We start from the raw sequence: 57,671 nt of genomic DNA, 5'->3' as shown, positions 1-57,671 counted from the left end.
TCGGGGGCCTGTCGGACTGGCTCACCGACCGCCTTCGCAGCGCGATCTCCGACGGGCGCCTTCCGGTCGGCACCCGGCTGCCCGCCACTCGGACCCTCGCCACGGACCTGAAGCTCTCGAGAGGCGTTGTCACTGAGGCCTACCAGCGCCTGACCGAAGACGGCCACATTGCCGGCCGAGGACGCGGTGGCACGGTGGTTGTGGCGGCGCCGCCCCGGACCGCTGCCCCACCTAGGAGCGCAGCGGCAGGGAGTACTCGAGGTGGAGTGGTTGTCGAGCAGCCCGGGTTGGAGGTGTTCGACAGTTTGCGCGGAGCCGGCGCCCGCGTGGACTTGACGCCAGGAGTACCGGACTTGGGGGCGTTTCCGCGGACGGCCTGGCTGCGGGCCGAGCGGATGGTTCTGGCGGATCTGGAATCGGCGGCGTTCGGGTACGGCGATCCGGCAGGCACGCCCGCACTGCGAAGGGCAGTAGCGACGTGGCTGGCGCGGAATCGAGGCGTTAACGCGGACCCCGAGGACCTGATCATCGTCGCCGGCGTCGCCCAGGCCATCGGGCTCGTGGCGCAGGTGTTCAAGCAGCGCGGTATCGGCGAGATCGCCGTCGAGGATCCCGGCTCGCTGGGCTCCCGGCAACACTTGCAGCTGTGGGGCATGCAGACCCCGCCGATCCCGGTCGACGCCGCCGGCCTGCGCGTCGACGTACTGCGGGAGTCCAACGCGCCGGCTGTCATGGTCACCCCCGCCCACCACTTCCCGACCGGTGTCGTGCTCGAAGGCGAGCGCCGGCGCGACCTGATCGCCTGGGCCGCGGCCGGTGGCCTGATCATCGAGGACGACTACGACGCCGAGCACCGCTACGACCGTCCGCCCGTACCCGCCCTCCGCGCGATGCTGTCCGATCAGGTCATCTACACCGGCAGCATCTCCAAGCTCCTCGCCCCCTCGCTCCGGATCGGCTGGATGCTGCCGCCGGCGGAGTACAAGGAGGAGCTGATCGGCAGGAAGCGCCTCGCCGACCTCGGCAACGCGGCGCTCCCGCAGCTCACCCTCGCCCACCTGATGACGTCCGGCGAGCTCGAACGCCAGCTCCGCCTGCTCCGCCGTCGGCACCGCACCCGCCGCGACACCATGGTCCGCGCCATCCACACCTACTTGCCCACAGCAACCGTCCACGGCGCGGCCGCCGGCCTGCACCTGACCATCACCTTCGACGACGGCACCAACGACGTCGAGCTAGCCGCGGCTGCCCTCCGCGAGGGCGTCAAGACCCACCCGCTGTCCTGGCACTGCCAGCTGCCCCACGCGCCCGGCCTCGTCCTCGGGTACGCCGCCCGCACGCCGACCGAGATCACCGAAGCGATCGCGACCATCGCCCATGTCAAGTAGTCAGCGCGTGTACAGCGGCGACATCGCCAGCGCGAACTGCGTCATCAGGTCGGGGTTGAGCGCCCGTGCCGGGAGCGGAACCAGGTCGATCAGCTTGTCGTCGCCGACGCGGATCGTCGTCCGGCCGGTGGCGGTGTCGATGTACCCCTCGTCGCCGAGCGGGATCGACTGCGAGGTGGACGCCTTCGCGAGCGGAGCCATCAGCGCCTTCGCGTTCGGGGTACGGCGAACCGTCGTGTAGAGGACGCTCGCCGGGTTCGCCCAGCCGCAGACCGGGTCGCCGATCAGCGTCTGGCCATCACGCCGGACCACCGCCGGCGCACCCATCACCTTCGCCGCCGCCGACGTCCCGTGGTCGCAGTCCGGCCGCGTGATCTTCAGCTCCGCATCGGGCAGGCCGGGCGTCTGCCGCACGACCTCCTGACCGAGTACGACGTACTTCGCCGGCGTCGCCTTCGGCCCCGCGAGCCTGTAGAGCTTCCCGTTCAGCAGGAACACGACGAAGGTGCTGGTCCCGAAGCCGCCTTGACCGATCGCCGCGGGCAACGCCTTCTCGCCCTTGGTCGCGACGTACGCCTGCCGCGCCGCTGCCAGCGTCGCGGCAGTTGCCGGCAGCACCGAAGTCTCGACCCTCAGCACCGGGCCGGTGGCGCTCATGCTGAGCGCCAACTCGCAGACGTCGTACGTCGGGAACCCGAAGTCGGCCGGCAAGGTCTTCGGCTGGATGGTCACCACCGGCACCGCCAGCGTCGACTGCACCAACTGCTGGTCCATCCGCACGCACAAGGTGTCGGCAACCTTCGACGACGCCGGGCCGCTGGGCGTCTCCGACGGGGACGGTGTGTCCGACGCGGACGGCGTACTCACGGAGACCAGCGGCGGCGCGCTCGGCGCGTCCTCCTGCCCCGGCCCACCACACCCCGCCAGCGCGGCAAAGGCCAGCCCAGCAACGACTACCCGGCGGATACGCATGATGACTGGAACTCTAGCTGGCGGCGCGAAGGTCCCTCTCGCGTACTGCGTGTTCGTCCGTGCGGGCGTCGTACCGCCAGAACTCACGCAGCCAGATCGCCGTCCCGATCACGCCGGCGACGCACATCACCCCGCCGCTGACGATCGCGGTCCGTACGCCGGTCAGGTCGGCGACCAGCCCGGACCGGGCCTGCCCGCCGAGCGGCCCGAGCGAGTAGCCGAGCATCTCGATCCCCGCCAGCCGGCCTCTCATCTCGTCCGGGATCGTCTGGTTCCAGATAACTGAACGGAACAGCACGGAGACCATGTCCGCACCGCCCGCCACCGCGAAGCAGGCGATCGCGACCCAGATGTTCGGGGCCAGCCCAGCCAATCCGACCGCCGCACCCCAGCCGATCGTGGCCAGCACCACCGCGCGCCCCTGGTGGTGGACATGCTTGGCCCAGCCGCTGGTGAGACTCGCGCACATCGCCCCGATGGCTTCAGCGCTGTAGAGGAGCCCCAGCAGCTTCGGCTCCTTCAAGATCTCGGTCGCGAACGCCGGAAACAGCACGATCGGCATCGCCAGGAACATCCCGACCATGTCGACCACATAGGTGGCCAGCAGGTCCTTTCGGCGGAACGCGTACACGATCCCGCCACCGATCGCCCGCAGACTCGGCGGCGTGCTGTGCTCACTGGTCTTGTACGAGCCGAGCCCGAGGTACATGAGCGTAGCGACTACCAGCCCGGTCAGCTCGACCGCAAAGGCCCACGTCACGCCCACTGAACCGACCAGGACACCACCAACGGCCGGTCCGGCGAGCTGACCGACCTGCATGGTCAAGGAGCTCAGCGCGACAGCGGCAGGGATCTGCGCATGCCCCACGACCCGAGGCAGCAGCGCCTCGCGGCTCGGACGCTGCAGCGACATGGCTACTGCGTTCAGACCGCCGCACAGGTAGATCACCCAGACCTGCGGATGCGCCAGCAGGCTGTTGCTGAGCAGGGCCGCGGAGATCAGCACCTGAGCGATCCCGGTGCCCACCAGCAGCTTCCGCCGGTCCACATGGTCCGCCAGCGCACCGCCGTACAGCCCGAACACGACGAGTGGCGCGATCGTCACCAGACCCATGGCGCCGACCGCGAAGTTGGAGCCGGTCAGTTTGTACAGCTGGAACGGCAGAGCGACGTACCCGACCATGCCGCCGAGGAAGAAGACCGTCCCCGAGACCAGCAGGATGCGGAAGTCACGGGATGCACGCCACGGAGTCAGATCAACACGCAACCGGGCCAGTCGCGCGCGGAAACTTGCTGCCACTGGCACATAGTGTCATCGCCAACCACCTTCGACGAACCTGTTTGTCCCTACCGTGAGACGCAGACCCGGCAGGACCGGCGAGCCGCGGCGTCCTGGGGGCGCCGCGGCTCGACCTTTCGACCACGATCGAAAGGCCCGGGCCGCGCACCCCCCGCCCCCTACCTTGGGAACCGTTTTGTTGCCCAGGGCGTCAATCTCTGCGCGACACCACCTGACGGAACCATGAAACGGAGAAGAACCGGATGATCTCGATCAAGTCGGCCGGCACCCGGCTGCTCGCCACCCTGGCCGCCGGCGCGGCCGCTGGTGCCACCCTGCTTGTTCCCTCGGCCGCGCACGCGTCCCCCACGGCTGTCAGCACGCAGGCCGCGGCCGTCTCCGACGTACTCCGCCCCGGTCAGTACCTCAAGCCGGGCCAGTTCCGCCGCTCCAAGAACGGCCTCTACACGCTGCTCATGCAGACCGACGGCAACGCCGTGCTCTACAAGGGCCGCAGCCCGCTCTGGGCGTCGATGACGAACCGCAAGGCCTCCACGCTGATCATGCAGAAGGACGGCAACCTGGTCGTCGTCTCCGGCCGGACCCCGGTCTGGGCCAGCAACACCGGCGGTAGCACCGGCGCGTTCCTGGCCGTGCAGAACGACTCCAACCTGGTCATCTACAACGTCCGCAACAAGGCGGTCTGGTACCGGCACATGGTGATCGGTACCCTCGGCTCCGGCCGGGTGCTGAAGGTGTACGACATGCTGGTCTCGCCGAACCGCGTCTACCGGCTGCAGATGCAGACCGACGGCAACGCGGTGATCGTGAAGAACGGCAAGACCCCGATCTGGAGCACCAAGACGATCAGCAAGGGCGCGTACGCCGCCATGCAGCAGGACGGCAACTTCGTCGTCTACTCGGCCGCGAAGCGGGCCCTCTGGTCGACCCGGACCGTACGCCACGGCGCGGTCCTGCAGATGCAGAACGACGGCAACCTGGTCGTCGTCTACGGCCGCACCCCCCTCTGGGCCAGCAACACCGGTCGCTGACCGAACCTTTGGCGTCCGGGTCGCGTCGTACACGCGACCCGGGGGCCCGGGTCTCAGAAACCCCTGGGGGAACACACATGATCTCGCTCAAGCCCACCCGCCTGCTCGCGGCCGCTCTAGCCGTCGGCGCTGCTGCTGCGACCGCGCTGGCCGGTGTCCCGGCCGGCGCCACCACTGACTCGGGCCAGGCCGTGCCCTCGACGCTGAAGCCCGGCCAGCGGCTGCTGCCCGGCCAGTCGATCAAGTCGCCGAACGGCGTCTACACGCTCTCCATGGAGAAGTACGGCGACGCCGTGATGAGCAAGCCGGGTAGCTCGGGCTACTGGGGCGCCGGCAAGACCAAGGCCGGCTCCGTGCTCGTCTTCCAGCCCAACGGCAACCTGCAGGTGATCTGGGGCCGCACTGTGGTCTGGGCGAGCGACACCGCGGGCAACACCGGCGCCACGCTCAAGCTGGAGAACACCGGCCGGCTGGTCATCTACAACGCCCGCGGCAAGGCGGCGTGGAACCAGTCGATGGTCATGGTGAGCCTGTACGACGACGACGTACTGCGCACCGACCTGACGCTGTACTCGCACAACCGCCTGTACCGGTTCCAGGTGCAGCGCAACGGCGACGTACAGCTGCTCAAGGGCAGCGCGCTGCTCTGGAACACGAAGACCGGCGACCACGTCGGCGCCTACGTGCTGTGGGACGCCTCCGGAAGCCTGTGCGTGCTGAACGCGGACCGGCAGACCATCTGGTCGAGCAAGACCGCCCGTCCGGGCTCTGTGCTTCAGCTGCGCGACGACGGCAACCTGGTCATCGTCTACGGCCGCAGCGTGGTCTGGCAGACCGGTACGGCGGGTCGCTGACCCCATAGACCGAGCCGCAGCACCCGGGGCGGGGTGCTGCGGCTCGCTTCAGTTCAGGGGCAGCAGGCCGCTCAGGTCGGTTCGCTCGCCACTGGCGCGTAGCTTGCCGCTCACGCGGGCGTCGGCCCAGCTGGTGCGGCCCAGCGCGAGCTCAATCCACAGGTCCGGTGGCATCTCGATCACCGCGCCCGGCGTACCCCGGGTGTGGCGTGGGCCCTCGATGCACTGCACCGCACCGTACGGCGGCACCCGGACCTCGACCGCGTGCCCCGGCGCCTTCGCGACCAGCAGCTTGAGCAGCTCCTTGGTCAGCAGCTTGAGGTCGGCGCGTTCCGCCGTACCGGCGTCGTAGCGCTGCAGGGCTTGGCGAAACGAGGGGTCGTGCATGTTCACGACGTGCCAGCGTACGCGTCAGTTTGCGGTGACGCCCCTTTCGTCGGGGATAATCGGGGCCGAGACGAGGAAGTGAGGTCGGGATGCTCACGCCCAGGCACCAGGCGCTGCTGATGACGCTGGCGGGAATGACCGTCGGCGTGGCCGTGTTCGGCGCGGTGCTCGCCATCAACGGTGGCAACCCCTTGGCAGGTCACGACGACACGCCTGCGGGGATCGTGAACAGCCAACCGACCCCGAGCAGCACGCCCCACGGCGACGGGCTGCAGCCCGGCTCGCTCACGTACGTGACGGCAACCTTCGGCACCGACGACAAGCCGGTGTCCGCCGAGGTCCCGGCGGGCTGGAAGAGCACTCAGGACGGCACCCGGCCGCGGTTCCTGGACCCGACCGGGGTCTGGACGATCCGGTTCGACACGCGCGGCTCGAAGCAGACCCCGGACCAGCTGGTGGACGCGCGGGCGCGCAGCATCGACGAGCGCGACTTCAAGAAGATCAGCACCGACAACGGAACGCTCGTCTACACGTACGTCGACCAGGCCCGCGGACCGCGGATGGGCCTGTCCCGCTGGGTCTCCACCGACGGCGGTCAGACCTCGGCGATCGAGATCACCGTCGGCGGCCGCCCGCAGGACCGCGCCGGCCTGGAAGAAGTCCTCCAGCACGCCACCGACACGCTGAAGCTCCCGGTCGCGGACGGCGACACCCGGCCGAACTAGCTAGCACTTGATGTCGGACGTCGGGGTGTTGCCCTGGACCAGGTAGCTCTCGACGACGTTCTTCACGCACGCGTTGCCCGACAGGTACGCCGTGTGCCCGTCACCGTCCCGGCTGACCAGGAGACCGTTCTCCAGCTGGTGTGCGAGGCTGACCGCCCACTCGTACGGCGTCGCCGGGTCCCGGGTCGTCCCGAGCACCATGATCGGCTTCGAACCGGCCGCGGTGATCTTGTGCGGCTTGCCCTGCGGCTTCACCGGCCAGTTGACGCAGAGCAGCGACGACCACGCCATCGACACCCCGAACCGCGGTGAGGCCGCCTTGTACTCAGGCAGCTTCGCCTCCAGCTGCGCGAGCGAGGTGAAGTCGGGCTTGTCGAGGCAGTTCACCGCGACGTTGGCCTCGTTCGAGTTGTCGGCGTACCCGGTCTGCTGGCGGTCGGCGTACTCGTCGGCCATCGCGAGCAGGCGCTGCCCGTTGCCGGCCAGGCCGTCCGCGACGGCCTCCTCGAGCCGCGGCCAGAAGTCCTTGAGGTAGAGCGGGTAGATGATCCCGGTCATCACCAGGGCCTGCGTGACCTCGCGCTTCCCGTCGCCGCGCAGCGGGTGAGCGTCGCTGTCGTTGAGCAGCTGGTCGACCTTGGCGAGCACGTCCGCCTTGCTACTGCCGAGCTTGCACGACCGCTGCGCACAGTCCTCCGCGAACGCGTCCAGCGCCGTGTCGAAGCCCTTCGCCTGCGCGAGGCCCATCTGCTCGGACGTGATCGAGGGGTCCACGGCGCCGTCCAGGACCATCCGGCCGACGTTCTTCGGGAACTCCTCGGCGTACGTCGCGCCCAGGAAGGTGCCGTACGACATGCCGAGGTAGTAGAGCTGCGGGTCGCCGACGATGCCCCGCAGTACGTCGAGGTCGCGGGCCGCGTCCTTGGTCGACACGTGCGGCAGGATCTTGCCGGAGCGCTGCTCGCAGCCGGCGGTCATGATCTTGGTCTGCTTGTCGAGGTCCGTGATCTCGGCCTGGTCGTCCGGGGTGGAGTCGGTGGCGAGCAGGGTGTCCAGCTGCTCGGTGTCGAGGCACTTGACCGGCGTGGACTCGCCGACGCCGCGCGGGTCCCAGCCGATCACGTCGAACTTGCGCAGCAGCGAGGAGCCGAACAGCCGCGGCGTCTGGGCCGCGAAGTCCTGACCGGACGCGCCCGGGCCGCCCGGGTTGATGAAGAGCGTGCCGAGGCGTCCGCCGCGGTCGCGGGCGAGCACCTTCCGCGCGCGCAGCTCGATCGTGTCGCCGGTGGGCTTGGTGTAGTCCAGCGGCACCAGGATGGTCGCGCACTGCTGGTTGGCGCCGCAGCGTTCCCAGTCCGGCTGCTGCTGATAGAACTTCTCCAGCCCCGCTGGGATCGGCCCGGCCGGTCCGGACGGCGGGTTGGTACCGACTCCAGGCTCCGTACCGCCGTCGCCGGCGTCCTGCGCCCGGCTGGCCACGCCACAGCCGCTGGCCAAGACCGCAAGAGCTGCCCCCAGGACGATCGGCTTGCGGAATCTCACTGCTGGGGGTCTCCCTCGTCGTCGTGGTGCAACCGCCGTCGGCGCCGCGGCTTCCGCTTCCGCGGCTCCTCCGCTGTCTCCTGTACCTCGCCCTGTACGTCCGGCTCGGCGGGTACTCCGGGTGGCTCCACCTGGGACACCGCTGACACCTCGGGCATCACCGGCGGCGCGTCGGAGGTCGTCGTACCGCTTGCTTCGTACTGCTGGCGCGGTGAGCACACGTCTGCTCGGCTGCACGCGCAGCGCCGGCCTGATGCCGCCAGCCGGACCACCACGGTGTCGCTCGGCACGTTGTGCCCGACCACTACTCCATCACCCGCGGGGGTCTCCACCGCGGTCCCGACCTGTGGGGCCTTCGCATTGAACTCCTGGTAGAGCGGGTGCTCGTACTTGAGGCAGCACATCAGCCGCCCGCACGCGCCGGAGATCTTGAGCGGGTTCAGCGGGAGGTCCTGGTCCTTCGCCATCCGCACGCTGACCGGCTCGAAGTCCTTCAGGAACGTCGCACAGCACAGGTCCCGCCCGCACGGCCCGATCCCACCCTGCAACCGCGCCTCGTCCCGCGCTCCCACCTGGCGCAGCTCGATCCGTGCCCGGAGAGCCCTGGCCAGGTCGCGGACGAGCTCGCGGAAGTCGACCCGGTGCGGCGCGGAGAAGTACACGATCACCAGCTGGTCGACATCCGGCCGCCGGTCGACGAAGTCGATCCCGACCACCTTCATCGGCAGCCCGTGCTGCCGGATCGTCCGCTTCGCGATCACCCGCGCGTCGGCCCGCCGCTGCCGGTTCTGCTCGTCCCGCTCGAGGTCCGCGGCCGTGGCGATCCCGTCACACAGCGGCAGCCCGCCGACCTCCTCGGTCACGTACTGCGGCGCCCACACGCACTCCGCCACCTCAGGTCCGTCGTCGGTAGGCACCAGCACCTTGTCCCCCACCCGGGGCCGAAACTCACCCGGATCAAGGTAGTAAAGCCGCCCGTACCGCTCGAACGACACCGCCATCACCATGCCCACGCCGCCAGCCTACTTCCAACCCTCTCCTCGGGTGTGTGCCTACCGGTGGCTGTCCTTGACGGGCTGGTCCAGCTTCTCGTCGTCGGGGCCGTAGGCGGTGCAGGTGGTTTGGTGGTCGCCGCGGGTCCAAGCGGAGCGGGTGGGGATCCACCAGGAGAGGTCCAGCTCGGACTGGTTGCTGGGCTTGCCTACGTAGGTAGCGAACGCAGGGACGCAGGCGTGCTCGGCTGCGGTGTCCATCGCGCCGGCGCCAGGGTACGGGCCGTCGGCGAGGGTGACGATGGCCACCACCTCGCCGTCGTGAGCCTCGGTGCATGGCTGGCGGACAACCTCGTCCTCGGCGGTGCCGTCGTCGAAGCACTCGCCGACCATGAGGTCTTCGGAGAACGTCGGCGGGGTTGAGTATGAGGCAGCTGGCTCCGGTGCGCCGTAGTCGTCGCCCTCGGAGGTGCCGAAGGCGATGACCAGCCCGATCAGCAGGACGTAGCCGAGCGTCACCAGCGAGCCGATGACGAGGCCGGCGATCGCCATCCCGCGACCGCTCTCGCCGGGCCGTTTGCGGAGCTGCGCCAGGGCCGCGATGCCGAGGCCGATCGCTACCGGCGCGGCCAGGCCGAAGAAGATGCCGCCGATGCCGGTGGCCATCGCAGCCACCGCCAGGCTGTTGGTCCCACCGGTGCCCTGGTAGCCGTAGCTGTACGGCGCCGGGGCCTGCCCGTACGCCGCCGGCCACTGCCCCGGACCGTACCCCGGCTGTGCCGGCGGCCCGTACTGCGACGGTCCGTACGGCGGCTGCTGTCCATACCCCTGCTGTTGCTGCCCATACGGCGCCGGCTGTCCGTACGGCGCCTGCCCGGTCGAGCCAGGAGTCGCCCACGGAGCGGGGCCGTCCTGCTGCCCCGGCTGATGCGCACTCGGGCGGCCGTAGGTGGGGAAGGTTGGCAGGGGTTGCGTGGGGACGGGCTGCGTCGTGGCCTCGGGGTCGTGGACCACGTCCTGCGGGCGGTTCGGATCGTACGGCGGCTGGCTCATGCTTCCCCCAAAGCTGCTTCCCCCACAGGCGCTACCGCTGTGATCCGCGCATCGTACCCGTCAGCCGGTTCCCGGGCATGCCGACCAGGCACAGGACGTTGCCATCAGCAACAGCATGATCCTCCAGGACCACGTAGTACATGTCCAGCTCGGACCGCTCGTACGACTTCCCGATGAAACCGTTGAACGCCGTCGCGCACTCCTGCGTCGCGACCTCCCCGGTCTCCTTCGCCGGCAGCCCGGTCAGCGCCGCGCGCACCTTCGCGTACGCCTCCCCGGTGTGCGGTACGGCGCAGTCCGCGATCCGCACCATCCGCAGCGTGGACGCGTCCAGGTCCGCATCGAAGCAGCGGCCCACCTCGACCTTCGAGATCGAGACGCTGCGGCCGATCCCCTCCCGGTGCTCGCCGACCAGGTTGAGCGTCACCGCGACCCCGGTCGCGATCACCCACCCCAGCGTCACCGCGAGTGCGCCGTACGCGAGCCATCTACCGCGACCACCGCTGCGCTTGATCCGCCGCAGCGCGACCACGGCCAGCACGGCGGCGAACGGCACGAGCCCCGGCAGACTGGTCACGAAGGCAGCGATCGCGTACCGGTCCTGCCGTTGCTGGGCCGGCGACGGGACCCCTTCCAGCCAGGACTCAGCCGATGGCAGCGATGGCCGCGCAGGCTGGATCGGGGAGGGCGGCTGGGTCATGCGGTGTCCGTTCGGCAAATGTCGTACCGGACGGTCTGCTTTGCCCGGACACACGGACATCGGACCCGCCGGTCTCGGTGTTACATCGCGTGCCCAGTAATCGGACGCCGATCTCAGTCGGTGACCGAGCCGTTCACCGGCGTACTTGCCGCGGGATGTGGAACCCGTCGGTGCGCCCCTCGAACAGCGACACCGTCATCGCCTCCAGCGCGAGCAGTGGCGCCACGTTGGCCTCGATCGCCTCCCGGCAGGTGGAGATCGCGTCCAGCCGTCGGATCGTCTGCTCGGGCGTCGTCCGCGCGCCCAACTGCTCGATGTGCCGACGCAACTCGTCGTTGATCAGCTCCGCGCCGGCGCGCGTCTGCACCACCAGAACGTCCCGGTACAGCGCCATCAGATCGACCAGTGACCGGTCGAGCACGTCCCGCTCCCAGCGCTTGGCGCGCGCCTTCTGCTGCTCCTCGAGCTCCTTCAGCGCCGCGTTCGCCTCGCGCGGCTTGGCGCCCTTGGTCCCGACCCCGAGCGCCTGCTCGAGCTCGGCCCGCTCCTTCTCGTCGACCTTCTCTGCGCTCGCCTTGGCCTCGACCTTCGCCGCGTCCAGCAGCTGCTGAGCCGACTTCAGGCACGCACCGAGGTCACGCAGCGCGAACGGTACCTCGAGCACCTTGGTCCGCCGCTCCCGTACTTCGGAGTCCCGCGCCAGCGCCCGCGCCCGTCCGATGTGCCCCTGCGCCGCCCGCGCAGCGAACCACGCCAGCTCCCGGTCGACGTCCAGCTTCGCCGTGAGCATCTCCGCCACCGCCGCCACCGGCGGAGTCCGCAGCACCAGCAGCCGGCAGCGGGACCGGATGGTCGGTACGACGTCCTCCACGGTCGGAGCGCACAGCACCCAGACAGTCCGCGGCGACGGCTCCTCGATGCTCTTCAGCAACGCGTCCGCAGCCTGCTCGGTGAGCCGGTCCGCGTCCTCGACCACCATCACCTGCCACCGTCCCTGCGTAGGGCTCATGGCGGCCCGGCGCACCAGCTCACGGACCTCGCTGACCCGGATGGACAGCAGCTCGGTCCGGATCAACGACACGTCCGGGTGGGCACCGCTGAGCGCCGTACGGCACTCGTTGCACTCTCCACAGCCGTTGTTGTGACACTGCAGCGCCGCAGCGAACGCACGGCCCGCGTTGGACCGCCCAGAGCCAGGCGGACCGGTGATCAGCCACGCGTGGGTCATGCCGGCGACCGCTGCGCCGCGCTCACCCCGCAGTACGGCGGCAGCGCCCTCGACAGCTCGCCGCAGCACGGTGACGGCCGGCTCCTGGCCGACCAGGTCGTCCCAGACGCTCATAGGTCCACTTTCGGAAGCAGGGGCTGGAGGCGGGCCCGGATCTGCCGGGCGATCTCGTCCCTGGTCAGCGACGCGTCGACGATCAGGTAGTGCTGCGGCTCGGCAGCGGCCAGCTCCAGGAACGCGTGCCGGACCCGCTCATGGAAGTCATGTCCCTGGGCCTCGATCCGGTCGCGCTCGGCGAACCGGCCGAGACCGGACCGCGGCGGGAGGTCGAGCAGGACGGTCAGGTTCGGCCGGAGGTCGTCGGTGGCCCAGCGGTTCACCCGCTCGACGTCGGACAGGTCCAGGTCGCGGCCGGAGCCTTGGTAGGCCAGCGCGGAGTCGACGTACCGGTCGGTGATGACAACCGCGCCGGCCTTCAGTGCGGGTTTGATCACGGACTCGACGTGCTCGGCCTTGTCGGCGGCGTAGATCAGCGCCTCGGTGCGGTGCGAGATGTCACCGGTGGCCGGATCGAGCACGATCTGCCGCAGCGTCTTGCCCACCTCGGTGGCGCCTGGTTCGCGGGTGAGCAGGACCTCGTGGCCCTGTTCCTGCAGCCACTCCACGAGCAGCGCCGACTGGGTCGACTTCCCGGCGCCGTCGCCGCCCTCCAACGCGATGAACAGGCCGGTCGTCGGGTACACACCGCGGGTCTTGCCGAAGCTTCGCCGTACGTCGCGCCAGAACGGGACGCCCGGCCGGTCGTCCATCTGCTTCCAGGCGAGCAGGCCGATCACGCCGGCCAGGATCGCGGCCGCGACCATCGTCATCGAGGCGCCGTTGTACGTCGCCGAGTGGTCGCCGATCGTCCAGGTGTGGCGGCCGATCGCACCCGCGACGAACGGCGCGATCGCCAGCGTGATGGCGAGCACCGTCCGGACCGCCGACTGGACGAACGCGAACGTCCGGCCGCGGACCGCGTCCGGGACCTCGAGGCCGAGCAGCGTGTAGCCGGAGACCCACGAGCCGCCGGCGCAAAAGCCGAGCAGGATCGCGATCATCGTGGCGATCTCGATCTGCTGGATCAGCGCGAGCCCGGCCAGCCCGAAGCCGGACCCGACCAGCCCGGCCGCGAACAGCCGGCGCCGGGACAGCCCGGAGAAGATCCGCGGCGCGAACCCCATGCCGAGCGCCAGACCGCCGAAGACCGCGCCGAACAGCACGCCGTACCCCGGATCGCCGGCGCCGAGGTCCTCGACGTACGTCCGGCCGAGGCCGACCACGACCGCGCCGGCCGCGAACGCGCCGGAGATGCCGACCACGAGGCCGCGGACGACCGGCGTGCCGGTGACGTAGGACCAGCCCTCCACCATGGTCCGCCAGAGCGTCGGATGATCCTCGTGGTCGTGGATCGCGCGGCCGATCTCGGCCACCGACACGATCGCGACCGCGGAGATCGCGAAGGTCGCGGCGTTCACGTACACGGCCAGGTCGATGGCGAAGTCGCCTGCCCAGCGGGATACGAGGGTTATCGCGGTAAAGATCGCGGCGGCCGGCAGCGCGGTGCCGTAGGTCGTGATCAGGCTGAGCTGGTTGGCCGCCTCGAGCCGGTGCCGGGGAATCAGGTTCGGCACGCTGGCGTCCTTGGCCGGGCCCCAGATCAGGCTGACGATCTCGATCAGCACGGTCGCGACCAGCAGCCAGGTGAGCGTGCCGACGATCGGGATCGTGACGAAGAACGCGGCCCGGACCAGATCGCCGATGATCATCGTCCAGCGCCGGTCCAGCCGGTCCGCGACCCAGCCGGCCACCGGGCCCATCACGAGCGCGGGCAGGACCCGGAGGAACAGCACGCCGCCGATCGCGAAGTTCGCCAGCTGGTAGTTGTCGCCGGCGAACGACTTCGCCATCGCGGTCAGCGCGAGCAGCCCGATCCAGTCCCCGAGGCTGGACAGCCCGAACCCGATCCACAGCCGCCGGAACGCCCGGATCCGCAACACCGCGCGCACATCGTGCGCCGGTGCAGGATCGGTCAGCGGGTCGAAGGGCTCCGGCACATGGCAAGCCTAGTGTGCGGCATCGACAGCCTTGCGCAGCGCATCCAGGGCGGCCTTCAGGTCCGCCGTCGGCAGGAACCCGAACCCCAGTCGGAACACCCGCGCCTCGTCCCCGAACCAGTCCCCGTCGGCCAGCCGTACCCCCACCGCGGCCGCTTCCCGCCTGAACCGCTCCAGCTCCACCGGCGCCTTGAGCCGGATCACACAAAGTGCCCCGGCATCCGGCCGAACCCACTCGACGAGCGAACTGTTTTCGCTCACCCAGTCCTGGGTCAACGAGAGGTTCTCCTTCAGCCAGAGTCTTCGTACGCCGAGGATGCGGTCCTCCTGCTCGAAGACCCGCAGCGCTAACGCCTCAGTCACAGTAGAAGCAGACACGACAGTGCTGAACTTCGCCGTAGTGAGCTGCTCCACCAACGAGGCATCGGTGCTGATCACCCACCCGATCCGCAGCCCAGCAGCCCCGTGGCACTTGGACAACGACGCCACAGACACCACGCGGGGTCCCAGCACCAGCGCAGTCTCCGCCACCGCCTCCTCGCCGTACGCCGCGGTCCGGTAGGTCTCGTCCACCATCAGATAGGCCTCCGGACAGACCTCCTCCATGGCAGCAACGATCTCCCGCAGCACATCCAGCGGTACTGCGACGCCCGACGGGTTCTGCGGTGTCGCCAGACTCACCAGCCGCGTCTCCGGCGTCAGCTGCGCGCGTACCGCAGAGGCAGTCAGCCGATAGCCCTCGTCGAACGTCAGCGGCACCAGGCGGACCGTAGAACCGACCGTCTCAAAGGCATTGCGCGTTATCGGGAACAGCGGCGACGTTGTCACCACCTCGCGGCCGGCGTCGGCCAGCAGGTAGGCGAGCAGGAAGATCCCGTGCATGCCGCCCACCGTGACCACCACGTCCTCCGGCCGCACCCCGTGCCGATCAGCGATCGCCGTACGCAGCCGCAGGTCTCCGGCCGCGGTGCCGTACCCCAGCTCGAGCCCCTCCAGCTCCGGTGTCAGCAGGTCGGCCAGGTGCAGGTCAGGCCCGTAGCTCTCGCCCAGGTCATGACGCGGCTGCACGGCTGTCAGGGACATGATCTCGTTGCGCGGGAAAGTCGCCATACCAGCCATGGTTCTGAGATTCCGGTGGCGTCCCCAGAGCCAATCCCGCACAATTGGTTCGCAGATGAGGCCAATCGAAGTCGTCGAGCGGTTGGGCCGCTGGTCGTCGGGCCGCGGCCCTCTCTACCTGCTGCTCGCTACCCGGCTCCGGGCCCTGATCGACGACGGGGAGCTGCCCGCTGGGGTCTTGCTGCCACCGGACCGGGCGCTGGCCAACGCTCTGGCGGTCGGACGTACGACGGTGGTCGCTGCGTACGACCTGCTGCGCTCCGAGGGGCGCATCGTCCGTCGGCAGGGCAGTGGCACCCGCGTCGCCGGCGTACCGTCCGGTGGGCCGGTCGAGGACGCTCCGGTCGACCCCATCTTCCTGGACTCGCTCGAGGCGCGGGACGACGACGTACTGCTGGCGATCTGTGCCGCGCCCGGTGATCCGCCGCCTCAGCTGGCCGATGCGTTCGCTCAGCTCGACCTGAGCCGGATCACCAACGACATCGGCTACTACCCGTACGGCTACCCGACGCTGCGGGCCGCGCTGGCGGATCGGTACACGGCACGCGGCGTACCGACTGCGCCGGAGCAGATCCTGGTCACCAACGGCGGTCAGCAGGCCCTGTCGTTGCTGGCGCATGCGCTGGTAAGTCCTGGCGACCAGGTGGTCGTGGAGGCACCGACGTACCCAGGTGCGCTGGAGGTGTTCCGGGAGCAAGGCGCGGTACTGCGTGGTCTGCCCGTCGGGCTGGAGGGGTTCGAGGCGGCGGTGCGGGAGCGGCGGCCGGCGGTGGCGTACGTGATCCCGACGTACCACAACCCGACCGGAGCGGTGCTGTCCTCGCTGGCACGGCAACGGCTGGCGGCGACCGGCGTACCGCTGATCGAGGACGAGGTTCCCGCTGACCTGGGCTTCCCCGGTGAACCTCAGCTCACACCGATTGCGGCGTACGGCGCCAACGTCATCTCGATCGGCTCGCTGAGCAAGAGCATCTGGGGCGGCCTCCGCATCGGGTGGATCCGCGCTGCCACACCCTTGATCAACCGCGTGGCCCGGCTGCGCGCCGTACATGACCTGGGCGGCAACGTGCCTACCCAGCTAGCCGCAGTACACCTCCTGCCGCTCCTGGACGGCCCAGCCCTGCACGAGACGCTCAAGTCCCGCCACGACCACCTACGCTCGCTGCTGTCGGAGGCCCTCCCCACCTGGGAGCTGCCCACCATCGCCGGCGGCCAGTGCCTCTGGGCCCGCCTCCCCCACGGCGACGGCGTCTCCTTCGCCCAAACCGCCCTACGCCACGGCCTGGCCATCCTCCCCGGCACCACCCTCGACATCACCGGCGCCAGCAACCACCACATCCGCCTACACTTCCGAGCCCAACCCCCCGACCTCACCGAAGCAGTCCACCGCCTCACCAAGGCCTGGACCGCCTACACCCCACCACCCAACCGAATACACCCCCGCCCATCCATAGCCATCTGACTGGCTAACGTAGAACACAACGTTCTACACTTGGTTCATGGACAGCATCCCGGTTCGCGAGCTCAACCAGCACACCAGCGCAGTGCTGGCGCGGGTAGCCAACGGCGAGTCCCTCGAGATCACCGTGAGCGGTCGCCCGGCAGCACGGCTGGTGCCGATCGACAACAACACCAGCATCCGGGACGAACTGATTCGCCGCGGACGACTGATCCCCGCCAGCAACCCCGGTCCATTGGCTCTGCCCCCCGGTGAACCGGACCTGTCGATCGACTCCACCGACATCGTCTCGGACCTGCGCGAGGAGCGTCTGTGATCTTCCTCGACTCGGCCGCGATCGTGAAGATGATCCGGCGAGAGGCAGAGAGCGAGGCACTGACGAGCTGGCTTGCGACACAGGCGGACAAGGCGCTTGTGGCGTCGGCTCTCGTGCTCACCGAAGTACCACGCGCACTTCGCCGATCCGATCCTGGACGACTGGCAGCTGTACCCACCGTCCTCGCTCGGCTCGACCGAGTACCGATGGACGACACCGTGCTGGCGACGGCGGCGGCGTACGCCGATCCGATGCTGCGGACGCTTGATGCCATTCATCTGGCGAGTGCTCAGAGCCTGGTCTTGGAAGGTCTGCCGCTGACAGCACTTGTCACCTACGACAAGCGGCTGCTGTCAGCTGCAGCCTCGATCGGGCTTCCCACCGCCGCGCCTGGAGCTGACTGAGCTGTGCCGCCTCGCCGGGAGGGCGAGGTGGCACGGCTCTTCAGTTGGTGAAGCGTAGGCGGAGGGTTGCTGGGCCGGTTTTGAGTTTGTCGCGGTCGGGGATGGCGGGGCCGCAGGCGGCGGTGCCTATGCCGGTTTGGGCTAGGTCGAGGGTTACGTGGGTGGTGCCGCCGGGGGTTAGGTCGGGGGTGTGTTTGGCCGTCTCCAGGGCCTGGGTGGTCCAGTCGCGGACCGTCAGGCCGAAGAGGGTGTCCAGGGCCTCGATGCGGAGGCCGTCCAGCTGGGCCCAGCGGGTGTCGATGCGGTGACCGTTTTCCTGGGGGCGGACGTACGGCGTTTGCAGCTCAGCCACCGTGGCGGAGTACTTGCCGACCGCCGCAGCCGCCCGAGTGTCGACGTACGCCTCCAGCGGACCCGTGCCGAACCACTCCACCTGCTGCACCTTCGGGAGTTCGAAGGTGATGCCCAGGCGCGGGAGGACCTCAGGGAACTGCCCTTCGGGTACGACGCTCAGGTCCAGGACGACCGCGCCGTCGACCGCGGTCCAGCTCCACGTGCTGACCAGGCCCCACTGCAGCGCCGGCGGCGCCGTCCGCGTCACGACCTCCCACGCGCCGTCCCGCTCGCCCTGCGACACGATCCGGTGCTGCACCCGGTGCAGACCCTGCTCGCGCCACCCGTCAGCGATCCCAGGGATCCCGTCGTTGTCGATCGGCGCCCGCCAAACGTCCAGGCGCACGTTCTCCAGACCCGCAACAGCCAGGCCGCCAACGCCGGCAGTACCGACAGCAGGCGAACCAGCCGGCATAGCAACGGCAGGCACCGGCTCGTCCAGCCGGACCTGACCCCAGGCAACGCGATGCCCCGCCGAGGCCCACGGCGTGTCAGCGGCCAGCGAAGCCGTCACGGTCACCCACGTCTCGGGCTGCGAAGCGTCCACCGGCGGCAGCTCGACCGTCGCCGACTCACCCGGCTGCAGCACCGGCACCGTCAGCACACCACTACCGATCCGCTCACCCCCGGCCTCCGCGACCACCGTGAACGTCAGATGGCTGGTGTCCAGCACCTCGTACCGGTTGGTGATCGAAACACCATTGCCATCAGCAACGATCCGGAGCGGCTCGATCACCTTGACGTACTCGTGCATGCCGGGCGACGGAGTCCGGTCCGGGAACAGCAGCCCGTCGCAGACGAAGTTCCCGTCGTGGATCGACTCGCCGAAGTCCCCGCCGTACGCGTAGACCTCGCGCCCGTCGATCGTCGTCCGCAGCCCGTGGTCGATGAACTCCCAGATGAATCCGCCCTGGCAGCGCGGGTACTGCTCGAACACGGCGCGGTAGTCGAGCAGTCCGCCCGGCCCGTTCCCCATCGCGTGCCCGTACTCGCACAGGATGAACGGCAGGTTCCGGTAGAGCGTGGCATCCGCACCGATCTCCGCACACCCCTCCGGCGAGGTGTACATCCGCGAGTAAATGTCGACGAACTCCGCCTCGGTGTCGCGCTCGTAGTGCACCGGCCGCGACGGGTCCAACTCCTTCACGGCGTCGTACATGTGCCGCAGGTTCTCGCCCATCCCGCACTCGTTGCCGAGCGACCAGATCACGATCGACGGGTGGTTCTTGTCGCGGTGCACGGTACGGCGCATCCGGTCGACCAGGTCGTCGCGGAACCGCGGGTCCATCACCGGGTTCGGCAGGTCCGGCAGCTCCGGCTCGTACCCGAACCCGTGCGTCTCCAGGTCGCACTCGTCGATCACGTACAGCCCGTACTCGTCGCACAGCGACAGGAAGTGCGGGTGCGGCGGGTAGTGGCTGGTGCGGACCGCGTTGATCCCGGCCCGCTTCATGATCAGTACGTCGTCCAGCATGTCCTGCTCGGTCAGCGCGCGCCCGCGGTCCGGGTGGAACTCGTGCCGGTTGACGCCGTTGAACAGCACGCGGTTCCCGTTGACGGTGAAGATGCCGTCCACGATCGCGACCGTCCGGAACCCGATCCGCAGCCGGACCTCACCGCCGGACGTCCGCAGTACGGCGTCGTACAGCCGCGGCACCTCGGCGCTCCACGGCTGCACGCCCTCGACGCGAGTGTGTTGACCGGTCGGGAGCTCCAGCCCGAGCTCGGGCACGCTGACGATCCCAGGTACGTCGGACTCCACCAGCAGCGTGCCGGCGCCGTCGAGGTGGTCCCAGGCCGCCTTCACGAACACGTCGGTCGGCGCGTCCGGACGCAGCGCGAGCAGGTTGACCTCGCGGAAGATCCCGGACAGCCACCACATGTCCTGGTCCTCGACGTAGCTGCCGGTCGACCACTGGTGCACCCGGACGACGACCCGCGCTTCCTTGCCCGGAGCAACCAACGACGTGACGTCGAACTCGGACGGCAGCCGCGAGCCCGACGACCACCCCACCTCCGAACCGTTGACGTAGACCGCGAACCGCGAGTCCACCCCCTCGAACCGCAGCACGATCCGCGCGCCGTCCCAGTCCGCCGGCACGGTCACGGTCCGGACGTAGTCACCGGTCGGGTTGTCCGTCGGCACGAACGGCGGCTCGAGCGGGAACGGATAGACGATGTTCGTGTACGCGGGAGCGCCGTACCCCTGCAGCTGCCAGTGCGCCGGTACGGCGATGGTGTCCCAGCCGGACGTGTCCGGGTCCTTCAGGTCGTCGGGCGCATCCGCCATCGTCGGCGACAGCCGGAAGCTCCACTCCCCGCTCAGCGCCACCCGCGCCGCGTCGTCATCCAGCCACGCCCGCGGCGCCAGCACGTTCGCCCCCGACGCAAAGTCCTCGACATAGTCGGTCACAACACCCGACCCTAAGCCACCCCCGCTCACGAATCCACACCGATGAACAGATATGGACAGCAGGACTACTGGCAGTCCTTGCAGACGCCGACGAGGGCGACCTGTTCGGGAGCGAGGTGGAAGCCGAGGTCGCGGGCTAGTTTCTTGCGGGCGGTTTCGAGGATGTCGCCGGGGGCGTCGTACACCTTTCCGCACTCGGAGCAGCGCAGGTGCAGGTGGCGGGGAGCCAGGTCTCCGGCCAGGTGGTACGTCGTCCCGGCGCGGCCGAGGTGTACGTGCGTGACCAGCCCGAACTCACCGAGCGCGTCGAGCGCGCGGTACACGGTCGCACGGTGGATCCCGGGGCGTAGCTGCTCGGCGCGCTCGCCGATCTGCTCGGCGCTGAGGTGCTCCTCGGTGCCGGCGAGCACCTCGACGACCGCGAGCCGGGCGGGGGTGACCCGCTCCCCGCGCTCCCGCAACCGCTGCGCGCTGACCTCGACCGCACTTGTCATCCGCGCGCTCCTCCGAAATCCGGCACTCCTGACCTCAACCAATGTACGTTCCGTTTACCACGTCTCACACCTGGGGGAACTTCGATGAGTGATCAGCAAAATGCCGTCGTACGCCGAGGCGCGGCCGAGCTCCGCGGGATCGCCCAGAACGTGCAGTACCGCTCGGAGGGCCGCTCCGAGAACGGCTCCATCCAGGTGCTGACCTTCCGGCTCGCGCAACAGGACAGTGTCGGCACGCCGCAGCAGCCCGTGCTCGTTGAGCTGCGCGCGACCGCCCTGGAGGGTCAGGTCGTGGACGGCGAGGATGTCACCGTCACCGGGAAGTGGCGCAGCGGCCGCGTGGTTGCCAAGGAGATCGTCAGCCAGACCACCGGCGCCGCGGTGCGCGCCCGGCGGCCACCGCTCTGGGTGGCCGTGCCGGTCGCGATCCTCTTCGCCGCGTTCTTCGCGGTCGTGCTCTACTTCATCATCCGCGGCTTCAGCAGCTTCGGCGGCTGAAGCCGAAGGACTGCAAAGTCCGTCAGCTCTTCTTCGCCGGCGCCTTCTTGGCCGTCGTCTTCTTCGCGGCGGTCTTCTTGGCAGCGGCAGTCTTCTTGGTAGCAGCGGTCTTCTTGGCCGCCGTCTTCTTGGCGACCGTCTTCTTCGCCGGCGCCTTCTTGGCGGTCTTCTTCACCGGACCACGAGCACGCTTGTCAGCCAACAGCTCGGCCGCCCGCAGCAGCGAGATGGTCTCGACCGAGTCGTCCTTGCGCAGCGTCGCGTTGGTCTCCCCGTCCGTGACGTACGGACCGAAGCGACCCTCCTTCACCACCACCGGCTTCTTGGACTCCGGGTCCTCGCCCAGCTCCTTCAGCGGCGGCGCCGCGGCCCGACGGCCACGCTGCTTCGGCTCCGAGTAGATCTTCAAGGCCTCGTCGAGCGTGATGTCGAACATCTGCTCCTCGGTCGCCAGCGACCGTGAGTCCGTCCCCTTCTTCAGGTACGGCCCGTACCGCCCGTTCTGCGCGGTGATCTCCTCGCCGCTCGCAGGGTCGACCCCGACCACCCGCGGCAGCGACAGCAGCTTCATCGCGTCGTCGAGCCCGACGCTGTCCAGCGCCATCGACTTCAGCAGCGACCCGGTCCGCGGCTTCGCACCCTTCGGCGCGTCCTCCGGCAGCACCTCGGTCACGTACGGCCCGAACCGGCCCGCCTTCGCGACCACCTTGAGGCCGGTGTCCGGCGCCGCACCGAGCTCGATCTCGACCCCGGACGGCTGCGCGAGCAGCTCCTGCGCCTTCTCCACGGTCAACTCGTCCGGCGGCAGGTCCTCCGGTACGTTCGCCCGGCGCTCGTCCTTGTCCTCGACGTACGGCCCGTAGCGCCCGACGCGGACCACCACACCCGAGTCGTCCCCACCGACCGGGAACGTCGACATCTCCCGGGCGTCGATGTCGCCCAGGTCGGTCACCATCGACTGGAGACCCTCGAGCTCGTCGTCACCGAAGTAGAACCGGGCCAGCACACCCTCACGCTGCAGCTCACCAGCGGCGACCTCGTCGAGCACGTCCTCCATCGACGCGGTGAACGTGTAGTCCACCAGCCGGGTGAAGTGCTCCTCGAGCAGCCGGACCACCGCGAACGCCAGCCAGGCCGGCACCAGCGCGGTGCCCTTCTTGTAGATGTACCCGCGGGCCTGGATGGTGCCGATGATCGAGGCGTACGTCGACGGCCGCCCGATCTCCCGCTCTTCCAGCCCACCGACCAGCGTGGCTTCCGTGTACCGCGCCGGCGGCTTCGTCTCGTGCCCCGACGCCAGCACCTCGACCGCGGGCAGTACGTCGCCCTCGGCCACGTCCGGCAGCCGCGTCTCCTGATCGTCCGACCCGGCGGACGGGTCGTCCTGGCCCTCGACGTACGCCTTGAGGAACCCGTGGAACGTGATCACCCGGCCGGACGAGGTGAACTCGCACTGCTCGCCGGTGGCCGCGGTCGCATCGATCTTGATCGAGACGCTGTTCCCGGCCGCGTCCTTCATCTGGGACGCGATCGTCCGCATCCAGATCAGCTCGTAGAGCCGGAACTCGGCACCGGACAGCCCGGTCTGCGCCGGGGTCTGGAAGTGCTCACCGGCCGGACGGATCGCCTCGTGTGCCTCCTGCGCGTTCTTCACCTTGGAGGTGTAGACGCGCGGCTTGTCCGGCAGGTACGACGCGCCGTACAGCTCCCGGACCTGTGCCCGGGCGGCGGTGATCGCGGTGTCCGACAGCGTCACGCTGTCGGTACGCATATAGGTGATGTTGCCGTTCTCGTACAGCCGCTGGGCCACCTGCATGGTCTGCGAGGCGGACATGCCGAGCTTGCGGCCGGCCTCCTGCTGCAGCGTGGTGGTCCGGAACGGCGCGTACGGACGGCGGGTGTACGGCTTGGACTCGATCGACCGGACTGTGAACTGAGAGTCGCGCAGCGCGCCGGCCAGGGCGGTCGCGGTCTCCTCGTTCAGATGGACGGTGTTGGCGCCCTTGAGCTCACCGGTCGAGCTGAAGTCGCGGCCCTGCGCCACCCGCTTGCTGTCCACCGAGACCAGGCGGGAGGGGAACTGCCGCGGCGTCCGGCTCTCACCGGCGTCCAGCGTGGCGTCCAGGTCCCAGTACGACGCACTCCGGAACGCGATCCGCTCGCGTTCGCGGTCGACCACCATCCGGATCGCGACGGACTGCACCCGGCCCGCCGACAGCTTCGGCATGACCTTCTTCCAGAGCACCGGCGAGACCTCGTAGCCGTACAGCCGGTCCAGGATCCGGCGCGCCTCCTGCGCGTCGACCAGAGCCTCGTTGATGTCCCGGGCGTTGCCGACCGCGTCCTGGATCGCCTTCGGGGTGATCTCGTGGAAGACCATCCGCTTGACCGGGACCTTCGGCTTCAGCTCGTCGAGCAGGTGCCAGGCGATCGCCTCGCCCTCGCGGTCCTCATCGGTGGCCAGGAAGAGCTCGTCGGCACCCTTGAGCAGGTCCTTCAGCTTGCGGATCTGGGCGCGCTTGTCGGCGGGTACGACGTACAGCGGGTCGAAGTGGTCCTCGACGTTGACGCCGAGCCGTGCCCACGGCAGGCCCTTGTACTTCGCCGGGATCTCGTCCGCCCCGCTCGGCAGGTCCCGGATGTGCCCGAAGCTGGACTCGACCACGTACCCGGAGCCCAGGAAGCCGGCGATCATCCGCGCCTTCTTCGGCGACTCGACGATCACCAGCCGGCTGCCCGCCGCTGTCTTGGTCCCTGCTGCCCCTGCCACCGCACTCCCTACTCTTCGTCCTGCCGACAACGTCTCTGTCCCGACGTCTGTTCCCCCGTGCACAGCCCGGCCCGTCCGAGGACAGGGTACGGCCGATGGCAACGCATTTCTCGACGCACGGTAACCGGTCACGGCGCCGCGGCACTCCTCAGGGTTTCAGAAAGTATCCGAAAACCCTGGTTACCGCGCGTCGTACCCACTCCGGCGGGTAAGCGCCGACTACGAACCGCTGTCACTGAGTGAACCACGCCCACGGTCCCCGACAAACCGGAGATCCGCGAATCGGGCCGCCGTCACCGGCTGAAGTGGACCTCGGGGTACTTCGGGGAGTCGCCGCGGAGCAGCAGTTCCGGGCGGCGGCGCAGGGTCTGGTCGAAGAAGGCGCCGAGGTACTCGCGCTGGGCCAGGACGCTGCGGTGCGGGTTCGCGCTGCCGACGAGCGCCTTCATCACCGAGCTGATGATCGGGTCGTCGCCGTAGATCCCGCGGAAGAGCTGGTCGAAGACGAACTGGTAGTCGGTGAACGCCTTCTGCTTGGTGTGCTTCAGGCCGAGGTTGAGCTTGCCGCCGCGCTGGGCAGCCCAGAAGCTGGCCCAGGACTCGTCGTAGCCGTCCTTGGCCGGATCGGTCCGCTGGGTCTCGTCGGAGCCGAAGAGGAGGAACGGCCGGTCCAGGCCCTTCTCGGCGACCTCGGCCAGCGGTCCCTTCGCCCGGTCGTCCTGCAGCGTGCCGTCCAGATCGAGCCCGGCCAGCACCCGGCGGTCCTCGAGCATCGTGTTCGCGGTCGCGTACCCGCCGAGCGAGAAGCCGAACATGCCGATCCTGCGCAGGTCCATCGCGTCCGCCAGGCCCTCGGGCAGATCGTTGCCCTCGGCATCGGGATTCTGCCCGTCGGCGATCAGCTCCAGCTGGTTCAGCACGAACCGCGCGTCTGCCGTCCGCGTCTCGACCAGCCGCCGGGTGAAGTCCGGATCGGGCAGCTGCGTCGGCGGTACGCCGGGCAGGAACCGTCCGCGGGGGAACTCCACCGGTGTCTCGTGCGTGTGGTCCATCGTCACCACGACGTACTCACGGCTCGCCAGGTCCTCGACCTGCGCGGTGTTCACGAAGCGGCTGTACTGGTAGCCGGGCGAGAACAGTACGACGGGGTGCCGCGGCCCCTGCGCCGGTACGCCGGTCCGCGAGTGCGTCTCGGTGTTCGCGAAGTCGAACGACCCGCTCGGCAGCGCGAGCCCGTACTCACCGGTCCACGCGTCGTCCACCGCGACCGCCGTCTTCGCCGGCATGTACTTCGCGACCGGCGACTCGTCGGACCGGGACGCCGGGTACCAGACGCTGATCATCAGCTCCCGGCTACCGCTCGGCATCGTCGGGTCCTGCCGGGACCGGTCGACCAGGTGGATTGCCGCCGTTCCCAGCGCCTTCCGGCCGGTCGGGGCCGGCAGCTCGAACGTCACCGGGTGGAAGTCGGGGTCGCCGTTCGTGCGGAACCCGACCGGTCCGGACTCGCCTCCGGCCCGGGTCGGGTCCACTGACGAGGCGTGCGCCGGCCCTGAGGCAGCCAGTCCGAGACCCGCGGCCAGGCCGCCGATCAGGACGTGCCGCCTGGTAGCAGTGTGACTGCTGAGGCTGGAGGGACGCCTGTTCGCCATGCGACTCATCGTCACCGGCCCAGTTCACCCCGTGATGGCGACCTCGTCCCAACTTCGTCACGGCCGGAGTGGTGACAACCGGACGCGGGTGAGCTTCAATGACGCCATCTTGTTCATAGATGCGTGAAGTGAGGCACTCGTGAGCATCTTTGTCCGCATGAAACGTTCAGTAATCGCTTTGGCCCTCCTTGCCGGTGGATTGGTGTGCACTGCCGCTCCGGCCCACGCCGACGCCACCACGCTCGGTGACGTGACCGGCTTCGCACCCGGCACAGCGACGTACACGCTGTCCGCAGGGGCCGCGAAGGTCCGGGTGACGTTCCTGAAGGATGACGTCTTCCGGTTGTGGATGGCGCCGGACGGAAACTTCACCGACGCCGCCACCGGTGAGGGCTCCCAGATCGTCGCCAAAACCGACTACGGCACGCCCAGGACCTCCTGGAGCGACCGCGGGTCCTACTACTCGCTCGCGACCGGCAAGATCGAGGTCCGGGCACAGAAGCACCCGCTGAAGTTCTCCGTGTACCGGTCGAACGGTCAGCTGGTGTGGTCGGAGAGCGCACCCCTGTCGTGGACCGACACGTCCACCACACAAACGCTCGACCGTGGGGCGAACGAGCAGTTCTTCGGCGGCGGCATGCAGAACGGCCGCTTCTCGCACCGCGACGAGACGATCAAGGTCACCAGAGACTTCAACTGGGAGGACGGCGGCAACCCGAACGCGTCGCCGTACTACATGAGCACCGCTGGGTACGGCGTACTCCGCAACACGTTCACTCCGGGCAGCTACAGCTTCACCAGCCCGGTCGCCATCACGCACGACGAGCAGCGTTTCGACGCGTACTACTTCATCGGCGACCTCAAGACCTCGCTGGACCGCTACACCGAGCTCACCGGCCGGCCGTTCATGCCACCTGTCTACGGACTCGAGTACGGCGACTCGGACTGCTACAACCGCGGCCACTACGCGACCGATCCCGACCCCAGCAACGACTGGAAGGTCAACCCGGACAAGACGACCACGCTGGACGCGGTCAAGGTTGCGCAGCGGTTCCAGGACGAGGACATGCCCGGCGGCTGGATGCTGGTCAACGACGACTACGGCTGTGGGTACTCCGCCAACACCGAGTCGGAGCAGGTCGACGGCACGTGGTGGGGCAAGCGCGACATCCCCGCGCTGAAGCAGACCGGTGACGAGCTGCGGAAGCGGAACATCCAGATGGGTCTGTGGACCCAGTCCTCGCTGGACCGCCAGCCGGCAGAGGTGGGCGAAGCAGGCGTCCGCGTGCGCAAGCTGGACGTGGCGTGGGTCGGCCCGGGCTACCGGTACGCGCTGAGCGCCTGCGACACCGCGCACGACGGCATCGAGCAGTACAGCGACGCCCGTGGGTTCGCCTGGATGGTCGAGGGCTGGGCCGGCGCGCAGCGGTGTGCAGTGCAGTGGACCGGCGACCACAGCGGTTCGCTGGACGCCATCAAGTGGCAGATCCCGGCCATTGCCGGCTCCGGTAACTCCGGTATCGCCTACAGCGCCGGTGACGTGGACGGCATCTTCGGTGGCTCGGCGCAGTCGTACGTGCGCGACCTGCAGTGGAAGGTGTTCACCCCGGCGCTGATGAGCATGTCCGGCTGGTCGACTCCGGCGTACAAGCAGCCCTGGGCGTACGGCGACCCGTACACCTCGATCAACCGCAAGTACCTCAAGCTGCGCGAGCGGCTGCTGCCGTACTTCTACTCGTACGCCGCCGAGGCGCACCGGACGGGTACTCCGTTGGCGCGGTCGCTCGTGCTGGAGTACCCGAACGACCCGAAGACGTGGGACGACACGACGAAGTACGAGTTCCTGGCCGGCAAGGAGTTCCTGGTGGCGCCGATGTGGGGCGCCGACGAGGTCAAGAACGGCATCTACCTGCCGAAGGGCCAGTGGGTCGACTACTGGACCGGTCGGGTCTACCAGGGCCCGACGACGATCAACGGGTACCACGCCGGGCTCGAGACGCTTCCGCTGTTCGTCAAGGCGGGCGCTGTGGTCCCCATGTGGAAGCCGGGCATCAACAACGCCGCTCAGCAGGCTCCTGGCGACCGCCTGAGCCTGGACATCTACCCGTCCGGCACGTCGTCCTTCAGCCTGTACGAGGACGACCGTGTCACGCGCTCCACCAAGTCGGCGACGCAGACCTTCACGGTGGACGCCCCGCAGCAAGGCCGCGGTGATGTGACCGTCAAGCTCGGCGCCAGTGTCGGCTCGTACAACGGCAAGCCGACGGCCCGCCCCTACGAGCTGACAGTTCACACGGGCTCCGCGCCGCACGCTGTTTCCATCGACGGCCGGGCGGTCGCCTGGTCGTACTCCAACGGAGTCGTTCGGATCCAGACCGCTGCGATCCCGACGACTCGAAGCAGTTTGGTCCGCCTCTCCGGCACCTCGTCGGTTGGCGGTCCGGACGTCACCAACACCTTCGGTACGCCGGAGCTCACCACACCGTCGCTCTGGAACGCTCCGGGTCAGGCAACCGAGGTGACCGCGTCGTTCCGCAACGACACCGGCACCACCGTGCGCAACGTCCACCTGGACGCGCAGGTGCCGGCCGGCTGGTCCGTCACCGGTACCAACACGTTCGCGTCGGTCGACCCTGGGAAGGCGATCACAACCAAGCTCCAGGTGACTCCGGGCGCAGACGTCAAACCGGCCACCTTCACACTGGAACTCAAGGCGTCGTACGTTGCTCAAGGCAAGAATTACTTCAATACCGCTTCGGCGACGGCCGAGTTGCCGTACGCATCGTTGTCCCAGGCGGCCAACCTGGTCGGCATCACTGACGCAACCACTTACAAACAAGGCAACTTCGACGGATCGGGTGACAGTTTCAACGGCGAGGCGCTGGCGGCAGCCGGCTACACGCCAGGCGCGAAGGTGACGGTCCAGGACGCCGAATTCACCTGGCCGACCGGCGCACCCGGTACGCCGAACACCGTCAAGAACCAGTCCGCGCCCATCCTCGTCTCCGGCACCGGCTCGCACCTCGCACTACTGAGTGCAGGCGCCAGCCTCAACGCCCGCGGCACGGTGACGATCATCTACACCGACGGCAGCACGTCCGAAGGCACGTTCCAGCTCCCGAACTGGTGCTGCCAGGATCCGACGACGGGCGGCGCCAAGCTCGCCGTCTCGGTCAAGGGCCGTTATACGCCGTCCGGTCTGGGCAACACCACGACAGACTACCGGGTCTTCTACACCGCCGTACCGCTCGACCCCGGCAAGACCGTCAAGGCGATCAAGCTCCCCGGTGGCGGGCTCGGCTTCTTCGCGGCGACGATCGCGAACAAACCGTTGCCCCCGGCACCCAAGGCCGACAACTGGGTCAGCGACCTGGAGTTCCTCGGCGCCACCAACGGGTGGGGGCCGGTGGAACGCGACCACAGCAACGGCGAGGACGCCGCCGGCGACGGCGGCCCGCTCACGCTGGACGGAACGCAGTACGCGAAGGGTCTAGGCGCCCACGCCCCGTCCTCGGTCAGCGTCCGCCTCGGCGGCAACTGCACCACGTTCACCAGCAAACTAGGCATCGACGACGAAATGGAAGACCGCGGCAAGGTCACCTTCAAGGTCCTCGCAGACGGCGTAGCGAAGTACACCTCCGACCAACTGACCGGCACCTCACCCACCGCAACCACCTCGGTAGACATCACCGGAGCCCAAACCCTCACCCTCCAGGTCACCGACGGCGGCGACGGCAACACCAGCGACCACGCCGACTGGGCCGAAGCCAAAATCACCTGCAACCCATAGAAACAAGAACAGAGAAGAAATTTAGAGTGGTGGCCGGCGCTGGCGATCGGCTGAATGAATGAAGATGGTACGGGCGTGGACGCGACTGCGGGTTCCACGCCCGTACGTCATTTCAGCTGATCGTTCCCAGGGATCGTCCTCCAGACCAGTCGCGTCTGTCGGTCCATGGGAGAATCTGTCTGTGCATGAGCTGACGGGGAAGGACGTGGACGGGCTTCGAGGGGCGTTCACGTCTGCGGGGTATACGGTTGATGGGGTCTCCGAGCGGCTGGGTGGGCGGGCCAATAGCGCGCTGGGACGCAACGAGACCGCGTTGGCTTTTCAGCGGACCGGTTCAGGTGATCCTCTCGATACCATGATTCGGTTGTTCGTGCTGCAGCGGCCGGTCCCGCAAGCCCTTGTAGGACAGGCTTTTCCAGGTGTCGATCTGGTTGCCCTGGGCATCACCGATACCGGCGCCGGGGAGACGCGGGCAGTTCTTGACATCAGGCCGTTTGCGGAGGACGACCGCGAGTGGTGGGTGGTGGCAGATCCGACCCCGGGGCTCGACGGCCGCAGAGAGCCGATGCGGCAGGACTACGTGCTCGGCATCGCACCTGCCAGCCTCAGCCTTGTTCAGCTGACCGTCCCGGTGAAGGCCGAGCGGGCGCTGGACATCGGCACCGGGTGCGGCACCCAGTCGCTGCACCTCAGCGACCGGGTCAACCAGCTCGTAGCCACGGACGTCAACCCGCGGGCGATCCACCTGACCCGCTGGACCGCAGCCCTCAACCGCGTCGAGCTGGACGTCCGCGACGGCAGCCTCTACGAGCCGGTGCAGGGCGAGCGGTTCGACCTGATCGTGAGCAACCCGCCGTACGTCATCTCACCGCCTGGCGAAGGGCTCACCTACCGGGAGACCGGGTTCGCCGGTGACACCGTGGTTGAGCAGCTGGTACGAAACGCACCAGACCACCTCACCGACGGCGGCTGGTGTCAGCTGCTCGCTAACTGGACCTGTGTCACCGGCGAGGACTGGCAGGACCGCCTCGCCGGCTGGACCGGTGACCGGTCCGCCTGGGTCGTGCAGCGCGAGCAGCTCGACCCAGCGGAGTACGTCGAGCTCTGGCTGCGCGACGCGGGCCTGCACGGCTCACCGGCGTACACCCAGCGGTACGACGAGTGGATGCGCTGGCTGACCGAGCAACGCGTCGAGGCGATCGGCATGGGCTGGATCACCCTGCACAACGTCCCAGGCACCCTCACGGCCGAGGAGTGGCCGTACGAGATCGAGCGACCGATCGGACCGCACGTCCTGCACCGATTCGAGCGCCTCGAAGGGCTCCCGGGCGACCTGACCGCCCTGCACCTGCGGGTCGCGGACGACGTCGTCCAGGAGACCACTGGTCAACCGGGCGCGGAGGACCCGGCCACCATCGTGCTGCGCCGCCAGCGGGGCATGCGACGTGCCGAGCAGGTCGACACCGTCCTGGCCGGCTTCGTCGGTGCGTGCGACGGCGACCTCAGCACCGGCCAGATCCTCGCCGCCCTGGCCGACCTGATGGACCGCCCGGTCGTCGACCTCCTCGCCGACTACCTGCCGCAGATCAGGCGCCTTGTCGTAGAAGGCTTCCTGAACTACTGAGCAGCCCGCCGGCGCTGACGCTTCTCGGCGTACATCCGGCGGTCGGCCACAGTCAGCAGCTCGCCCATCGGCGTACCGTCCGTGCTACTCGCCTGCCCCACACTCAGCCGCAGCATGGCGAACCACGGCGCCTCCGCCCGCGCCGCCTCCCGGTCCGCTGCGGCCTTGATCCGCTCCACCAGCTCCGGCGCACCACGCTCGTCCGGGTTGTCCAGGACGACGACGAACTCGTCTCCACCGGCCCGGGCCACCACGTCCTCGGCCCGGCACTGCTCGGTCAGCAGCTGCCCGACCCGTCGCAGTACCTCGTCACCGCAGGCGTGCCCGTAGCTGTCGTTGATCACCTTCAGGTTGTCCACGTCGATGGCGATGACCCCCACAGACCGGCCAGAGTCGTGCGCCACCGACATGCGCTCATCCAGCGCCCGCCGGTTGCCTACACCGGTCAGTGGGTCCTCCCGCGCGGCCCGCCACTCGGCGTCGTGCCGGATGGACAGCTCATGGTTCGCCAGCGCACTCCGCACGGCGTACAGGCCGCGCAGCCGCTCCGCCCACCACCCTCTGGTGATGGCACGCGCATACTGCAGCCCAGTGGCCGCACCGGCATCGCCAGACTGCGCCACGATCTGTACTGCGGTGTGCCGGATCAGCGCCTCCACCGGCGGATCCGACGTGGGCGGCAGGTCACTCGCCGCCCGGTCCGCCGCCTGCATCGCGTCGTCGAGCCGACCGAGCGACGCGTACGCCTTGCCCAGGTAAGCACCTGCGATGGCAGCGAGCTCCGGGTCACCCAGCTTGGCCAGCTGGTCCCGGCAGTCCTTGAGGATCACCGCGGCCTCGGCCGCGTCGGCCTCGTCGTTGCTCGCCGCCAGCCACATGCGCCCGGCGATCGGCCAGTACCCGAGCAGGTCGGCGGCAACGATCACCTCGACCGCCTCACCCGCCCACCGGTGCGCAGCACGCCGCCGCTCGCGCACCTCCTCGTCGTACGTCGTGTCGCCCAGCCGCTCGAGCTCGTGTGCCCAGCGGAGGTTGGACTCGGCCAGGTTGAGCCGGTTGATCGCGGGCGCCTCGGGCAGACCGAGCGGGTCGTGGTCACCCTCGGCGGCGAGCTCGAAGTGCGGGATGCACAGCTCGTACAGCCGGAGCAGGTCGTACGCGTACCCGAGACCGGTGTGCGCCCAACCGGCCAGACCGAGGTCGCGCGTCCGGGACAGCGCATTCTCCGCAGCGACCAGGTCCGCGACGGAGTCACCGCCCTCACCGGTCCGGATCAGCGTGACGATCCGGATCGCGATCGCGTTCGCCTCCCAACCCGGTTCGTCGATCGCCCGGGCGACCCGGATGCAGCCGTCGACGGCCTCCAGCGCCTCGACCGCGTCGGTGGCGTGATGCGCCGCGACGGCCCGGACGTACTCGGCCGCGGCGCGCTCGTGGGTCGGCTCCGGCCCGAGCTCGGCGAGCAGCGCGCTGATCTCGAGCGCGGCCTCGGCCGAGCTGCCCGACTGCGCCCGTGTCATCGCCGCCGCGATCCGTGTCGTCACCCCCGACGTCTCGCGCACCAGCACCTCCCCTGCTCGCCGTGCCTCACCCGTTTGCGGTGCCGCCCACCTTCTTGCGGCGCTTGTCCCCGTACAACCGCCGGTCCGCGGTGGCGATCAACTGTTCCACACCGACGCCTTCGGCGGTCGCGGCGTACCCGAGACTCAGCCCGAGCCGGCGCAGCCACGGTTTCTCCGTCGCCGCCGCGATCGCACCGACCGCCACCCGGATCCGCTCGGCCAGCTGGGCACCGCCCTTGGCGTCGGGCTGGTCGAGCACCACGAAGAACTCGTCGCCACCCGATCGAATCACGGCATCGGTGGCTCGCGCCTGTTCTACCAGGAGATTCGCCACAACCTGCAGCAATTCGTCCCCCGAGGCGTGCCCGTAGGTGTCGTTGACGATCTTCAGGTCGTCCACGTCGATCGCCAGCAGGGTAACGGCCCGGCCCGAATCGCGGGCCGCGGTGAGGCGTTCGTCGAGCGCGCGCCGGTTGCCCGCACCGGTCAGCGGATCCTGCCGGGCGGCGTGCCACTCGGCGTCGTGGCGCGCGGAGAGATCGTGCACGGCAAGCGCATGCCGTACGGCGTTCAGCCCGCGCTGGCGCTCCTTCCACCAGCCGCGGGCGACGGACCGCGCGTACTCCAAGCCTGCAACGGCTCCGGGCTCGTCGACGGCTGCGGCGATCTCGGACCGGGTCTGCAGGACCAGCACCTGAGTCGATGGGTCGGCCAACGGAATGAGATTGGCGGCGGCCCGGTCGGCGGCGGCTTTCGCCTCGTCGGACCTGCCGTGCGCCTGCAGCGCCCTGGCCAGGTAGGCGCCGGCGATCGACAGCCGCTCCGTCTCGCCGTGCTTGCAGAACTCGTCGCGGATCTCGGTCAGGTCTGCGGCGGCGCGCTCCGGATCCTCGTCGGTCCCGGCGGCCGCGAGCCAGAGGCGGGCGCTGAGCCGCCAGAACTCCTGGGTCTCGTCGTCGACCAGCACCTGCTCGGCCTCGCGGGCCCAGTACGCGGCCGATGCCCGGCGCTCGACGATCTCTCTTGTATACAAGGGATCGCCGAGCCGCTCGAGCTCGTGCGCCCAGCGCAGATAGGTCTCGGCGAGGTTGAGCCGGTCGATCGCCTCGGACTCGGCCAGCTCGAACACGTCGTCGTCCAGCTTCGTGGCCAGCTCGTAATGCGGAATGCAGAGTTCGAAAAGGCGGAGTACGTCGTACGCGTAGCCGAGGCCGGTGTGCGCCCACGCGGTCAGGCCGGGGTCCTTCGTCCGGCTCAGCGCTGCCTCGGCGGCGACGAGATCGTTGACCGTGTCGCCGCCACGGCCGCTGCGGGCGAGATTGATGATCCGGATCGGGAGCGCGTTCGCTTCCCAGCCCGGCTCGTCGATCGCCCGCGCGACCTCGATACAGGCGTCGACAGCCCTCAGGGCCTCGTCCGCGTCGCTGGTGTGGTGGGCGGTGACACCGCGGACGTACTCCGCGGCGGCCAGCTGGTAGCTGGGGACGCCGTTCAGCTCGGCGCGGATCGCCTCGATCTCCGCTGCGGCGCTGGCGTGACCGCCCGACTGAGCCGACGTCATGGCGACGGCGATCCGGGCGGTCAGCGCATCGCCCATCCCCATCTCGCCCCTACCCATCACCCCGCCGGCGGCCCTTCCCTGATCCGAACCCGCGCCTCGGGCCGGACCGCCCATTGTGACCACCAACCTCGCCGGTGTCACGACCCGATCCGGCCAACGACCACCTAGTGCCACAAAGAGGGTACTGGGTGTCGCGGCCCTTGCCCACGGATCCACCCACTCGATCGGAAGCAGTCGGACGTTTCCGCGGCAACGCAAAACACCCTCAGTCTCATCCGGTGCGGGAGGGACTGAGGGTGGTTGCTTTGGTCGGCTAGCCGGCGGCGGCTTCGGTGGGGGTGGCTTGGAGGCGGACGGGGAGGGACTCGACGCCGTAGACGAGGGAGAAGTCGCGGAAGCGGAGTTGGTCTTCGGGGACGGCGAGGGCGAGGTCGGGGAAGCGGTTGGCGAGGGCCAGGAAGGCTGCTCGGAGCTCCATCCGGGCCAGCTCCGCGCCCACGCAGCGGTGCATACCGTGGCCAAAGGCCAAGTGCGCCGCAGACACCGTACGACGGGGATAGAAGTCCTCGGCGTCCTCGCCGAAGACCAGCTTGTCGCGGTCCGCGCCGGACAGCGACACCGCGACCAGGTCGCCCTTCTTCACCTGGTGACCGAACAGCTCCTGGTCGTGCTTCGCGAACCGCGGGAACGCGACCTGCACCACCGTCAGGTACCGCAGCAGCTCCTCGACGACCTCGTCGACGGCTCCCGGCTCGTTCCGGATCCGCTCGAAGTTGGCCGGATCGCGCAGCAGCACCAGCGTCCCCAGCGCCAGCATGCTCGCCGACGTCTCGTACCCGCCCAGGAACACCCCGTCGGCGAGCCCACCGAGCTCGACGTCGTCGATCTCGTCCCCCTGCGCGCGGATGATCGACCCGATCAGCCCGTCACCCGGGTTCGCCCGCTGCTTGCGGACGATCTCGAACAGGAACTCCCGCGACTCGCTCGCCGACCCGAAGACCCCGATCCCACCACCGGACAGGTCGAACCGCGCCGGCCCGAGCGCGCGGAAGCGGTCCCGGTCCTGCTCCTCGACCCCGAGCAGATCCGCGATCAGCAGGAACGGCACGTTGAAGGCGAAATCCCGGACGATGTCGACGACCGGGCCCTTGGCCTCCATCTCGTCGAGCTGGCCGTTGACGATCTTCTCGATCGCCGGCTCCAGCCGCGCCAGCCGCCGCTTGGTGAACTCCGGCGTCAGCAGCTTGCGCAGCCGGGTGTGGTCCGGCGGGTCGGTGAAGCCGAGCCCACCGATCCCCTCGGACGGCTTGTTCGGGTCCGAGCCGACCAGCGGCCGGATGTCGTTGCTGAAGTTCGCGGTGTCGCTGAGCACGACCTTGGCCTCGGCGTGCCCGCTGACCACCCAGATGTTGAGCCCGAACAGGTGCGCCAGCTTGTGCACCGGCTCCTTCTCCCGCACCTCGCCGAGCGCGGGCACCGGGTCCACCCCGTGCCGCCGCAGCGGCATCGAGACCGAGCTGGGGAACATCCGCATCTTCGACAGGTCGAGACCACCCTTGCGGGTGGTCCTACTCAAGATGCGGTTGCCGACCCATCTCTTCAGGTATGTCGCAACCATGACTTCCACGCGCCCTCTCTGAACTGCTGCCCCCGACCGCTTTCGTCACCCACAAGTTAACGTCGCCAGGGAGCAGATCCGATGGTGTTGGCACTACTCCGGGAGTGGCGTTGACACCACCATGGGAGGGGGCCACGGTCATGCCAGCACGAACCTTGTCACATCAGGGATCCTTGGTTCTACCGGCATCTACCTGTACCGCACCCGGACGTGCGGCGTCCCCTGCTTCAGGGAGAGTTCAGGGGAACCACAGCCGAAAGTAGGATGCGCGATCCACCCGTGGGACTACTGTGCGTCCCCGGGATCAGAAGTAGTACGGCGTGACCATCCGCGCGACCTCGACGATCCGCTCCCGGACCGCGTCCCGATGGGTGATCTGGGCAACTTTGTCAGTACCAGGCAGCCGGACGCCGTGATCCACGAACACGTACAGCACGCGCAGCGTCCGCAGCGTGTTGCTCACCTCCGGCGGGATCCCCTCGACCGGCGGGTTCGCGAACACCCGCAGCGCCGGATCGAGCCACTCGACCGCGTCCGTGTCCGCGAGGTCCGGCCGCGTCAGCGTGATCGCCAGGGCGTACCCGAGCCGGTCGTCCTCCATGTCCCGGAAGACGTACGGCGTCGGCGTCAGCACCCGGCCGAGCCCTAGCCGCAGCATCTGCATCGGCTCCACCGCCTCATGCAGCCCGAGCGTGCCGAGCAGGTCCGCGCCGTGCGCCACCGCGTGCAGCCAGCCGAGCTTGGCGTCGTACCCGCGCAGGTCCTCCTCACCGACGTACCAGCGCTCGAACGGCGGCACCCAGCTCGGCTCGAACACCTCGGCGGTCACGATCGAGTCCAGGATCAGCGGCGCGAACGTCCGCGCCTGGATCTCCGGGTCGGCGAACCGCCCGACCATCTCGTCGCCGAGCACCCGCAGCTGGTCGGCGGACAGCACCCCACGCCCGATCCAGGTCGCCAGCACGGAGTACGCCTGCCGGTCCCGTACGCCGGGATCCGGCGACCGCAGCATGCCGATCAACTCGGCCACCAGGTCGTCCACCGAACGCCCGTCGGGAACCGCATACCCGGCATCGCGCACCTGCGCCCAGTCGGTCATGCGCGGCACGCTAGACCGTCCACAGGCCACCTGCCACCCCAGGTCGGTAAAGGGTGGACAAAGGAACGGCCCGTGGCACGTCCGGTCTCCCGGATGTGCCACGGGCCGTCGCGGCCAGGACCCCTCAGCCCGACCGGGTCACTGACCCCGGCCAGGGCCCCTCAACCTCGGCCGGGGTGGTCTTGTTACGCGTCGCGCCTGCTCGCGCTCACGAGAGCGATCGTGATCAGCACCGCGGCCCAACCGGCGAAGTACAGCAGCGCCAGCCACGGACCCATTGCGTACTGCGCGTCGGCCTGCGGACCGTTGACGCCGAAGTCCTGGCCCTGGTTGAGGAATGAGCCGGCGTTCTGGAACGGCGACCACCGCGACATGTCGTCGCCGACCTTCGGAATCAGGTTGAACAGGTTCTCGACCAGCAGCGGCCACAGGATCAGGATCGCGATCGCACCGGCGCTCTGCCGGATCAGGATGCCGACCGCCACCGCGATCACGGCGGACAGTGCGAACACCAGGCCCTGGCCGGCCAGCAGCCGCCACTCGGCCGCGGTGTCGATGGACAGGTTGGCACCGTCCGCGAAGATGTTGCCGATGCCCCAGGCACCGAACGACGCGACCAGCCCGACCACCGCGGAGAGCGCGGCGACCACAGCGGTCTTGCCGAGCAGCAGCGTCGCCCGCTGCGGCACGGCCTGGAAACTCGTCCGGATCGTCCCGAACCGGTACTCGGTCGTGACGGCGAGGGCGGCCATCACCATCATGACCATCTGGCTGAGCTGCGCCCCGCCCTGCGTCAGACCGATGGTCACCGGTCCTTGGGAGAAGCCGGAGGCCAGCGCGGCCAGACCGAGCGTCAGCACGGCCGCGACGATCATGCACCACCACGGCGATCGGGTGGAGAAGAGCTTGATCCGCTCGACAGCGATCACCGACATGTCAGTTGTCCTCCTTCGGACCCGCGGCCACCTCGGTGCCGGACGGTGCGTTCAGCTGGGTCACGGCAGCGATCTCTTCGTGCGCGTGGTACTCGACCGAGTCGCCGGTCATCTGCATGAAGGCCTGCTCCAGCGAGCCGCGCTGCAGCGTCAGCTCGTGCAGCACGATGCCGTGCGCGGCAGCTGCCTCGCCGACCTGGTCGGTGGTCAGGTCGCCCTCGACGAACAGGACCTTGCCCTCGTTCTCGACCTCGTCGATCCGGGTCACCAGCTGCTGCTGGTGCAGTACGCCGGCCAGCTGGTCGAGCTGCGGCGTCCGGACCTTGACCGTGGTGCCGCTGGCCCGGTCGACGAACTCCTGGGTGGTGCTCTGCGCGATGAGCCGGCCGCGGCCGATGACGATCAGTTCCTCGGCGGTCAACGCCATCTCGGACAGCAGGTGGCTGGAGACCAGCACGGTCCGGCCCTCGTCGGCCAGCCGGTGCATGAAGGTCCGGATCCAGACGATGCCCTCCGGGTCGAGGCCGTTCACCGGCTCGTCGAAGAGCAGCACCTCCGGGTCGCCGAGCAGCGCACCGGCGATACCGAGCCGCTGGGACATGCCCAGCGAGTAGGCACCGGCCCGCTTGTTCGCGACCGAGGTCAGGCCGACCATCTCCAGCACCTTGTCCACCGAGGTCTTCGGCAGCTTGTTGGAGGCAGCCATCCAGGCCAGGTGGGCGCGCGCCGAGCGGTTCGGGTGCACCCACTTCGCGTCCAGCAGCGCACCGACCTTGGTCAGTGGCTGGTGCAGGTCGCGGTACCGCTGCCCGTCGATGGTGACCTCGCCGGACGTCGGGGTGTCCAGGCCGAGGATCATCCGCATCGTGGTCGACTTGCCGGCCCCGTTCGGGCCGAGGAAGCCGGTCACCTTGCCGGGTTTCACCTCGAAAGACAGGTTGTCAACGGCAACGGTTGCGCCGTATCGCTTGGTGAGGCCCTTTGCCTCGATCATCGCCGTACTCCTCGTTCGGTGGCGCGCTGGTAGTGAATTCTGTAGCCATCAGTATCGAGGTCGGACCGGTCAGGATCATCGGACCCCGGGCGGATCCGGTGTGTCCACCCGTGGGTTGATTCTGCCGTCCGCCCGTCCCCGGCGGCCATCGGTTAAAGCCCTGACCGCAACCCCGAGGATCCCCCATCCGAGGGGTCCCGGGCATCAGCCGAAAGTCGGCAGTACGGCGACTTCCGACGCGGCAGTGACTACCACCTGATGGTCAGTCCAACGGAACGCCGTACAGCACGAGGTTCTGGCTGTACCGATGAGCGGCGTGATCGTACGACCCGGTGCAGGTCACCAGGGCCAGCCGGGGCTTTGCGGACCCGTTGAAGAGGTCCGGGGGCAGGTTGTTCTGCTGGTAGGTCCGGCGCGCCACGATCTTGTACCAGTGGTCGTCGCCGTCACCGTCCTTCACCGCGATCCGGGCGCCCATCGGCACCTCGGACAGCTTGGCGAACACCCCGCGCCCACCAGCGGTGTCCACGTGCCCGGCCAGCAGCACAGTGCCACCGTCCGACCCGGGCCCGGCGCCCGCGGCCCACCAGCCCACCTCTGCTTTCGTCGGCACCTGCAGCTTCCCGTCTCCACTGGTCGCGACCGGCTCCACCTGCGCGTCCAGCACCCCCGGCAGCTTCAGGTGCACCGGCGGTACGGCGGCCTCCCGGTCCTGGACGGCCGTATCGGCCTTCGGAACCTGTCCGGCGTCCTTCGACGCGCCGCCGAACATCATGACCAGCCCAGCGGCAAGCGCCCCGATACCGAACAACCGCCGGCGGACCGAGATCGACTTGCCGACCAGCAGCAACAACAGGCCGAGGGCGATCAGGCCCAGCGCGGCCCGCGAGCGCGCCTGCTTGGCGTCGGCAACCATGCCGCCGGTGCCGGTGTCCACGGACGGCGTACCGGTCTGGGTCTTGCACTGGCCGGCGACCATCCGCAGGTCCATCTCGACGACCGGCTTGGCACCGTTGGCCACCGACTCGACCGCGGGCGACGCAGCCTTCGGCGTGGGGCCGTTGACGAGGGTCAGGTACTCCTGGTGCTTCTGCCGCTGGAAGGCGACCCAGGCGGCGTCGTACCCGTTCTTGCCGGCCTTGGCCGCCAGCGCGGTCAGCTGCTGGCGCTGCGTCGGCGACGGGACGGTCTCCAGGTTGATACCGAGCCGGTCAGCGACCTCGAGCTCCTGCGCGGCGAGGCGGCGGTGGTCACGCTCGAGCTGGGCGCCGACGCGCCGTACGCACGAGGTCTTGCCCTTGACCGTGGCCGTGTGGGCCGCCTGGATGATCGTCAGGTTCAGCTGGTGAGCCGGGTCGAGGTACGCGGCATCTGGTTGCGGCGTCGCTGCACCGGCCGGCTGCGCCACTCCGAGCGCACCGGCAACGACGAGCAGCAGCAACGCCGGCACCCGGGCAAGTCTCACCTAACAACCGTAGATGGCAAACGGCCCGCCGGGACAGTCGGTCCGGCGGGCCGTTCACTCTGTGGTACTGCGCTACGCGCGCTGGTACTGCGCTACGCGCGCTGGTACTGCGCTACGCGGCGGCGTTGACCTCGGCCGGCGTGTCGGAGATGACCGACTCGCGGCGCTTCGAGACGAACACGGCCGCGGCCAGGATCACCACGGCCACGACGGCGATGACGATCCGCAGCGCGGTGTTGGTGTCGTTGCCGATCGCGGACATCCCGACGACGGCCGGGGCGATCAGCACCGAGACCAGGTTCATCACCTTGATCAGCGGGTTGATGGCCGGGCCGGCGGTGTCCTTGAACGGGTCGCCGACGGTGTCACCGATGATGGTGGCCTCGTGCGCGGGCGAACCCTTGCCACCGTGGTTGCCGTCCTCGACCAGCTTCTTGGCGTTGTCCCAGGCTCCACCGGAGTTGGCCAGGAAGACCGCCATCAGGGTGCCGGCGCCGATCGCACCGGCCAGGTAGCCGGCCAGCGGCCCGGCGCCGAGGCCGAAGCCGACGGCGATCGGAGCGGTCAGCGCCAGCAGACCCGGCGTGGCCAGCTCCCGCAGCGAGTCCCGGGTGCAGATGTCGACGACCTTGCCGTACTCCGGCTTGCCCGTCCCCTCCATGATCCCCGGGATGTCGCGGAACTGCCGGCGTACCTCGTAGACGACCGCACCGGCGGCGCGGCCGACCGCGTTGATGGCCAGACCGGAGAACATGAACACCACGGCCGCACCGAGGACGATGCCGACCAGGGTGCCCGGGTTGAAGACCAGCGCGTCGGCCTCGAACTTCGGGTAGTTGTCGGCCAGCGAGGTCCGGATCGCGTCCGTGAAGGAGCCGAACAGCGCGGTCGCGGCCAGTACGGCGGTCGCGATCGCGATGCCCTTGGTGATGGCCTTGGTGGTGTTGCCGACGGCGTCCAGCTCGGTGAGGATCTGGGCCGCCTCGCCGTCCACGTCGCCGGACATCTCGGCGATGCCCTGGGCGTTGTCGGAGACCGGACCGAAGGTGTCCATCGCGACGATGACGCCGACGGTGGTCAGCAGGCCACAGCCGGCCAGCGCGATCGCGAACAGCGCGACCACACCGGAGCCACCGACCAGGAAGGCGCCGTACACGGCTGCGGCGATCACCACGGCGGTGTAGACGGCGGACTCGAAGCCGACCGAGATACCCGACAGGATCACGGTCGCGGCACCGGTCAGCGAGGTCTTGCCGACGTCCTTGACCGGCTTGTCCTCGGTGCCGGTGTAGTAACCGGTGAGGGCCAGGATGATGGCCGCCAGCACGATGCCGATGATCACCGAGACGGTCGCGATCAGCCGCGGGTCGCCGTCGTGCGCGGCGATCGCGTCGGTCGCGCCGGTGAGGTCCTTGAAGCTGCCCGGCAGGTAGACGAAGGCCGCCACCGCGCAGAGGATCGCCGAGATGATCGCGGAGATGTAGAAGGCGCGGTTGATCGTGCGCAGGCCGTTCTCGCCGGTCCGCGGGCGGGTCAGGAAGACGCCGACGACCGCGGTCAGGGCGCCGATGGCCGGCACGATCAGCGGGAAGATCAGGCCCTGCTCGCCGAACGCGGCCTTGCCCAGGATCAGCGAGGCGACCAGCATCACGGCGTACGACTCGAACAGGTCGGCCGCCATACCGGCGCAGTCACCGACGTTGTCACCGACGTTGTCGGCGATCGTCGCGGCGTTCCGCGGGTCGTCCTCGGGGATGTTCTGCTCGACCTTGCCGACCAGGTCCGCGCCCACGTCGGCGGCCTTGGTGAAGATGCCGCCGCCGACCCGCATGAACATGGCGAGCATGGCGGCACCGAACCCGAAGCCCTCGAGCACGGTCGGGGCGTCACCCTGGAAGATCAGCACGACCAGCGACGCGCCGAGCAGACCCAGGCCGACGGTCGCCATGCCGACGGTGCCGCCGGTGCGGAACGCGACCCGCATCGCCGGGTTGCGGCCCTCGGCCCTCGCGGCCGCGGCGACCCGGACGTTGGCGCGCGTCGCGAGCCACATGCCCAGGTAGCCGATGGCGGCGGAGAAGCCCGCACCGACCAGGAAGAAGATGGACCGGAAGATCTTCAGCGTCGTCTCGCTGCCGCCGTCGGTGTGGGCGGGCAGCAGGAACAGCAACAGGAACGCGACCACGGCGAAGACCGACAACGTCCGGAACTGCCGGTTCAGGTACGCCGAGGCGCCTTCCTGGACCGCGGCGGCGATCGTCTTCATGTTCTCGGTGCCATCGTTCGCGGCAAGCACCTGGCCCCGGAAGACCATCGCGATGACGACCGCGAGGATCGCGATCACCCCGACGACGATCACCAGAGTGGTGTTGCTCGACGAAAGATCCACCGCTTGTGGTGCAAGCAGCGCGGACATCCGTCCTCCTTGTAGGCAACCCATGCAGGCTTGACGGCCCCCATCTGCCGCAACCGAAGGGTTGGGAAATACGACAAAGCGCCAATGGGCTGGCGCGGTGGGCTACTCTAACGGGTTCCCGACCAGACCTGACGACAGGGTGGTCTACGCCATACCGCGGCGGCCCGGCAAGTTCCGCGCGGGGCGGTCACCGGGTGTAGCGACGGAGACACCTTTTCGCTTGCCGATGGCCGAGTCAGATCGCCGACGCGACGTCCGGGTGGATGTCGAAGACCTTGGTCAGGCCGGTGATCCGGAAGATCTTCAGCAACCGCTCCTGGGTGCAGACCAGGGACAGCGAGCCGTCGTGGGTGCGCACCCGTTTGAGCCCGCCGACCAGGACGCCGAGGCCGGTGGAGTCCAGGAAGTCCACGCGTTCCAGGTCGATGACCAGGTCGTAGACACCGTCGTCGACGAGCGCGGCGATCCGCTCGCGGAGCTTCGGTGCGGTGTAGACGTCGATCTCCCCCGCCACCTCGATGACGGTCCGCCCGCCCTCGGCGCGCGCGGTTAGCGACAGATCCACTTCGGCCTCCGATCCCGTGAACTGCTGCATCTAACCATGTACGGACCGTGAGTAGACCCGTTGTCCGAAAACTCTTTCATCTCGCCAGACCGAAGTCGATTCCCCTCCGCAAAAAGCCGTGTGCATCCGACCGTGCACACGCTCGTGCATTCTCAGCGGGCTCTCAGCGAACGACTGTCCTTGGCTCGGACTACGCTCCGAGTATGCGTGCAGGTGGTGAGGCGGCGTCCGTCCTGAAGCGCCTGGCCGCCGGACGCGACGAGCGTTTGACCCACGTCGAGTCCGTCCCATCCCGGCGGGGGCAAACGTGTGCCTGGCCGCGCTGGGTGCCGCACGAGGTTCTGGACCAGTTGGCCGACGCCGGCATCACGGCTCCGTGGACACACCAGGTCGCGACGGCCGAAGCGGCGTACGGCGGGAAGCATGTCGTGGTCGCGACCGGGACCGCGTCGGGCAAGTCGCTTGGCTACCTGCTGCCGGCCTTTGCGACATTGAGCATCGCGCAGGCCGCGTCGCCGCATCGGCGAACCGCCTCGGTGCTTTACCTCTCGCCGACCAAGGCTCTGGCGCACGACCAACTCCGCGCCGTCTCCTCGTACTCCGTGCCCGGTCTGCGGGCGACGACGTTGGACGGCGACTCCGAGCGCACCGAGCGCGACTGGGCGCGCGACCATGCGACGTACGTGCTCAGCAATCCGGACATGCTGCACCGGTCGGTGCTGCCGAACCACCAACGCTGGGCGCGCTTCCTGGGCAGCCTGCAGTACGTCGTGGTCGACGAGTGCCACCACTACCGCGGTGTCTTCGGTGCGCATGTTGCCGGCGTACTGCGGCGGTTGCGGCGCGTCTGCGCGCAGTACGGCGCTCATCCGATCTTCGTCTGCGCTTCGGCAACTGTTGCCGAGCCGGCCGTCTCCGGCGAGCGTTTGACCGGCCTTCCGATGGTGGAGGTCGTCGAGGACGGCTCCCCGCGTGGCGGCATCGCCTTTGGGCTGTGGGAGCCGCCGCTGACGTCCCTGCGCGGCGAGAACGGCGCACCGGTACGGCGTTCCGCCACGGCCGAGGTGGCGGACCTGCTGAGCGATCTGGTCGTGTCCGGCGTACGGACTGTGGCTTTCGTGCGTTCGCGGCGCGGTGCGGAGTCGGTGGCCATCTCAGCGCGGGAGAACCTGGCAGAGGTCGACCCTGCGCTGATGGACCAGGTCTCGGCGTACCGGGCCGGCTATCTGCCCGAGGAGCGTCGACGGCTCGAGGGCATGCTGCAGAGCGGCGAGCTGACAGGGGTCGCAGCCACCAACGCCTTGGAGTTGGGCATCGACATCGCCGGACTGGACGCAGTACTGCTCTCTGGTTGGCCTGGTACGCGTGCGTCGCTGTGGCAGCAGGCGGGACGTGCTGGGCGAGCAGGTGGGGATGCTGTGGCGTTGCTGGTCGCTCGGGACGATCCGCTGGACACCTACCTGGTTCGTCACCCCCGTGCCATCTTCGGTCGGCCCGTGGAAGCGACCGTGTTCAACCCGGAGAACCCGTACGTCCTCGGACCGCAGCTATGTGCCGCCGCGCAGGAGCTGCCACTGACAGCAGACGACTTCGAGGTCTTCGGGAGTACGACGGAGTCCGTCATCGCCCAGCTCGTTCGGCAAGGTTTGCTGCGCGAGCGGCCGCACGGGTGGTTCTGGACTAGGCGAGAGCGCGCTGCGGACGCCATCGACCTCCGCTCGGCCAGTGGGAAGACAGTGCAGATCGTCGAGGACCAGACTGGTCGGTTGCTGGGCACCGTCGACGGCGGCTCGGCCCACTCGTCGGTTCACGAGGGTGCGGTCTACGTGCACGCCGGTGAGTCGTACCTGGTGCGCTCGCTGGACCTGGAGGAGCACGCAGCGGTCGTGGAGCCCGCCTCACCCGACTACACGACGTTCGCCCGGGACACGACCGAGATCAGCATCCTCGCGACCGAGGAGACGTGCGGCTGGGGTACGGCGGAGTTGTCGTGCGGCTGGGTCCAGGTGACGAGCCAGGTGATCTCGTACCAGCGCAAGCTGCTCGCGACAGGCGACGTACTCGACGAACTGCCGCTGGACCTCCCTGCGCGCACGCTGCGGACCAAGGCGGTGTGGTGGACCATGCCGGACACCACGGTCGCCGCGCTGGGGCTGTCCGACGTACCAGGTGCTGCACACGCCGCCGAGCACGCCTCGATCGGCCTGCTCCCCCTCTTCGCGACCTGCGACCGCTGGGACATCGGCGGAGTCTCCACGGCCCGGCACGCGGACACCGGCCGGCTCACCGTCTTCGTGTACGACGGCCACCCGGGCGGCGCCGGTTTCGCCGAACACGGGTACGCCGCGGCGCGCGAGTGGTTGACCGCGACACGCGAGGCAATTGCACACTGTGAATGCACGGATGGATGCCCCTCGTGCGTACAGTCGCCCAAGTGTGGGAACCAGAACAATCCACTCGACAAGAGCGGCGCAGTGGCGCTGCTCACCGCACTCCTGAGCAGTAACTGAGCAGTGAGGCCTGAAGGGCCGGCCCGGCGCCGGCAGAGAGGCAGCTTGCCATGGTCGTCCTCGGAATCGTTCTGATCGTCCTCGCCGTCCTCTTCGGGCTGGGCGTCTCCGTGACCTCGTCCGCGTCCACCAAACTGGAGGTCTTCGGGGTCGACTTCGGCGTCTCGGTGCCGACCGTGTTCTTCCTCGGCGCGCTGGCCGGAGCCGCACTGATCGCCGGCCTGTGGTTGATGAAGAAGGGGCTTGGCCGCAGCCTGCGCCGCCGCAAGGAGATGCGCGAGCTCCGCGCCCAGGCGGCGACCGTACCGGCCACCCCGGCTGCGCCGAGTAGCCCCGTCGGTGGCGAGATCACGGAGAGTGACGCATCTCCGGCGCTGGAGACCGCCAGTGACACCCCGTCGGACGAGCGCCTGGCGACCGAGCAGGAGCTCGCACCGGACCCCAGTGACACCAAGCAGCCGCACTGACCACTCTGTTGCCCAAGGCATCAACTAACTCGGTGCACTACCCGAATTTCACCGCATTGCCGTAACATCTCGAACGACTCACAGCCTCCACTCGGCGGCCGCTCGGGCGCTCGGCGACCGGATTTCGATGCCCTGCGCAACCATTTTGCGCTGGCAGTTAGTTGCCATTGGCATCAAGTTTCTGGCTCTTGCCATAACCACCCTCCGGACACCTGTGCCTTACTGGTTGTGGCGTCAACGTCGCGTTGAGTCACTGTCGGCCTTCCGGGCCACACCACCTCCTCACGGGGGTTCGACCCGCAGCCCACCCCACGCGCAAGGGGTGTTCGCACGGTTCCGGAGCCGGTCCAGCGCTCTCGCACGGGGTCCCGACGACCTGATGCTCGCTGTGATAGCACGACCTCTGGAGGTTGTCTTGATCATCCGTAAACTGTTCAGCCGTACGGGCGTGGCAGTGCTCGCCGTCAGCGTCGCGCTGGCCACCGCCGTACCGGCCCAGGCCGCCAACCCGGCACCGGCACCCGCCAAGGCACCGGGCGTCGAGATCGGCGTGGCGAAACAGATCGCCACCCGCTCGGACACGCGGTACTGCCTGACCTTCGTCGCGGCCGCCCAGGTCCCGATGGCGGTCATGATGGCCTGCGCCCCCGGTAAGGAGGGCAAGACCCAGGAGTGGATCTACACCGAGTCCGGCCAGCTGCAGGTCGCGATGAGCAAGAGCGTCGGTGGCGCCCTTGCGACGACCGGAGCCTGCCTGGACAGCGGTGCGGACCTGGCGAAGGTGCCGGCCGCGGCACCGCTCCTGGTGCTGCCCTGCCGGTCCGGTGACGGACAGAAGTGGACGTACGACGAGAGCGCGGGCACGTTCGTGAACGCCGCCAGCGGTCTCGCCCTCACCTCGATGCTTGGCAAGGGGAAGGCCAAGCAGGCACAACCGACCGGCAGCATGTCCGCTACCGGCTCACCGGTCCAGGGCTGGAGCGCGCTGCCGCTGCCGGGCCTGGACATCCTGGGCGCGGTGCTGGCTCTCGTGAACGCGCTGCTGGCATCGCTGGGCCTGGCCCTGCCGCTGCCGATCGCGAACGCGGCGGGCAGCCTGTTGTCGCTGATCCGGCCACAGCTGCCGATCCCGGCCCAGCTGACGGTGCTGCCGAAGCAGATGATGCAGCTGGCCCAGAAGTAGTCACCAGCCACACCGAGGACGGCCGGCCCCGACGATGTCGGGGCCGGCCGTTTTCACTCCTTCGGATCGACACTTCTGGTTCGGTTGTCTGGTGATCTCGTCTGGTGACCTTGTGGAGCCGGAAGCCGGGTGCTCGGGGAGCTGCGATGTCCGCGCTGCTTGCGCGTCAGCGGGATACCGCGGTCGTCACCGTTCGTCCGGCGCCACTCCGGCCGTCACCAGCCGGCTGCCGTCACCACCAGCACCAGCACCACAGCAGGTCGTCGAGAAGGCAAGCAACTCCGTGGAGCAGTCCCATGTCTTTCACCTCCGATCCAGTGAACCGGTCAGCAAGACGCTACCTCGCGCCGTCACGGTCTGTATCTACTCCACTACCGGTTGCCACAGAACCTTCAGCGCACTTTAACCAAGCTGCAACGCGAGCAGCGGAATCCCGGTTTGACATCTCCCCGATGGTTGCCTAGGGCACCCGACAAGCTTCACTCCGGTTGGGCAAAAGTCTTCACAAAGTTCCTCCGGGCTGCCAATCTTTGACCGGCACATGTGACTGCCGTCGCCTCGATTCCGGGAGACTGCTGATGGCTGTGACGACGTACCGACGCCGCTGGACCCTCGACGACCGCGCCGAATCGGTCTGGCACTCGCTGCCCGTCGACGTACCGCCCGACTGCCCCGGCCTGCACGTGACCCTCACCGTCCCACCGGTCGACGGCGCCGTCATCGACCTCGGCTGTGAAGGCGCGTCGGGCTGGCGCGGGTGGTCCGGCGGCGCCCGCCAGGCCTTTGCGATTACCCCGACCGCCGCCACCCCCGGCTACCTCGCCGGCGACCTCGAGCCCGGTACGTGGTGGATCGTCCTCGGCCTCCACCGCATCCCGGTCGACGGCGTCGAGCTCATCGTCGAAGCAGTCACCGGACCCGTCGCCGACGTACCCGGTCTGAAGGAGTACGCCGAAGCGACCGCGGCCGTCGCCGTACCCCCGCGGCCGCCGCGGCGCGAGCTCCCCGCACCCACCGGACTCAAGTGGATCGCCGCCGACTTCCACGCGCACTCGCTGCACTCCGACGGCTCGACCCCGATCGCCAACCTCGCGGCACTCGGTGTCTCCGCAGGGCTCGACGTACTCGCGGTCACCGACCACAACACCGTCTCCCACCACCTCGAACTCCCAGCCCTCAGCGACCGCTTCGGTATCAGCCTGCTCCCGGGTCAGGAAGTCACCACCGACGCCGGCCACGCGAACGCCTTCGGTGACATCGGCTTCATCGACTTCCGCCAACCTGCCGCCACCTGGGTCTCATCGGTCGCCGAACTCGGCGGTCTCCTCTCCATCAACCATCCCCTCGGCGGCGACTGCTCGTGGCGGCATCCGCTCCCGGTACATCCACCCCTCGCCGAGATCTGGCACTCCTCCTGGCTCGACCAGACCTGGGGCGGCCCGATCGCGTGGTGGCAGGCATGGGGCCTCGACTCCACCATCCCCATTGGCGGCAGCGACTGGCACAACCCCAGCTCGTTCACCCCGCCCGGTACGCCCACCACCTGGGTAGCCGTAGACGCCACCGCGGAATCCCCCGCCGAACTAGTAGCCGCCACCCTCCCCGCCCTCACCGCCGGCCGAACCGCCCTCACCTGGTCCTACACCGCCCCGGCCCTGGTCCGCACCGACGACCACATCGTCGCCCTGAACGCCCCGAACACCCTCGTCCTCACCCCCGACGGCACCCGCCACCCCATCCGCACGCCCCACGAGCGCCTCCCCACCACCCGCGGCCCCCACCTCCTACTAACCCACACCGGCGCCTTCCTAGCCACCTGCACCTAACCCACCCCCCACATCCCTCCCGGCTCTTTCAGACATCCACCAACACCTGTCCCACGACCCGCGCTCCACACCCACAGCACCTACTCCACAACCCGCACCCGACGTCCGCCTGCTCCACCAGCCACCCCGCGTCACCCACCCAACGCGTCCGCTCCACGCCCCGCCCTCGACACCGCCAACGTCTGCTCCACGACCCCGCCCGACGTCAGGCAACACCCGCACCTGCACGTGACGCAACCAGCACGTGCCCTCGCGGCACCTTCTACGTCCACCCCCACTTGTCTCGCGACCTGCGTCCGGCACCCACCAGCCCCTGCTCCACAACCCGCCCCGACACTTACCAGCGCCCGCTCCACAACCTGCCCCGACACCCACCCGCGTCCGCTCCACGCCCCGCCCGGACACCCACCCGCGTCCGCTCCGCGACCTGCTCTCGACGTCTACCATCGTCTGTTCCAAGACCGCGCGCTTGACATCCAACGTCTGTCCTACGACCGCGCCTGACGTCAAGGACCACCTGCTCCCACACGCCGCCTGACCACCATCGGAGCCTGCCGCCGACCTCCGGCGTACCCGATGTCGGATTCAGCCGGAGGTGTTCGTGGAAGGGGTGAGCGGCTGCCCATCCCGGGCAGCCCACCCCCCGAACGGAACTCCGATCATGAGGAAACTCCTCCGGGCCCGGCAGCTGCTGACCGTCCTGTCGGCGCAGTCCGCGTCCACCTATGCCAACCAAGTCATCGCCCTCGTCGTCCCATGGCTCGTCCTGACCCGCACCGGCAACGCAGCCAGCGCCGGCACGATCGCCTTCGTGATGGGCATCGCCGCCCTCGCCGGCACCCTGACCGGCGGCCTCGTCACCGACCGCATCGGCGGCCGCCGCGTCTCGATCCTCGCGGACAGCCTGAGCCTCATCACCGCGCTCGCACTCGGCATCGCGCTCTGGTTCGACACGTTCTCGCTCTGGCTGGTCGCGATCACGCAGGTACTCGGCGTCTTCTTCGACGGCCCAGGAAGCATCGCCAAGATCACCGCGGTCCCCAAAGCCGCCGAGGAGGAGGACGTACCGATCACCCGCGCCATGGGCCTGACCCAGACGCTCCAAGGCGTCGCGACCTTCGTGGGTCCCATCACCGCCGGCCTACTGATCGCCGTACTCGGCGAGGCCAACACGCTGCTGGCGACAACCCTGCTCTTCCTGCTGAGCATCGTCCTCGCAGCCAAGCTGCGGAAGCAGACCGTGACGCATACGGACCCGATGACTCCCCGCCAGGCGTACCGCGACCTCGGCGAAGCCGTCCGCTTCCTCGCCGCCGAAGCGTTCCTCGGCAAGATGCAACTGGTCGGCCCGCTGATGGGCGCGGTCATCGGCCCGATCTCCGCACTGATCTTCCCGGCCTGGTTCATCTTCGCCCACCAGACCGCCCAGGCCCTCGGCATCTTCCTGGGCGCCGGCGCCGTCGGCGGCATGCTCGGCGGCGTGGCCTTCGCCGCGCTGGCTCAGCGGCTCCCCCAGCGCACCTGGCTGCTCACCGCGATGTCGGGGTACGCCGCCGCACTCCTGACCCTGTACTTCCTGCGCCCCGGCTCCATCGCCGCCATCGCCGTCAGCTTCCTCGCCGGCGCGACGCTGAGCATCATGTTCGCCGTACCCTTCACCGCCTTCTACAGCCGCACCCCGCAGCACCTGCTAGGCCGCGTCGGCAGCCTAGGCGCTGCCTACGGCTCCCTAGTCAGCGCCCTCTCAGCCCTGGCCTTCGGCAAACTAATCCACACCATCGCCGCCCCCCAAGCCCTCCTAGCCGCAGCCGCCATCATGACCACCCTCACCATCGCCCTAGCCACCCTCCCCTTCGTCCACCTACTGAACGCCACCCCCAAACCCCAACCACTCGAGACCGACCTCCTTGCCAGCGCAGACCTACCCCAGGCGGCCTGATCACCACGCTCCCACCGCACCACCAGAAGGTGAACGGGGCCTTGAGGTTCGGCTGCTCGAAGCCCAAGCCGACCCCGCACCCAGCCCGACTCCCGCACAAGCACGTCAACCGCAACCACGACCGGCCGACGACACGATCCCATCGGAGCCAGCCCCGACGTGGACCGCACCGGCCTGATCCACCGCAGTCGCCCGTCGCCAGGCCCCCGGACATCCTCGAACACCCATCCCCGGATATCGCCACGGAAGGCCGCCTGCGGAGAACCCACACCCGGTTCTCACGCGGATCCGAGCGCCGGAGCCGTCGCCGACTAGAGGTTGTCGAGTTGGTTGAGTAGCCAGCCGGGGCCGATGGTGTCGGCTCCTGCGGCTTCGACGCGCTGACGCAGCGCTCGGTCCGCGGTGACCACCGTGACTTCTGGCTTGTGCGACTGGGCGACCAGCTCAGCAGTCACGCTCACGATCGTGTCGTCGCCGGACCCGGGTGCAAGGACCACCCGCATCTTGCCGGTGTCCGGCGCATCATCCCCAGACACGGCGCGGCAAGCGGCTCCTTCGAGCACGACGACAACCGCGGTGTCGGGCAGTCCCTCCTGCCAGGCAGCGAGTCGGCCCAACAGCCGCCGCGCGGCGCCTACCCGATCCCGCCACCACCCATCGGGTCGCGACCCCACCACGTTGGCAGCGTCAACCACCACGACCCGACTCCGCGCATCAGCCACAGACCCCAGTCTGCGGCATCGGGTACGTGTCCGAGGACCGCGCACACCCGGCACACCGAACTAGTCGAGCAACCAACCGTTTTGCTCGGCAATCTGCACCGCATCCGAGCGGGTCCGGGCGCCGGTCTTCCCAATCGCCGACCACAGCCGAGTCCGAACGACGCGCTCCGAGACATCCAGCTTCCGCGCCATCAGCGCCACTGACCCACCGTCGCGCGCCGCGCGCAGCGTGTCGGTCTCGTCGGTGTTCAGCGGCGTCTCGGAGTACCGCAGTGTCTCGGCCGCGAGGTTCGCGTCCACCACGCGCAGCCCCAGGTGCACGCGGCGTACCGCGTCAGCCAACTGCGGTGCCGGACTCTCCTTCAGCGCAAAGCCCTTCGCCCCCGCGTCGAGCCCGCGGCGCAGGTGCATCGGCCGCCCGTACGTCGTCAGCATGACGACCCGGCACTCGGGCATCGACGTACGCAGCTTGGTCGTGACAGTGAGACTGTCACTCCCCGGCCCGGCCGCGTCGAGCAGCGCGACGTTCGCTCGGTGCCGCTTGGCCGCACCGACGACATCGTCGGTTCGGTTGAGCTCGGCAACGATCTCCAGATCGCGCTCACGCTCCAGACCGCTTCGGAGCAAGCCTCGGCTGAGGATCTGGTCGTCGACCAGCAACAGCCGAATCCGGTTGGGCAAACGGGCCTCCGCGATAACCGTCCGGGCGTCGGGGAAGTACGTCCGGGAGGATGGGCAAACACTCGGTTCCAGATCATGGGCGCTCGCCGGTGCACCGTCCACATCAACGCGGCATCTCTACCAGATTGCGACCAGATCGCGACCCCACCAGAACCACCCCAATCCAACCGAACTCCACGACGCCATCGATCACCGGGTCCCCCTCCCCGAAAGCCCTCGCGGAAGCGGACCCGGCACTCCTCCTGACGTACTCCTGGAAACGTGAATGATCAGGTACCGGCGGCCACCAGTTCGCCTGTTTCGCGATCGACGACCGGACGGGGCGTACGCGGCCGGAGCGCGATGAAGACGAGGAGCGCCACCGCGAGAGTCAGTGCCACGTCGAACGCCAGCGCCGCGTGCAGACCTGTTAGCTGGGCAGCCTGGCCGGCAGCGATCGCGCTGAGGATCGGCGTACCGATCACACCGCCAACCTGCTGAGTCATCGAGGTGAGACCGCTCGCCAGACCCTGCTCGTCGTCGGGCACACCGGACGTCCCGGTCACGGTGTAGGAGACGATCGCCGCGACGTGCCCGAAGAAGCCGACGAACAGCGCCGGGATCAGCACGACGAGCGCGATCAAGTGATCACCCAAGAACACCAGCGGCAATGTCGCCAGCCCCTGAACCGACATGCTGACCGCGAGCACCCGGCGTACCCCGAACCGCCCGATGATCCGCCCAGCAACCACACCCGCCGCAACCGACGCGGTCCCGGGAATACCGAACACGATCCCGGTCGCCAACGGCGAAAGCTTGAGAACCTCCTGCAGGTACAACGTCGTCAGGAAGATCATCGCGGGCTCCATCGCGGTCACAGCCAGCCCGGCCGCGTTCCCCCACATCACCGTCGGCCGCCTGAGCACGTGTACAGGAACAAGCGGCGCCGCCGACCGCAGCTCGATCAAGCAAAACGCGACCAACAGCGCGACGCCGATAACCACTGACAGAACGTTGGTCTCGATCACGCCGTACACCACGGCAAGCAGCCCGCCCGTCACCGTCACCGCCCCAGGCACGTCCAGCCTCGTCCGCATCGGCCGCACGCTCTCCTTGATCACAAACGGAGTCACGACGAGCACCGCGATCGCCACCGGCACGTTGATGAAGAAAGCCGCGCGCCACCCAACAAGGCTGACCAGCACACCACCGACGAGCGCTCCGACCGCAAACCCAGCAGACAACAGCGCACCTCGTAGCCCGAGCGCCCTCTCCCGCCGCCGCCCCTCGGCGAAGGTCGTCGTCAACAGCGACAACGCCGACGGCAATGTCATGGCCGTAGCAACCCCCTGAAGCGCTCGAGCCGCCAACAGAACCTCGGCCGTGTGCGCGACGCCTCCGCCCAGCGACGCCACCGCAAGCAGCACCATCCCGACCATGAACAGCCGGCGCCGCCCGAACAGATCCCCCAGCCGCCCGAACAACAACGTCAACCCGGCCGCCGGAAGCGCGAACGCAGAGGTGATCCAGGGCAATCCCGCAACCCCGATCCCCACACCGGCCCCCGCCTCCGGCAGCGCCACGTTCAAGATCGAAAAGTCAACCGAGAGCATGAACCCGGCTCCGAGCAGAACCAGCAACACCACCCTCTCCCGCCCCGAAAACCGAAGAACCACTTCGCTGCTCATATCCACTCCCATCTATAGCAACCTGACAGTTGCAACTGTATAGCAACCCATCGGTTGCGTCAAAGGGTGCGACTGATGATGTCCATCGCGCCGGGGCTGTTGACGGGGCGCGTCGGCGGCGGTGGCATGTGGCAGCACCGTCGCGTCCCTGGCGCCGACCAGCGGGTGAGCGGCGGCTCGAGCCCCAGGGCGCCCTAGGAGTAAGCAGCTGCCCGGCGCCAGGAGAGCCACAAGACTTCAGCAGCACCCGAGCCCCAGCACGGCCCCACCGGGCGTGCATCTGCCCGACCCCCAGGACAGGCACCGGGGATGAGCAGCGGGCGGCCTGAGCGGCAGGGCAGCCACAGGGCCTGAGCAGCCGCCCGAGCCCCAGAAAGCCACACGACCTGAGCAGCTGCCCCAGCCCAGAAAGCCACAGGAAGTGCGCAGCTGCCTGAGCCCCGAGGCAGCCGCAGGAGGTGACCAGCTACCACGGGCCCCAGGACAGCCGCGGGAGTAAGCAGCCACCCGCGCCCGCACGACAGGCACACGTCGGGCCATGTACCCGGCAGCAGGTGGCTGCGGGCGTGAGTTGCTGGGCTTGGCTGCTGCGGTGGTTAGACGGGGCCGGCTCGGGAGGTGGCGGTGAGGGTGGGGTGGGCTACGCGGAGGTCGAGTTGCGTGGACACCTCGACGGTTACTGAGGTTGGGGTGAGTTGGCAGGTGGTCAGCTCGACCTGGTGCGCTGCGGCGATTCGGGCTGCCACCTGACATGCGGTCGATGCGGGTGGTTCCACCGCCGCCGGTCGGGCCGGCTGCTCGGAGTTGGGTGAACCACCCGCGGCCGAGCGGGAGTCATCTGCAGATCCTGCCGTGTGCCCGCGGCTGAGTCCGGCATCCGAGCTGGCATTCAAGGCGGTACTCGGCGCCGTACCGGTCGTGCTGAGTAGGGACTGTGCGGCGCTTAGGGCTGATAGGTCGGCGGCTGTGGTTAGGCGGTGGTGGGTGGTGGTGATGGCGGAGTACAGAGTTGCGGCGGCTGTGGCGGCTAGGAGGATCGCCGTGGCGAAGAGGGTGTGGAAGGTGGCGCTTCCGGACTCGTTGTGGGTCATGGGAGTTGGGAGGGTTCGGCTTGGATTGTGGCGGTGGCCGAGAGGTGGGTGGGGGTGAGCGGGGTTATGAGGGGCGGGGTGTGGGTTGGGGCGGTGGTGACGGTTACGTGGATGTCGTCTCCTTCGTGCGAGATGGTGATGGTTGCGTTGGGGAGGGTTTGGTGGGCTAGCGACTTGGCTTGGTCGGGAGTTTCGCCTCGAGCTACTGCGCGGGCTACGTCTCTGGCTGCGTCTATGCAGCGGAGGTTGAGCGTGACTAGGCCGATAGCCCAAATACTCAACAGCAGCAGAGAAAACAACACCGGCAGTACGATCGCGAGCTCCGCCGTCACCGCACCGCGGTCCGTCGTCAGGCCACGGTCCGTCGTCGCGCTGCGGTCGGTCGTCGCGCTGCGGTCGGTCGTTGCCCCGCTGTCGGTCGTTGCCCCGCGGTCCGCCGTCGCGCTGCGGTCGGTCGTTGCCCCGCTGTCGGTCGTTGCCCCGCGGTCCGCCGTCGCGCCACGGTCGGTCGTCGCGCCGCCGTCCGTCGTTGCGCCGCGGACCGTCGTTGCAGCGCGGTCGGTCGTCGGCCTACCTGATTGAGATGTTCGTGACCCGCACCTGGCGGTGGTGGGGTTCTCGGGGCGGAGGAAGGGCGGTTTTGCGCCGGCGGGAGTTTCGCGGCTCGGCATGGTGGCTCCCAGGAGAAGGGGCGACCGACCGGGGGAGGGGGTGGCCCGGTCGGCCGCCGGATTTGGGTGGGGTTAGAGCTGGAAGCCTTCTACGCCGGCGAGTTTGAGGGCGTAGTTGATGAGTGCTTTGAGGGCGTTCTGCATGGCGGGGGATCTGAGGAGAGCGATGAGGACGCCGCCTAGGCCGCAGGCGGCGACGATGCTGACGGCGTACTCGGCGGTTGCTGCGCCGCGCTCGGTGGGAATGCGGAGTGCGGCGGCGGCTCGGCGGGTTCGGAGTGCGAGAACCGTGCTGTGGTCTCGTAGTCGACGCGCAGGTCGGTGGATGGGGGTGAGGTGGCTGGTGGGTTCGGCGAGCGGGGTTTGGTGAGGCTGGGCAGCGAGCTCGGGTCGGTGGGCGGGGAGGGTGGTTGTGCGGAATGCGGGTGTGCGGAGGGTCGGCGTGGGGAGGGCGGGTGCGGGGAGGGTCGGTACCGAGCCGGGGTGGTGGTCGTGGTGGGTGGTCGGTGGGAGGTGGTTGCCTGGGGCTACTAGCTGAATCGTGGGCATCGGGGGTGCTCCTTGGGCTGGAGTGGGGTGTCGACAGAGAACATGCCGTTGGGGATCGCCTTTTTTACAACGAGTTTTGGGTTGTGGATATGGGTTAGGGGTGGAGGAGGTAGGGGGTTAGGGAGGCGGCGATTGTGGGGACGATCGACAGGAGGATGAAGGCGGGGAGGAAGCAGAGGCCTAGGGGAAGGGCTGCGCGGGATTCGGCGGCTCGGGCTTGTTGGTCGGCGGTGTGGTGGTGGGAATGGCGGGTTTCGTCGGATAGGTGTTCGAGGGTTTTGGACAGGGGGGCGCCGGAGCGGAGGGAGCGGTCTATGGCTCTGGACATGGGGATGCAGGGAGGTTCGGTGCGGAGGAGGGCCCAGGCGGTGGATGGGTCTGCGCCTAGGGAGAGGTGGTGGGCGACCTTGGTGAAGAGGTCGGTCAAGGGGCCGGGTACTGCTGTGGCTACGAGGGTTAGGGCGTGTTGGGGCGGGCGGCCGGCTTTTAGGCAGGCGGTTAGGAGGTCCAGGGCTAGGGGGAGGTCTCGGGATATTTGGGCTTTGCGGTGTTTGGTGGCGGCTGGTTCTAGGCGGGCTAGGGCTTTCGGGATGGCGTAATAGGCGATTGCTGCTGGGATGAGTCCCCAGGGGAAGCCGATGAGGAGGATCGCGCCGGTGGCCGCGGTGAGGGCGGCCAGGCGGTGTGGGCGTGGGGTCTTGGTGCGGGGCTGAGGTGGGGTTAACCGGCGGAGGTTCGAGGCGGGTTGGGTCAGGATGCAGGTTGCGATGGCGGCTGCTGCTGCCGCCGCGAATGCTTGGGCCATGTAAGTCGCGAGGGGTAGTCGGTTAAATTGTTGGTGCCACCAACAGAAGGAGATTAAGTCCGGGTTGGACGGGTGAGTTGTCCGGTGGAGGCCGAGGCAGTGACAGCTAGACCCAAGGCGAGCCATGTGGTATCGGGGTCGTGCT

The 57,671-nt window shown here is 68.8% G+C and carries 46 protein-coding genes and 1 pseudogene (1 of these 47 running past the window's edge); 17 read left to right on the top strand and 30 right to left on the bottom strand.

What is annotated here, in order from left to right:
• Both AB0E69_RS14480 and AB0E69_RS14475 read left to right on the top strand, forming a co-directional pair.
• Positions 1-188 (top strand): annotated as a pseudogene (locus AB0E69_RS14480) (winged helix-turn-helix domain-containing protein); its annotated part reaches 109 nt to the left of the window's first position; the annotation flags it as partial.
• A 138-nt stretch (positions 189-326) separates the two neighbouring features.
• Positions 327-1,388, top strand: a complete 1,062-nt coding sequence (locus tag AB0E69_RS14475; protein WP_360145943.1) for a PLP-dependent aminotransferase family protein — start codon at positions 327-329, stop codon at positions 1,386-1,388.
• Here the strand turns inward: AB0E69_RS14475 and AB0E69_RS14470 are convergent, their stop codons facing one another.
• Both AB0E69_RS14470 and AB0E69_RS14465 read right to left on the bottom strand, forming a co-directional pair.
• Entirely contained in the window at positions 1,389-2,360 is a 972-nt protein-coding gene (locus AB0E69_RS14470) for a hypothetical protein (protein ID WP_360144359.1), read from the bottom strand.
• A gap of 13 nt (positions 2,361-2,373) precedes the next feature.
• On the bottom strand, positions 2,374-3,660 hold the full coding sequence (locus AB0E69_RS14465) for an MFS transporter (protein WP_360144356.1): 1,287 nt from the start codon (positions 3,658-3,660) through the stop codon (positions 2,374-2,376).
• A 242-nt stretch (positions 3,661-3,902) separates the two neighbouring features.
• On the opposite strand from AB0E69_RS14465, the gene AB0E69_RS14460 reads away from it, so the two are divergent.
• Together AB0E69_RS14460 and AB0E69_RS14455 are read left to right on the top strand one after the other, a co-directional pair.
• Positions 3,903-4,691: a hypothetical protein gene (locus tag AB0E69_RS14460; RefSeq protein ID WP_360144353.1), complete on the top strand. Its 789-nt coding sequence runs from the start codon at positions 3,903-3,905 to the stop codon at positions 4,689-4,691.
• 77 nt (positions 4,692-4,768) lie between these two features.
• On the top strand, positions 4,769-5,545 hold the full coding sequence (locus AB0E69_RS14455) for a hypothetical protein (RefSeq protein WP_360144350.1): 777 nt from the start codon (positions 4,769-4,771) through the stop codon (positions 5,543-5,545).
• A gap of 48 nt (positions 5,546-5,593) precedes the next feature.
• Here AB0E69_RS14455 and AB0E69_RS14450 read toward each other — a convergent pair whose 3' ends face one another.
• A complete protein-coding gene (locus AB0E69_RS14450) occupies positions 5,594-5,932 on the bottom strand; it encodes a sterol carrier family protein (RefSeq protein WP_360145940.1) in 339 nt (112 codons plus the stop codon).
• 89 nt (positions 5,933-6,021) lie between these two features.
• On the opposite strand from AB0E69_RS14450, the gene AB0E69_RS14445 reads away from it, so the two are divergent.
• Positions 6,022-6,657, top strand: a complete 636-nt coding sequence (locus AB0E69_RS14445) for a hypothetical protein (protein WP_360144347.1) — start codon at positions 6,022-6,024, stop codon at positions 6,655-6,657.
• Here the strand turns inward: AB0E69_RS14445 and AB0E69_RS14440 are convergent, their stop codons facing one another.
• The 7 genes from AB0E69_RS14440 to AB0E69_RS14410 form a co-directional block, all read right to left on the bottom strand.
• Positions 6,658-8,199: an alpha/beta hydrolase gene (locus AB0E69_RS14440; protein WP_360144344.1), complete on the bottom strand. Its 1,542-nt coding sequence runs from the start codon at positions 8,197-8,199 to the stop codon at positions 6,658-6,660. It abuts the gene before it with no gap.
• A complete protein-coding gene (ricT, locus tag AB0E69_RS14435) occupies positions 8,196-9,206 on the bottom strand; it encodes a regulatory iron-sulfur-containing complex subunit RicT (protein WP_360145937.1) in 1,011 nt (336 codons plus the stop codon). Before ricT ends, AB0E69_RS14440 begins: the two co-directional genes overlap by 4 nt.
• Positions 9,207-9,251: 45 nt before the next feature.
• Positions 9,252-10,244 (bottom strand): DUF4190 domain-containing protein, encoded by a 993-nt coding sequence (locus AB0E69_RS14430; RefSeq protein WP_360144341.1) that lies wholly within the window; start codon positions 10,242-10,244, stop codon positions 9,252-9,254.
• Positions 10,245-10,275: 31 nt separating this feature from the next.
• Positions 10,276-10,944: a DUF4190 domain-containing protein gene (locus tag AB0E69_RS14425; RefSeq protein WP_360144338.1), complete on the bottom strand. Its 669-nt coding sequence runs from the start codon at positions 10,942-10,944 to the stop codon at positions 10,276-10,278.
• A 133-nt stretch (positions 10,945-11,077) separates the two neighbouring features.
• Positions 11,078-12,286, bottom strand: a complete 1,209-nt coding sequence (locus AB0E69_RS14420; RefSeq protein ID WP_360144335.1) for a DNA polymerase III subunit delta' — start codon at positions 12,284-12,286, stop codon at positions 11,078-11,080.
• Positions 12,283-14,268, bottom strand: coding sequence for a dTMP kinase (tmk, locus tag AB0E69_RS14415; RefSeq protein WP_360144332.1), 1,986 nt, complete (start codon positions 14,266-14,268; stop codon positions 12,283-12,285). The genes AB0E69_RS14420 and tmk overlap by 4 nt, the downstream gene beginning before the upstream one ends.
• 9 nt (positions 14,269-14,277) lie before the next feature.
• The gene (locus tag AB0E69_RS14410) at positions 14,278-15,378 is read right to left on the bottom strand and encodes a pyridoxal phosphate-dependent aminotransferase (RefSeq protein ID WP_360144329.1); all 1,101 of its coding nucleotides are present in this window, start codon (positions 15,376-15,378) and stop codon (positions 14,278-14,280) included.
• A 64-nt stretch (positions 15,379-15,442) separates the two neighbouring features.
• On the opposite strand from AB0E69_RS14410, the gene AB0E69_RS14405 reads away from it, so the two are divergent.
• Genes AB0E69_RS14405 through AB0E69_RS14395 form a run of 3 tightly spaced genes read left to right on the top strand, consistent with a single transcriptional unit; the run spans position 15,443 to position 17,566 of the window.
• Positions 15,443-16,849: a PLP-dependent aminotransferase family protein gene (locus AB0E69_RS14405; protein ID WP_360144326.1), complete on the top strand. Its 1,407-nt coding sequence runs from the start codon at positions 15,443-15,445 to the stop codon at positions 16,847-16,849.
• A gap of 37 nt (positions 16,850-16,886) precedes the next feature.
• Positions 16,887-17,162 (top strand): type II toxin-antitoxin system prevent-host-death family antitoxin, encoded by a 276-nt coding sequence (locus tag AB0E69_RS14400; RefSeq protein WP_360144323.1) that lies wholly within the window; start codon positions 16,887-16,889, stop codon positions 17,160-17,162.
• Complete coding sequence (locus AB0E69_RS14395; RefSeq protein ID WP_360144320.1) at positions 17,159-17,566, top strand: type II toxin-antitoxin system VapC family toxin; 408 nt, start codon at positions 17,159-17,161, stop codon at positions 17,564-17,566. Before AB0E69_RS14400 ends, AB0E69_RS14395 begins: the two co-directional genes overlap by 4 nt.
• Positions 17,567-17,606: 40 nt before the next feature.
• Here the strand turns inward: AB0E69_RS14395 and AB0E69_RS14390 are convergent, their stop codons facing one another.
• Both AB0E69_RS14390 and AB0E69_RS14385 read right to left on the bottom strand, forming a co-directional pair.
• Positions 17,607-20,372 carry a glycoside hydrolase family 2 TIM barrel-domain containing protein gene (locus AB0E69_RS14390; RefSeq protein ID WP_360144317.1) on the bottom strand — a complete coding sequence of 922 codons (2,766 nt, stop codon included), beginning with the start codon at positions 20,370-20,372 and terminating at the stop codon, positions 17,607-17,609.
• Positions 20,373-20,437: 65 nt separating this feature from the next.
• Positions 20,438-20,866 (bottom strand): Fur family transcriptional regulator, encoded by a 429-nt coding sequence (locus AB0E69_RS14385; protein WP_360144314.1) that lies wholly within the window; start codon positions 20,864-20,866, stop codon positions 20,438-20,440.
• 84 nt (positions 20,867-20,950) lie between these two features.
• Between AB0E69_RS14385 and AB0E69_RS14380 the strand changes: the two genes are divergently transcribed.
• Entirely contained in the window at positions 20,951-21,364 is a 414-nt protein-coding gene (locus AB0E69_RS14380; protein ID WP_360144311.1) for a hypothetical protein, read from the top strand.
• A 22-nt stretch (positions 21,365-21,386) separates the two neighbouring features.
• On the opposite strand, the gene topA is transcribed toward AB0E69_RS14380, so the two are convergent.
• Together topA and AB0E69_RS14370 are read right to left on the bottom strand one after the other, a co-directional pair.
• Entirely contained in the window at positions 21,387-24,134 is a 2,748-nt protein-coding gene (topA, locus tag AB0E69_RS14375; protein WP_360144308.1) for a type I DNA topoisomerase, read from the bottom strand.
• Between the two features lie 293 nt (positions 24,135-24,427).
• Positions 24,428-25,786, bottom strand: coding sequence for a hypothetical protein (locus AB0E69_RS14370; RefSeq protein ID WP_360144305.1), 1,359 nt, complete (start codon positions 25,784-25,786; stop codon positions 24,428-24,430).
• Between the two features lie 157 nt (positions 25,787-25,943).
• Between AB0E69_RS14370 and AB0E69_RS14365 the strand changes: the two genes are divergently transcribed.
• Together AB0E69_RS14365 and AB0E69_RS14360 are read left to right on the top strand one after the other, a co-directional pair.
• Entirely contained in the window at positions 25,944-29,576 is a 3,633-nt protein-coding gene (locus AB0E69_RS14365) for an NPCBM/NEW2 domain-containing protein (RefSeq protein ID WP_360144302.1), read from the top strand.
• A gap of 355 nt (positions 29,577-29,931) precedes the next feature.
• Complete coding sequence (locus AB0E69_RS14360) at positions 29,932-31,200, top strand: class I SAM-dependent methyltransferase (RefSeq protein ID WP_360144299.1); 1,269 nt, start codon at positions 29,932-29,934, stop codon at positions 31,198-31,200.
• Here AB0E69_RS14360 and AB0E69_RS14355 read toward each other — a convergent pair.
• From AB0E69_RS14355 to AB0E69_RS14315, 9 genes are all read right to left on the bottom strand, one after another.
• Positions 31,194-32,762, bottom strand: coding sequence for a GGDEF domain-containing protein (locus AB0E69_RS14355; RefSeq protein ID WP_360144296.1), 1,569 nt, complete (start codon positions 32,760-32,762; stop codon positions 31,194-31,196). The genes AB0E69_RS14360 and AB0E69_RS14355 overlap by 7 nt on opposite strands.
• Positions 32,763-32,787: 25 nt before the next feature.
• Complete coding sequence (locus AB0E69_RS14350; protein WP_360144293.1) at positions 32,788-34,380, bottom strand: GGDEF domain-containing protein; 1,593 nt, start codon at positions 34,378-34,380, stop codon at positions 32,788-32,790.
• A gap of 256 nt (positions 34,381-34,636) precedes the next feature.
• Positions 34,637-35,941 (bottom strand): cytochrome P450, encoded by a 1,305-nt coding sequence (locus AB0E69_RS14345; RefSeq protein WP_360145934.1) that lies wholly within the window; start codon positions 35,939-35,941, stop codon positions 34,637-34,639.
• Between the two features lie 304 nt (positions 35,942-36,245).
• Positions 36,246-37,040, bottom strand: a complete 795-nt coding sequence (locus AB0E69_RS14340; protein ID WP_360144290.1) for a DUF2785 domain-containing protein — start codon at positions 37,038-37,040, stop codon at positions 36,246-36,248.
• Between the two features lie 185 nt (positions 37,041-37,225).
• Complete coding sequence (locus AB0E69_RS14335) at positions 37,226-37,975, bottom strand: hypothetical protein (protein WP_360144287.1); 750 nt, start codon at positions 37,973-37,975, stop codon at positions 37,226-37,228.
• A 1-nt stretch (position 37,976) separates the two neighbouring features.
• Positions 37,977-38,969: an ATP-binding cassette domain-containing protein gene (locus AB0E69_RS14330; protein ID WP_360144284.1), complete on the bottom strand. Its 993-nt coding sequence runs from the start codon at positions 38,967-38,969 to the stop codon at positions 37,977-37,979.
• 262 nt (positions 38,970-39,231) lie between these two features.
• Complete coding sequence (locus tag AB0E69_RS14325) at positions 39,232-40,434, bottom strand: DUF4142 domain-containing protein (RefSeq protein ID WP_360144281.1); 1,203 nt, start codon at positions 40,432-40,434, stop codon at positions 39,232-39,234.
• Between the two features lie 112 nt (positions 40,435-40,546).
• Positions 40,547-42,850, bottom strand: a complete 2,304-nt coding sequence (locus tag AB0E69_RS14320; RefSeq protein ID WP_360144278.1) for a sodium-translocating pyrophosphatase — start codon at positions 42,848-42,850, stop codon at positions 40,547-40,549.
• A gap of 235 nt (positions 42,851-43,085) precedes the next feature.
• Positions 43,086-43,415, bottom strand: coding sequence for an STAS domain-containing protein (locus AB0E69_RS14315; RefSeq protein ID WP_360145931.1), 330 nt, complete (start codon positions 43,413-43,415; stop codon positions 43,086-43,088).
• Positions 43,416-43,618: 203 nt separating this feature from the next.
• On the opposite strand from AB0E69_RS14315, the gene AB0E69_RS14310 reads away from it, so the two are divergent.
• The 5 genes from AB0E69_RS14310 to AB0E69_RS14290 all read left to right on the top strand — a co-directional run bounded on the left by AB0E69_RS14310 (position 43,619) and on the right by AB0E69_RS14290 (position 51,340).
• Positions 43,619-45,925 (top strand): DEAD/DEAH box helicase, encoded by a 2,307-nt coding sequence (locus AB0E69_RS14310; protein ID WP_360144275.1) that lies wholly within the window; start codon positions 43,619-43,621, stop codon positions 45,923-45,925.
• Between the two features lie 50 nt (positions 45,926-45,975).
• Positions 45,976-46,392, top strand: a complete 417-nt coding sequence (locus AB0E69_RS14305; RefSeq protein WP_360144272.1) for a hypothetical protein — start codon at positions 45,976-45,978, stop codon at positions 46,390-46,392.
• 415 nt (positions 46,393-46,807) lie between these two features.
• Positions 46,808-47,575: a hypothetical protein gene (locus tag AB0E69_RS14300; RefSeq protein ID WP_360144269.1), complete on the top strand. Its 768-nt coding sequence runs from the start codon at positions 46,808-46,810 to the stop codon at positions 47,573-47,575.
• Between the two features lie 578 nt (positions 47,576-48,153).
• Positions 48,154-49,401, top strand: coding sequence for a CehA/McbA family metallohydrolase (locus tag AB0E69_RS14295; RefSeq protein WP_360144266.1), 1,248 nt, complete (start codon positions 48,154-48,156; stop codon positions 49,399-49,401).
• Positions 49,402-50,062: 661 nt separating this feature from the next.
• Positions 50,063-51,340, top strand: a complete 1,278-nt coding sequence (locus tag AB0E69_RS14290; protein WP_360144263.1) for an MFS transporter — start codon at positions 50,063-50,065, stop codon at positions 51,338-51,340.
• Positions 51,341-51,651: 311 nt separating this feature from the next.
• On the opposite strand, the gene AB0E69_RS14285 is transcribed toward AB0E69_RS14290, so the two are convergent.
• The 5 genes from AB0E69_RS14285 to AB0E69_RS14265 form a co-directional block, all read right to left on the bottom strand.
• Positions 51,652-52,035 carry an NYN domain-containing protein gene (locus AB0E69_RS14285; protein ID WP_360145928.1) on the bottom strand — a complete coding sequence of 128 codons (384 nt, stop codon included), beginning with the start codon at positions 52,033-52,035 and terminating at the stop codon, positions 51,652-51,654.
• 87 nt (positions 52,036-52,122) lie between these two features.
• On the bottom strand, positions 52,123-52,743 hold the full coding sequence (locus AB0E69_RS14280; protein WP_360144260.1) for a response regulator transcription factor: 621 nt from the start codon (positions 52,741-52,743) through the stop codon (positions 52,123-52,125).
• A gap of 269 nt (positions 52,744-53,012) precedes the next feature.
• Entirely contained in the window at positions 53,013-54,365 is a 1,353-nt protein-coding gene (locus AB0E69_RS14275; protein WP_360144257.1) for an MFS transporter, read from the bottom strand.
• 641 nt (positions 54,366-55,006) lie between these two features.
• Positions 55,007-55,501, bottom strand: a complete 495-nt coding sequence (locus tag AB0E69_RS14270; protein WP_360144254.1) for a pilus assembly protein TadG-related protein — start codon at positions 55,499-55,501, stop codon at positions 55,007-55,009.
• Complete coding sequence (locus AB0E69_RS14265) at positions 55,498-55,803, bottom strand: TadE family type IV pilus minor pilin (protein ID WP_360145925.1); 306 nt, start codon at positions 55,801-55,803, stop codon at positions 55,498-55,500. Before AB0E69_RS14265 ends, AB0E69_RS14270 begins: the two co-directional genes overlap by 4 nt.
• Between AB0E69_RS14265 and AB0E69_RS14260 the strand changes: the two genes are divergently transcribed.
• Positions 55,754-56,083: a hypothetical protein gene (locus AB0E69_RS14260; RefSeq protein WP_360145969.1), complete on the top strand. Its 330-nt coding sequence runs from the start codon at positions 55,754-55,756 to the stop codon at positions 56,081-56,083. The genes AB0E69_RS14265 and AB0E69_RS14260 overlap by 50 nt on opposite strands.
• Before the next feature lie 161 nt (positions 56,084-56,244).
• Here the strand turns inward: AB0E69_RS14260 and AB0E69_RS14255 are convergent, their stop codons facing one another.
• Together AB0E69_RS14255 and AB0E69_RS14250 are read right to left on the bottom strand one after the other, a co-directional pair.
• Positions 56,245-56,721: a DUF4244 domain-containing protein gene (locus AB0E69_RS14255; RefSeq protein WP_360144251.1), complete on the bottom strand. Its 477-nt coding sequence runs from the start codon at positions 56,719-56,721 to the stop codon at positions 56,245-56,247.
• A gap of 94 nt (positions 56,722-56,815) precedes the next feature.
• Complete coding sequence (locus tag AB0E69_RS14250) at positions 56,816-57,526, bottom strand: type II secretion system F family protein (protein ID WP_360144248.1); 711 nt, start codon at positions 57,524-57,526, stop codon at positions 56,816-56,818.
• Positions 57,527-57,671: the final 145 nt, after the last annotated feature.

This window comes from Kribbella sp. NPDC026611, assembly GCF_040638345.1.
GTDB lineage: Bacteria > Actinomycetota > Actinomycetes > Propionibacteriales > Kribbellaceae > Kribbella.
The sequence above is the reverse complement of the archived record's forward strand: the minus strand, read 5'-3'. Positions and strand labels throughout refer to the sequence as shown.

Bases quoted from the DNA above. Each gene is read 5' to 3' on its own strand.
- AB0E69_RS14470 (WP_360144359.1), bottom strand. From the start codon at position 2,360: ATGCGTATCCGCCGGGTAGTCGTTGCTGGGCTGGCCTTTGCCGCGCTG.
- AB0E69_RS14460 (WP_360144353.1), top strand. From the start codon at position 3,903: ATGATCTCGATCAAGTCGGCCGGCACCCGGCTGCTCGCCACCCTGGCC.
- AB0E69_RS14455 (WP_360144350.1), top strand. From the start codon at position 4,769: ATGATCTCGCTCAAGCCCACCCGCCTGCTCGCGGCCGCTCTAGCCGTC.
- AB0E69_RS14450 (WP_360145940.1), bottom strand. From the start codon at position 5,932: ATGCACGACCCCTCGTTTCGCCAAGCCCTGCAGCGCTACGACGCCGGT.
- AB0E69_RS14445 (WP_360144347.1), top strand. From the start codon at position 6,022: ATGCTCACGCCCAGGCACCAGGCGCTGCTGATGACGCTGGCGGGAATG.
- ricT (WP_360145937.1), bottom strand. From the start codon at position 9,206: ATGGTGATGGCGGTGTCGTTCGAGCGGTACGGGCGGCTTTACTACCTT.
- AB0E69_RS14430 (WP_360144341.1), bottom strand. From the start codon at position 10,244: ATGAGCCAGCCGCCGTACGATCCGAACCGCCCGCAGGACGTGGTCCAC.
- AB0E69_RS14425 (WP_360144338.1), bottom strand. From the start codon at position 10,944: ATGACCCAGCCGCCCTCCCCGATCCAGCCTGCGCGGCCATCGCTGCCA.
- AB0E69_RS14420 (WP_360144335.1), bottom strand. From the start codon at position 12,286: ATGAGCGTCTGGGACGACCTGGTCGGCCAGGAGCCGGCCGTCACCGTG.
- AB0E69_RS14410 (WP_360144329.1), bottom strand. From the start codon at position 15,378: ATGGCGACTTTCCCGCGCAACGAGATCATGTCCCTGACAGCCGTGCAG.
- AB0E69_RS14405 (WP_360144326.1), top strand. From the start codon at position 15,443: ATGAGGCCAATCGAAGTCGTCGAGCGGTTGGGCCGCTGGTCGTCGGGC.
- AB0E69_RS14400 (WP_360144323.1), top strand. From the start codon at position 16,887: ATGGACAGCATCCCGGTTCGCGAGCTCAACCAGCACACCAGCGCAGTG.
- AB0E69_RS14385 (WP_360144314.1), bottom strand. From the start codon at position 20,866: ATGACAAGTGCGGTCGAGGTCAGCGCGCAGCGGTTGCGGGAGCGCGGG.
- AB0E69_RS14380 (WP_360144311.1), top strand. From the start codon at position 20,951: ATGAGTGATCAGCAAAATGCCGTCGTACGCCGAGGCGCGGCCGAGCTC.
- AB0E69_RS14370 (WP_360144305.1), bottom strand. From the start codon at position 25,786: ATGGCGAACAGGCGTCCCTCCAGCCTCAGCAGTCACACTGCTACCAGG.
- AB0E69_RS14365 (WP_360144302.1), top strand. From the start codon at position 25,944: ATGAAACGTTCAGTAATCGCTTTGGCCCTCCTTGCCGGTGGATTGGTG.
- AB0E69_RS14360 (WP_360144299.1), top strand. From the start codon at position 29,932: ATGATTCGGTTGTTCGTGCTGCAGCGGCCGGTCCCGCAAGCCCTTGTA.
- AB0E69_RS14350 (WP_360144293.1), bottom strand. From the start codon at position 34,380: ATGGGTAGGGGCGAGATGGGGATGGGCGATGCGCTGACCGCCCGGATC.
- AB0E69_RS14345 (WP_360145934.1), bottom strand. From the start codon at position 35,941: ATGGTTGCGACATACCTGAAGAGATGGGTCGGCAACCGCATCTTGAGT.
- AB0E69_RS14340 (WP_360144290.1), bottom strand. From the start codon at position 37,040: ATGACCGACTGGGCGCAGGTGCGCGATGCCGGGTATGCGGTTCCCGAC.
- AB0E69_RS14335 (WP_360144287.1), bottom strand. From the start codon at position 37,975: ATGTCGGTGATCGCTGTCGAGCGGATCAAGCTCTTCTCCACCCGATCG.
- AB0E69_RS14330 (WP_360144284.1), bottom strand. From the start codon at position 38,969: ATGATCGAGGCAAAGGGCCTCACCAAGCGATACGGCGCAACCGTTGCC.
- AB0E69_RS14320 (WP_360144278.1), bottom strand. From the start codon at position 42,850: ATGTCCGCGCTGCTTGCACCACAAGCGGTGGATCTTTCGTCGAGCAAC.
- AB0E69_RS14310 (WP_360144275.1), top strand. From the start codon at position 43,619: ATGCGTGCAGGTGGTGAGGCGGCGTCCGTCCTGAAGCGCCTGGCCGCC.
- AB0E69_RS14305 (WP_360144272.1), top strand. From the start codon at position 45,976: ATGGTCGTCCTCGGAATCGTTCTGATCGTCCTCGCCGTCCTCTTCGGG.
- AB0E69_RS14295 (WP_360144266.1), top strand. From the start codon at position 48,154: ATGGCTGTGACGACGTACCGACGCCGCTGGACCCTCGACGACCGCGCC.
- AB0E69_RS14290 (WP_360144263.1), top strand. From the start codon at position 50,063: ATGAGGAAACTCCTCCGGGCCCGGCAGCTGCTGACCGTCCTGTCGGCG.
- AB0E69_RS14270 (WP_360144254.1), bottom strand. From the start codon at position 55,501: ATGACCCACAACGAGTCCGGAAGCGCCACCTTCCACACCCTCTTCGCC.
- AB0E69_RS14255 (WP_360144251.1), bottom strand. From the start codon at position 56,721: ATGCCCACGATTCAGCTAGTAGCCCCAGGCAACCACCTCCCACCGACC.
- AB0E69_RS14250 (WP_360144248.1), bottom strand. From the start codon at position 57,526: ATGGCCCAAGCATTCGCGGCGGCAGCAGCAGCCGCCATCGCAACCTGC.